This is a genomic window from Bacillus sp. SD088 (genome assembly GCF_017355205.1).
Lineage (GTDB): Bacteria > Bacillota > Bacilli > Bacillales > Bacillaceae_C > Lederbergia.
The window spans coordinates 57,672-115,342 of record NZ_JADIJK010000003.1 but is presented as its reverse complement, the minus strand read 5'-3'; the positions used below and the strand labels follow the sequence as shown (position 1 = coordinate 115,342).

Below are 57,671 nucleotides of genomic sequence, written 5' to 3'. Positions count from 1 at the left end.
ATGAAGGTGTCGTGATTAAAAGACAGTTTCCGGTCATGAAAAGACAATTAAAAGACTTGTCTTTTAGAAGAGAGTTCAGTAAATTATAATCATCAACTAGAGATAACCAAAAACATTTAAACGTTAAAAAATATCTGAGTCTTTAGGCTATTTGGTTAAAGGATTAGAAGGGTGATAGAAAAATATTACTATGAAGGAAAGGTAATGGGTTTATAGAAATCGATTACTATATGGTGAGGAACTGATGAAAAAGCAGGCAACGATTTATGATATCGCAAAAAAGGCACAAACTTCCACAGCTACGGTCTCACGTGTATTAAGCGATAGTGGCTACCCAGTTAGTAACAAATTAAAAGCGAGAATACAACAAGTAGCAAAAGAACTAAACTATATACCAAATATGATTGGTAGACAATTGAAAACCAATAATAGCATGACAGTGGGTGTGATCATACCATCCATTACCAATCCATTTTATTCTTCTATTGTTTTAGGGATTGAAGATATTGCTAGAAGTAGGGGTTATCATGTACTTTTATGTAACTCCCACCGAAGTCCTGAACTTGAAGAGGAATATTTAAAAACATTACTGGAAAAGCAAGTAAGGGGGTTAATTGTTTCTTCGATTTCGTCTAATAAAGAGTTAGTTGAAGCTTTAGTGCAGAAGGGTTTAAATGTTGTAGCATTTGACCAAACCATTGAAGGATTGGATTGCAGCCAAATCCAGTTTGACTTTAGAAAAGGAGGTTTTTTGGCAACTGAGTATTTAATAGAAAAAGCCCATCGAAAAATTGGGTTTATTAGTTCTCCTTTAACTCGGCCAAGTCGCTTAAGTATTTACGAAGGATATCAGCATGCGTTGGAGAAATACGGAATGAAGACAGAAAAGGAATGGATTCAGATTGCTTCAAACGAGGAAGAACTATCAGAAAGAAATTACGAATTCAACAATGGGATTGATTTAACCCGAAAATTGTTACAGTGTTCCAATTTGCCGACGGCAATATTTGTTTGTAATGATATGACTGCATTTGGTGTTATGAATGAACTAGCGAATCACGGTGTGAAAGTTCCTGAACAAATGTCTGTTATCGGATTTGATAATATTGAATTTTCCCAGATGATTACACCATCCTTAACAACCATACAGCAACCAGACTATGAAATGGGAAGAATGGCATGTAATATCCTGCTTGATCAATTAGATGGAAAAGGAATAGAAAAAGTGGATATTGTCCTACAGCCTAAGATAATTGAACGACATTCTACACAAGCTTTAGAAACCGCTTTTTAAATCATACTCCAAAATCCTGCCTTTACAAAGTAATCGATTACTATAGCCAAATGATGGACTATTGTTAATCATCGACTTGTCTTTGAAAGCGGTTTCAAAAAACAATGCTAGATTTTTTATCATTATAAAGGGGAGGTAGAAAGTCATGAAAGAGTTAAGTGCTGTCGAAACAAACAAGATGATTGTGAAGGCAAATGTCAAAGTGAAAAAACAGAAAGCTTTTATGAAAAAGCTGAATGATAGTAAATATTTATTAATCCTCTTTGCTCCTTGTTTACTTTATTACTTAATTTTCCATTATGCACCAATGTTTGGGATTATTATTGCGTTTAAAGATTATAACTTATTTGCCGGCGTGTTGGACAGTGAATGGGTTGGGGTGAAATATTTTAAGACGTTTTTTGAAAGCCCGGATTTTTATCTATTATTACGTAACACATTTTTGTTAGGTCTATACAAATTCATATTTGGATTCCCTATCCCAATTATTTTTGCCCTTTTATTGAATGAAGTGAAGAGTATGTTTTTTAAGCGCTTTGTGCAAACCGTTAGTTACTTACCCCATTTTATTTCCAATGTGGTTGTAGCAAGTATGATTGTTGTTTTCCTCTCCTCAGATGGAGTAGTGAATCGAATGATCTCTCATTTAGGGGTTGAATCAATCAATTGGATGATTACCCCGGAATTATTTCGTAGCATTTTTGTTTCATCCGAAATTTGGCAGCATATGGGCTGGGAAACGATTATCTTTTTAGCTGCGCTAACAGGGATTAACCCGCAATTATATGAGGCAGCAGAAATAGATGGTGCAGGGAGATTTGCAAAATTAAGATATATTACGATACCTGGCATATTACCGGCGATTTTTATAGTTGGTATTTTAAATATCGGTCAAGTGCTGGAAATAGGATTCGAAAAGGTGTTTTTGCTATACAATCCAGTTACCTATGAGACGGCAGATATTATTTCTACTTATGTTTATCGGGTTGGATTAGTTCACGGGAATTACAGTTATGCTACGGCAATTGGATTATTTCTTGGTGTCATAAGTTTTATTTTTTTATTTGCTGCCAATTATCTTTCAAAGAAATCTGGACAAGAAAGTCTGTGGTAAGGAGGGGCTATGAATGAGAAACAGAAGAAAACTCACTTCGTTTACAATCGTAAATGCCATTATTCTGTTAGGAGTTGCCTTGGTTACGACGTACCCTTTCCTTCATATGATGGCTGTCTCATTAAGTGGAGATGTTCACGTTTTGCGAGGGGACGTAAATTTAATCCCGAAGGGTTTAACGTTAAAAAATTATCTACATGTGCTAAGTGATCCAAGGATTGGCACTGGATATCTAAATACCCTTATATATGTAACGTTAGGCACAGTTATATCGCTAATCATTACCGCAATGGGAGCTTATGCGCTATCAAAGAAAAGGATGATTTTTCGTAAAGGTTTTATGCTCATGATTGTTTTCACCATTTTATTTAGCGGTGGAATGATTCCTACATTTCTTGTCGTTAAAAATTTAGGTTTAATGGATACGGTTTGGGCTATGGTACTGCCAGCAGCAATCTCTACATGGAATCTAATTATTATGAGAACCTTTTTTTCTTCGACAATACCGAATGAATTAGAGGAATCTGCAAAAATTGATGGGTTAAATGATATTGGTATATTTATTCGCATTGTTTTGCCTTTATCAAAACCAGTATTAGCCACAATTGGTTTGTTTTACGCAGTAGGAATTTGGAATAACTTTATGCTGCCGCTTTTATATCTAAGGGATAATGCTCTTTACCCCTTACAAATTATTCTTAGAAATATGGTTCTTGTTGAAGAAATGGCTTCAGTGTCGGGGACAGATGCAGTGGTTATCCAGGAATCTATTCAATATGCAACGATACTTGTTTCGACACTGCCCATTCTTTTACTATATCCTTTCCTTCAAAAGTATTTTGTGAAAGGGGTGATGATTGGTTCTTTAAAAGATTAGGCAAATGACGTAAGAAGAATTTGTTAAGAGAAAGCCTTTGGAATGGAATATTTAGCTTTTTAAAGCAGAAAATGAAAGGGGATTCATGGTGAAAAAGTTGCTTTCTTATTTCATAATGGTGTTGTTTGTGTTCACTTTGCTGGTAGCCTGTTCAAGCAATTCATCAAGTGGTTCTAATTCCAATTTGTCCTCTGATTCGGGATCTGATGGGGATAGACCAACATTAAAATTATATACGAATGAACACCCCAGCTGGCCAGCAAATGAAGATTGGATCGTATGGGATATTATAGAGGATGAGACTAATATGGATCTTGAATTGGAAATTGCGGCGGAACCTTATGGAGAGTCTTTAAATCTGATTGTGGCTTCTGGAGACTTACCTGATATCATGCGGATGACAAATTTTGGAACCCCTAATGAATATGGTGCTGATGGAGCATTGGTGAACCTATTGGATCATATTGAGGATATGCCGAACTTACAAGCATGGATGGAACAATTTCCGGATGAAGCAAGAAGGGCACTTTCCCATGATGGAAAAATGTATGTATCCCCTAACACTGGTATCGGAGAAACCAACCGTATGCTCTGGATGTATCGACAAGATGTTTTGGAAGAGCATGATTTAGAAACACCTACTACTTGGGATGAGCTTTATACAGTTTTGCAAGAGTTAAAATCAATCTATCCAGAGAGCTATCCATTTGGTTTTCGGAATGGTACAGACAAATTGATCAACTTTGCACCTAATTTTGCTACAAATTGGGATTATTACTATGATGAGGAAAAGGATGAGTGGCGGTATGGACCAATTGAAGAAAACTACCGTGTTATGATTGAGTATTTCAATAAATTTTATCAAGAAAAGTTAATACCTCAAGATTTTTTATCAACGGATACAGCTGGATGGCAAGAATTGATCTCGACAGATACTTCTTTTATAACACAAGATTATATTGGCAGAATTGATGAGTTTAATCTTACAAATCGCGAAGAGAACTCTGATTTTACGATAAAGCATATGGCGCCACCGGTTGGTTTAGTTGATGGAAAGCCATTAAACTACTCTGCACACACAAATGATGGTGGATTCTCGGTAGCGATAAACTCCGATCATATCGACAAAGCAATCCAATTCATTGACTGGACCTTTTCTGAAGAGGGAAAAGACAAGTTAAGTTGGGGAATTGAAGGGGAAACTTATACAGAAGAAAATGACGAGAAGAGCTGGATTGAAGATTATGCAAGCCCTGCTGAGCTACGAATTGATACGGGGCTATCCACAAATTCAACCTATTCTTGGTTTGACTACGATGCACATATGATTTTATTTAGTGATGATGTTAAGCAGGCATATGAAGAGTCTCCACAATACGATGCGTCAATCGTTCCTGTACCATCCTTTACACCGGAAGAGCAAGAAGTTATAGCGATTAAAGGGGAAGCGATTAAAAAACATCGAGACCAAGAGATTGCTAAGTTTATGATTAGCAAGCGGGACTTGAGTGAATGGGATGCTTATGTGGAGGAAATTGAAAATTTAGGTGTACAAGAATTAATAGACATATATGAAGAGGCTTACATGAGAATGCAAGAAGTGGATTTAAATTAATTTACAATTTAAAGGAGTTCAACCAATGAAAAAGGTGATTTCTTTTATAATTATGATGCTGTTTGTTTCTGGATTAATGATGGCTTGTTCAGATGATTCATCTACGAATGAAATCGGTTCAAATAAAGATAGGCCAACGATTAAATTTTATACGAATGAACATCCAAGTTGGCCGACTAAAAAAGATTGGCTGATATGGGACTTAATGGAAGATGGCGGTAATATGAATATGGATATTGACATCGCGGCAGATCCTTATAATGAGTCTTTAAATCTTGTAATTGCTTCGGGAGACTTGCCAGACTTAATCGGCATGCCAGATTACGCGACAGGGAATAAATATGGTTCACAAGGTGCTTTAGTAAATTTATTGGATCATATTGAGAATATGCCTAATTTACAAGCATGGATGGATCAATTTCCAGATGCAGCGAGAGCAGCTCTATCTCATGATGGAAAAATGTATGTTTCACCTAACATTGGGATTGGGGAAACGAATCGAATGATTTGGTTGTATCGAAAGGATATTTTTGAAAAGCACGATTTAGAGATACCGAATAATTGGGATGAGCTTCATACAGTTTTACAAGAATTAAAGAAGGTCTATCCAGAAAGTTATCCACTCGGTTTTCGTAATGGTACAGAAAAGATCCGAAACTTTGCAACAAACTTTGGAACAGATTGGAATTACTATTATGATAATAAAAAAGATGAGTGGCGCTACGGACCTGTCGAGGACAATTATCTTGTCATGGTAGAGTATCTTAATAAGTTTTACGAGGAAGACCTAATTCCTCCAGACTTCTTATCGCTAGATGTAGCCGGATGGCAAGAATTAATGTCTACCAGCACATCATTTATTACACAAGACTATATTTCAAGAATTGACATGTTTAATGTTGAAAACCGTAAAGAAAATGAAGATTATACGTTAGTTAATATGCCACCTCCTGCCGGTTTTTCTGGAGGCCCGCAACTAGATTACTCTGCACATACACAGCAAAGAGGATACTCCATCGCGGTAAATTCTGATCACATAGATACAGTTATTCAATTTATTGATTGGACCTTTTCTGAGGAAGGGAGAGATGCTCTAAGCTGGGGAATTGAAGGGGAAACATACGAGGAAGAAGACGGGAAGAAAAGCTGGATTGAAGACTATCCAAGCCCATCAGAATTACGTACAGAGACAGGTATATCCTTATATTCAACTTATTCATGGTTTGATTATGATTCTCATATGGTCCTGTTTAGTGATGAGGTAAAGCAAGCGTATAAAGAAAGTCCACAATACGATGCACCGATCGTTCCAGTTCCTGCGTTTTCAGAGGAAGAACAAAAGGTCATCGCAATTCAAGGAGAAGCAGTTACGAAACATCGTGATGAAGAAATTGCTAAATTTATTATTGGGAAACGAGATTTAAGTGAATGGGATACCTATGTGAAAGAAATTGAAAATTTAGGTGTACAAGAATTAATAGACATATATGAAGAGGCTTACAATAGGATGCAAGAAGCAGAGTTAAATTAGTTATAAGTGAAAATCCCTCTGCTATATAGAGGGATTTAACGATTCTATATAAAAAAGGGTGATGAAAATGAAGAAGAAAACAAATTTTGCGATTGTAGGTGCAGGAGTTATCTCAGCCTCCCATGCAAGAGCGATTTCAGCGCATAATGACGCAAAACTAGTTGCTATTTGTGATGTCGATAAAGAAAAAGCAGAGAAATTGGCGGGCGAGTATGGTATCAATTATACGTATACAGACTATGAAAAAATGTTTACAGATGTAGACATTGACATTGTATCAGTCTGTGTGCCCAGTGGGATACATGCAGATGTGACTATTGCGGCTGCACAGGCTAGAATTCATGTGTTATGCGAGAAACCGTTGGATATTACCCGGGAAAAAATGACGAACATGATAGAGGCTTGTAAAAATTATCATGTAAAATTAGGGGCTGTTTATCAGAGAAGAACGTTAGAGGCAGCGATTAAAACGCGAAAAGCCATTCAAGAGGGAAAACTTGGCAAACTAGTTCTAGCAGATGCCTATCTAAAATATTATCGTAGCCCTGAATATTATAAGAGTGCTGGCTGGAGAGGCACCTGGGAATTGGATGGCGGTGGAGCATTAATGAATCAAGGTGTACATGGCGTCGATCTAATCCAATGGATGGCAGGTGAGGTGGAATCTGTATTTGCTTATTCTGCTCCGTTAATTCGAAAGATTGAAGTAGAGGATACCGCGGTTGTGGCGGTGAAATATAAAAACGGATCTTTCGGTGTGATCCAAGGAACAACATCCGTTTATCCAGGTCAAGAAACTAGATTCGAAGTTCATGGCGAAAAAGGTTCTATTATCTTTGCAGATAGCGGCTTTAAACTGTGGAATTTTATTGATCATGATGAACCAATGCCCCAAGTGAGTAATACAGAAGGAGGAAGCAATGATCCAAAAGCAATTTCGAGTCAAGGGCATTACATCTATGTGGATGACATGATCCAAGCAGTAAATGAAAACCGTGCTCCACTTGTACCCGGTGAGGAAGCCCGTAAAGCTGTGGATTTAATTTTAGCTATATATGAATCTGCAAGAACTGGAAAAGAAGTGAAAGTAAGGGCATGAGAAAAATTTATTTGAGGAGGGGATCGATGCATGAGTACTATTAAAATTGGTATGATTGGTTTAGATACGTCACATGTTATAGCGTTTACTAAATTACTAAATGATCCGAACAATGATTTTCATGTACCTGGAGGAGAAGTGGTTGTAGCATATCCCGGAGGATCGTCGGACATGGAGTTAAGCTATAGTCGTGTAGAAGGTTTTACAAACGAGTTACGAGATGGCTATGGGATAGAAATGGTCCATACCCCAGAGGAAGTTGCAGAAAAATGTGATGCGGTATTATTAGAATCTGTTGATGGGAGAGTTCATTTGGAGCAATTTAGAAAAATTGTCTCCTTTAAAAAGCCAACATTTATTGATAAACCATTTGCCACGACAACAGAAGAAGCGAAGGAGATGCAGAGACTAGCTAAACAATATCAAACTCCAATCATGAGCTGTTCGGCTCTTCGGTATGCAGCTGGGTTATCAGCTGTGCTTGAGAAAGCAGAGAGGAAAAATCGAATAGGGATGGATTGTTATGGACCGTTAGCTATCGAACCTCATCATGGTCTATTCTGGTATGGGGTTCATACTGTAGAAATGCTCTATCGAGTGTTTGGCAGTGGATGTCAAAAGGTAACGGTTGCAACGAGCGCGGATCATGATTTGATTATTGGTGAATGGGCAGATGGACGAATCGGGTGTATCAGGGGAAATCGCAAAAGCAATCATTCATTTGGCGCATTGATTCATACAGAAGAAGGGACAGATTTTGTTGATGTATCTGCTTATAAAAAACCCTATTATGCTACTCTCTTAGAGCAAATCATTCCATTTTTTAATACTGGAAAATCGCCCATTCAGTATGAGGAGACATTGGAGATTACGAGATTTTTGGAAGCGGCAAATGAAAGCCGTTCAACTGGAAAAACGGTCAACTTATAAGAAACAGGGAAAGGGGTTATTTACAAGTTGAATCTACTTATACATCCTATTAAAAAGGAAAAGGTCGGAAACTTAACTGTTAGAGTATATGAAAGTAGAAAAGCGATGGGGAAGGCTGCAGCAGTAGATGTTATAGCAAAAATGAAAGAACTTTTACAGGAAAAAGCCAACATTCGAATGATCTTTGCCTCAGCTCCATCTCAAAATGAATTTCTTGAAACATTAAGGCAGGCTCCAGATATCGATTGGAGTCGTATTACAGTTTTTCATATGGATGAATATATAGGGTTATCAGCTGAATCGCCACAACGATTTAGTACATTTTTAACAGATCAGCTTTTTGATCATGTTAAACCAGGTACCATCCATTTAATTGATAGTTCAAATGATGCAACAAAAGAATGTAAACGGTATAGCCAGCTTTTAAAAGAAGCTCCAGTGGATATCGTTTGTTTAGGAATTGGTGAGAATGGTCATATCGCTTTTAATGATCCGCCGGTAGCAGACTTTGAAGATCCACAATTTATTAAAGCGGTGGAGTTAGATGAGATCTCCCGTCAACAACAAGTAAATGACGGATGCTTTCCGACGATTGACGATGTGCCAACACATGCACTTACTTTAACGATACCTGCATTAATGTCGGGAAACTATCTATATTGTATTGTTCCAGGGAAGACAAAGAAGGTTGCGGTGAAGGAAACATTAAACAACCCGATTTCAAGCAAAAATCCAGCAACTGTTTTGCGACGTCATCCAAATTGTATCCTTTATTTAGATGAGGACTCTTATGGTAGTGAGTGAGCATAAAATGAAAACGGTGATCGAAGGGATTCATTATGCTACGGGTGAACAGATTTTTGTATCAATAGAAGAGGGGACAATTAGTCAAATACAAGCTGTTGCCAAACAAAGGGAGAGGGGACTTCCATATATTGCTCCAGGGCTGGTTGATTTACAAATAAATGGTTATGGAAGGAATGATTTTAATACACTGCCAATCTCTCAAGAACTTGTTGAACAGATAACAAGAGCCCTATGGAGAGAAGGAGTCACTTCTTATTGTCCAACCATCATAACGAATCATGATGAAGCCATCGAAAAGGCAGTGGAAGTCATTGCGAAAGCAAGTGATCAACAAGTTCAACAATGTATAACCGGAATCCATCTTGAAGGACCGTTTATCTCTCCAGAAGATGGTCCTAGAGGTGCACATGGGAAGGAATACATCAAAGCTCCTGACTGGGATCTTTTTCAGACCTGGCAAAATGCTGCGAGAGGGATGATTAAAATCATCACACTCTCTCCCGAATGGACCGGTTCATTTGATTTTATATCAAAATGTGTAGAAAACGACGTGGTGGTTGCGATTGGGCACACAGCCGCGACTCCTGAACAAATACAAAAAGCCGTTGCAGCTGGAGCTAAAATGTCAACACATTTAGGGAATGGTGCACATGTTAATCTTCCACGTCACCCAAATTATATTTGGGAGCAATTAGCACAAGATGATCTTTGGACATGTCTCATTGCCGACGGATTCCACTTACCAGAATCATTCCTAAAAGTGGCGATGAAAACAAAGGGCTTTCAATCAATGTTAGTTAGTGATGCAGTCTACTTAAGTGGGCTTGAAGCTGGTGAGTATGAAACACATATTGGTGGTAAGGTAGTGCTGACACCCGAAGGCAAGCTATATTTACAGGCAAATCCCAATCTATTGGCAGGTTCAGTAAAAATGCTCAAAGACGGGGTCACTTATCTTTTAAAAACAGGCTTATGTAATTTATGGGAAGCGTGGGAAATGGCCGCCATTCGCCCTTCTACTTTTATGAAGCTTCCAACGCAAAAAGGTCTGATCGAAGGAGCGCCTGCCGATTTGGTCGTTTTTAACTTGGAAGATAAACATGTGAATATACTGCAAACTTATAAAGCTGGAACACTCGTATATCCCAGTGCAACCGTCCGTAAGCCTCCGCTTCAAGACAATGAGACTAACGGACGATAAGTCTCGCTAACCATCTGTTGGATGAAGCCCCATTGATGGCCGTCACGCTTTATTCCTCTTTATAATTTGCTTCATTGCGAGAGAGAAAATATCTACCTTGCAAAAAATTTATAGGAGGTGCGCGCTGCCAATCTAACGAACAAATATAATATGTGAGGAGATCAAGATGGATAAAAGAGCTTTTTCTATAATCGGATGTCAGCACGAACATATTGGCATTTTTATTGAGGAAATGTTAGAGCTTGGATATGAATGTGTGGGTATGTATGAAACAGAAAATAAACTATTGCTTACATCCATGGCAAGCAAATACAAGCTTCCAATTGTAGAAGATAAGGAAGTCTTACTCGGAAGTCACGTCGATATTGTTGGAAGTTCTGCGATTAATAATCAAAAAATAGATCTGATTGAACTTTGTGAAGAGCGAGGAAAACATATCATGGTTGATAAGCCTGCTGTTTCGAATCGGGAAGGCTATAGGCGATTGAAGTCTACCATAGAACGAGGCAAAATCGAAGTGGGGATGCTTTTGACAGAACGTTATCGGCCAGCATTTCAAACATTAAAAAGGTATATAGATGAGGGAGATTTAGGGAAGATCGTTAATATCGGCATCCGCAAACCCCATAAATTAAAACCTGCTAACCGTCCAAAATGGCATTTTTCTAAGGAACAATGTGGGGGATTGGTAATAGATCTGTCTGTTCACGATTTTGATTTGCTGCGTTGGTTGACTAGTGCAGAAATCATTGAGGTAGAGGGAATGGTAAGCAAAAATATTTTACCGGAATATCCCACTTTTTATGATACTGCCTCCCTTCAAGTTTTGCTAAAAGGTAATATACTCGCACAGCTTTATGTGGATTGGCACACACCGGAAGCAAGCAAAACATATGGAGATGGACGTGTCTTCGTCGTGGGTACAAAAGGATATGCTGAGCTGCGTCTATCGGGAGACCCTTTAATTACTAATGAGAATTTAATGTTCCTAGTGACTCATGAACAGCAACCTAGGCGTGTCGAACTAGAAAATGTGGAGGGAAATATTACAGAGGATTTCTTACGACGCATCAATGGAGAACAAATAGGGATCACCCATAGAGATATTTTAGAAGCTACAAAAGCAGCAATCGAGGCCGATGAGCGAGCGAAAAAGTATTCTGAAATTGAAACGGTAATATAAGAAAGGGAATTGTAAAAGTTATCCAGTTTAAACTTTCGCTTGATAGCACAAATATCTTTGAAAATACGATGAAACTGGGAATATAGCTGTTTTTACATTTAGAGTGGCGCAACTCTATGTAATGTGCTATTCACTTAACCTATATTGATTAGGTTATTAATGGACATGTAATAGAATAAGTTTCCAAGGGGGGTCAACACCTTTTCTTTGCCCCTTGTCTCGGTAAATCTGAGAGGGAGGTGAAGGATTAATGCTTGCCATTACTTTCGCAAGCTTAATCCTAGTTATTTAACCATAAAAATAATCCGCCCTTGACCTAGAAAGCAATTGGCGGATTATCTGTCTAATGCTGATTGCTTTTAAAGCGATTCTATTACAGGCCGTCCGGTCCTTTTTAATATATTCATTTTTTATGTTTACTAAAACATAAAAAATGAAAACTTAAACCATAGGCTTCCATTAGAAACATTGCCCACACAGTGGATTGGTTGAATTTTGCTTGATATTTGCGGTCCATTTGTAGAGCTTTATTCACTTTTATAAACTATGAAATTACAAGCCGTTCGGCGATACAGCGCCGTCGGTTTTTTGCTGGTTTGAGGGGAGAAAAGCTAAGTATTTTTAAAAAAAGCAATAATGTGAAACAAAACGAATGAATTTATTGACAAAAGTGAAACATCCGGCATAATAATAAGAAGAAGAGGGCAGATGTTAGTTTGAAAGGATGAATAGGATGTTAGCAGAGGAACGAAGGCAGAAGATCTTAGAACTATTAAAGCAAGAAGGCCGAGTTATTGCAAAGGATCTATCTGAGTTGTTCGAAATGTCTGTTGACTCTATACGCAGGGATTTAACGATTATGGAGGAACAGGGTTTACTACAAAAGACGTATGGGGGAGCGATATCAAGGTCTTCCAATCCAAAGGTTCGGACCTTGCCACAACCGGAATCACAGCGATACGGAGAAGGTGCTCCTCACCAAAATGCGATTTCCAAGCTAGCAGCTTCTTATATTAAGCAAGATGATACGGTCTATATAGGTGGTGCTGGCATTCAATATGGAATGTTGAAATATCTTCCCACAGATATTCCTTTTACTGTAATCACCAATTCAATGAAAATTGCTGCACTCATTCGAATGCAGGACAATATTACATCCTACTTAATCGGTGGAAAATTGCGAGCGGAATCGGCTGGCAGTATGATTGATATATTAGCGATTGAAATGATGAGCAAGTTTACATTAGATATTGGCTTTTTAACAGGTGGTGGAGTTTCTGGGGATGGAATTAGTACTGCAACACCAGAGAGTGGGGCTTTTGCTCGCACTGTTGCCCAAGTTTCCCGTAAAAACATTTGTCTTGTACCACATGAGAAGTTAGGACAACAAATGTTTATTACTTCTACTCCGATTGAAACGATCGATCTCGTGATAACAGATCAAGCAGCACCGGAAAGAGCAATTCAAGAAATTAGAAAAAGAAATGTTGATATCATATTTGCAGATGAAGAAGAGAATGGAAGTGAAATAGATGAAATGGATTAGTGTACAATCCTCTCCAGAATTACAAGGTGAAATTCATATCCCAGGTTCTAAAAATAGCTCATTAGCTTTGCTAGCGGCATCCTGTTTAGCTGATGATGAGGTAACCTTACTCGGTGTTCCAAATATCTCTGATTTTCGGGTCATATGTAAAATAGCAAACGAAATTGGCTGTACAATGTATCGTGATTCTTCGGGGGCAGTGCAGATTGATCCTAGGAAGATTCATCACACATGTCTCGATCCAAAAAAATCTTCCGCTTTTAGAACAGCTTATTATTTTGTGGGTGCTTTACTAGCGAAGTTTGGCAAAATATCGCTAGGTTATCCTGGTGGAGATGATTTTGTTAGTCGTCCGATGGATCAGCATATCAAAGCATTGCAAATGATGGGGGCGAAATTTACCTTTCACAAGGATTATTATGAAGTGGAAGCGACTGAACTAAAAGGGGAAACAATTTATTTTGACCGGATTACTTCAGGTGGCACGATTAACATCATGTTAGCGGCTGTGCGAGCCAAAGGAAGTACGATCTTATTAAATGCGGCTCGTGATCCGGAAGTGATTGATACAGCAATTTTATTAAATAAAATAGGCGCCAAGATCAGTGGAGCTGGAACAGACACGATCCGTATTACTGGAGTTCCACATTTAAAGGGTGGCGTTCATCGTGTTATCCCCGATCGTTTAATTGCAGGTGCTTTTTTAATATCAGCTGGAATGAAAGGCGGGACTGTCACGGTACAGGATGTTATTCCTGATCATTTAACTGCATGCATTTTAAAGCTCAGGGAAATCGGGTTAACGATCCAGGTGGATGATCAATCGATCACCGCACACTCCGATGGTATTATAAAAGCCTCGAGAGTAAGAACATCTATGTATCCTGGGTTTCCGACAGATATACAACAACCTTTAACGGCATTACTTACACAAGCGCCGGGTAAAAGTATTATTAGTGATAAAGTGTATCCCCAGCGTTTTCATCATGTCCAGCAGTTAAGAAGAATGGGAGCGGATATGAAAGTCCGTTCAGGAGTTTCTTTCATCAAGGGAGGAACGCCTTTGAATGGCGCGCTCGTCCACGCTTCTGACATAAGGGCGGGTATTTGTTTAATCCTTGCGGGGCTTGTGGCAGAAGGGGAAACAAAGATTACTGGTATTCAGCACATCGAACGTGGATACGAAAATGTGGTTGAAACATTCCAATCACTTGGGGCTATAATTGCCTTAAAAGATTCCCAGTTAGATGAAGATGCTATAATTCATGAAGTTCACTCAAAATAACAGACTTCTTCAGCCAATATTAATAAAAAGAGAATAGAGAGCATTGTTTTTAATGATTTTTCCTTTTTTGGTTACACTAACAAGCGAAATAATCAAAAAGGGAGTGCTCGGATTTGATAAAGTTAAAAACATTTGTAATTGCACTTTGTATTTCTTTCATTGCAATAAGTACCCTGACTGGAAATGCAGCAGCTCATGAAACGACTCATTTTCACATGGATCAAGAGGAATTTCAGTCATTGATTGACAAAGGTTATTCAAAAAAAGATATTTTTCATGCAAAGGGGATTGCTCACCTTGCGAGAAAAGATATTGAGGATGTATTGAATCACCATCAAAAAAGCAAATCTTGGGAAAAAACGGCTAGTCATTTTGGCATCGATGTGAAGGAAATAAAGGCAAAGCATAAGAAAATGAAAGCCAAGCATAAGAAGATGAAAAAGTTTTATAAAGATCATCAAGAAGAAATTCTCGGATATATCGCTGGATATTCTGCTATCTCTCCAGAAGAATTGAAAAAAATCCAAGCAGAAAATTCCTTGGAGACTCATCATATAATGAACGCTGCGATTATTGCAAAGTTAAGCAATAGTGCCTTGGTGGATATTGTGAATGAACATAAGGCAGGGAAAAAGTTTTATGACATTGCACAAAATCGCAATGTAAAGAAAGCGGAGTTTAGAAAGGAATTTAAAAGGGTTTATCATGAATTAAAGAGAAACAATTAAGGAAAAAGAAGGAGACTTGAGACCCATTTATCCCGTGCAACCGTCCGTAAGCTCCCACTTCAAGACGATAAGACGTCAAAAAAGGCTGAGTGGGGGAACGGACGCTAACACCCTGACAAGTCTCGCTTTATTTTTGCTTAATTTTATAATCAATTTTTAGAAAAGGAAGGCCGAAGATCCACATCTTATGTTTGGCACGCAATTCTCCTGTTTGCACCTCTTCGATATGGAAGCATTCTTCCAGAGGTAGTTTGAATACATACTTTTTCCAGGTGAGATAAATGCCAGCATCAGATTGTTGCTGGTCTTTTTTGCTTGTTAGTTGTAAGCCGGATCCTAAAGGTTTTACATCTAAGATTCCAGTCATTGCAGACCACGGAAGCGGTAGCGCAATATTCATATAGTTTCTTTCGTTTGTTCTGTGTTCAGAATAAAGGGCGACAAACACGATTTCATCTTCAATTTTTCGTAGCCAGGCGCGAGGCGCTGTTCGTCCGTCTAAATCCTTGCGAATCCCCCAGATGCCCCCTGTCATCTCGATTTCACGGTGATGAATGGGTAAATTGATTTGTTGCATACATTTACTCCATATTCGATAGAGAGCGGCCAAGGGTTTAAACCAACTAGACCAGTTAATTTTTGCGGAAAGTCGATAATCAATTGTCCGTTCGTAAAAATCAATAATCGTAGGAGAGAGTGCTTGTTTATTCACCCCATAAACACGCATATCATCGACTAATCCTCGATAAGAAGGGCCATTACGGTCATTTTTTATTATTTCCATAAGTTTTTCCCCAATCACCAATCCTCCGCGGATCTGGCTAATCGGAAAAGCAGAGCTGCTTGTTTTTTGGGAAGGGACATGGAGCGACCATCCCACTACGCCAAAGAGAGCGAACACAACACAATTCAGTAAACCATGAAAACGAAGCATGAAATCAATATTAACAATAAATAAATGTGATATGTTGCCATAGGCATATAAAAGTGAAAAACTAATCGTGACAGCTAATGAGAGAAATGAAAGGCGCACGAGCAGTTTTTGCCAAAGGTTTTGAAGAGCGCATCGAAAGGCTAAGAAAATTAATCCGCCAATGCCAATGATATAGAGGAGGACCGAAAGCAACTCAATCCAACGGGCAAAAGTGATGCCAATCGCGACAATAAGCGGAGATACTAAAAGCAAAGGGCTGATCCAGCGATAGGCTGTCGACTTTGCCTGTCTTCCTAAGAAGCCAATAAAAATTGGTAATAGAAAGGCGGAATAATGAAAATGGATCGCGGTTAGCCAGGTAAGGATCGCTGAAAAACCGGTGTTCCATCCGGCTTCATATGCCCAAAACCAAGCTCCTCCCATCGCCAAATAAATAAGTCCTAGATCGATGGAAAATTCCTCTAAATGTACGAAACCTCTTTGTAAAAATCGACTTACTCCATAGATCGCTACCATGATCGTAAATAGGAAATAAATCGCAGCGACCCAGCCATCCCAAGAAGTTTGGTCTGTCCATTGTAAAAAAGCGACAGCTCCGTAAGCAGGAATGGAGAAATAGTAATACAATCTGTTCAACCAATCTTGTTGTTTGGATACGAGTTGCAATACGATGGGAATATAAACAATTTGTGCAATCGTCAGCATAATGGAAGGCCAGGGTTGGATACTAAAACTGGCGATTAATAAAAATAAAAGGCTATGAACAAGGATGAATGGGCGTAACTTCATGCGTGCTAAACTCTCCTTCGTAAGCAAATACGGTTCCAATTAGCGGGTTGATCACGCTCACTGAAATATGAAAACACTCTTGATCTTCCAAATACTTCTCTTTAACAGTCGCCAAGCCTTGCAGCATTTTTGGAAGGGGGACTTCAAATCTACCTAAAACAAGTTTTTGATCCTTTGAATCAATTTGCAAACTTCCATCACTCAACACGGACATCGTTAAATCAGAGTAAAATAAGCTTGGTTCGCCAAGATAGTCTTTAATGATCATTCGATTAGGATCTAGGCTCATTTTTGCATTGAAAAATCTCTTCTTCGAGCCAAAATGAAAAACGCGTTCCCAATAAATTTGTTCTTCATCTTCTGGTCCCTTTAAAGGGATATTTTTGATGGAAAAAGGAATATTCTCTCCTCGCTCTGGAAAAAGAAGCTTCCAATTAGTAGCTATGTAAAATAGTGGAAATAACCATTTAGGTCCACCTTGAATATGACTCATGATTCCTTTCGCTTCGAAAGGAAATTGATATCTCTTTTGGAGCATGGGGTGTAATTGGAAAAATTCCTCTCCAATAACTTCCTTATAAATCGACATGTGGGCACCTCATTTTTTTCGTTTGCAGCTCCTTGCCGTAGGAAGATCCTTGTGTAATAGAAAACCAAGTATGGATAGAACGATCAATGCCAGATTAAAAGTGAGTGGACTAAAAGGATGTGCTAAATAATCTGGATTGGCTATAATGGCAGAGCAGCCCAAAATTGGGAAAGCGAACATTTGCAAGATATACCATTTTCTTTTTTTACGAGCAATGACTAAACATAGTCCGTACAGGATTTCTACTATTCCAATTAGCGCTGTCAACGTTTGCGCAGCTTGAAGCTGGATAGGCAATAAATTGGTCATCATACTTATTTCCTCGGGATGGGGATGGAAGATTTTTGGCACCAATCCATGATACAGCCAAATAAAAAAGAAAAGAAACGTGATCATCCAACCGGAAAAAAAGCGTAAGAATTGGGAGGCAGGGGTTTCTTCTTTTTCCAACCACCTTTTTAAAACATCAAAGCTTATAGCGGTTCCCCAGCCAATCAGAGGACGGAAAATGAGCACATCAAATAATTTCCCGAATCTCCCTCCGTTCACTTGATAATCATACTGGGTAATAAAATCGATAGCATCCCCATTTGGTTTATACTTCCAATACCCGCGTCCTTCTCGGATAATGCTGATAGATTGCTCTGTACCAAAGTGTAAAGCCGAAGTACGGGAGCCATCCTGGCTTTGACTTCGCACCTCACTAGTGCTTTTTCCCCAGCCCGCAATTTTTATCCCAAATCCAATCTTTGTTTCATATGTAAAAAGCTGCGCTTCATCTGCTTTTTTTGGCATATAAGTAATGGAGCTAAAGCGCAAATCCCATTGCTCATGTTTTTGAGGATCTTGAGAAGCTGCCCATAGACGCTCAATTTCCGTTTTGATAGGGACTTCTACATAAATTGGTTTTGCTTTCATGGTTCACCCCTTAAGCTCTGTTTTTTTGCTGTATAGCAAATGACAAAAACCTAAATTGTTGATAAGTTCTAACAGGGAAGATTGGTGTCTAGCTCCAGCGCCCAGCCCCCCTAGGTCAAATAACCTTGAACCTATGAAGGGAAAAAGCCCCTTCCTAGGTTCAGGAACATTTGCTTGTCGGAGGCCAACAGGATGTAGGTCAGAACAGCGTTGCGCCAGGATGGCGCGTTTTTAGCTGTTCATCCTTACTATAAAAGTTTGTACGTCGCTAAACGGGCGCCTTGCGCTTTTGTTAGAAACTATAAAATTGTCGCTTGTGGATAACTGTTTACCTTACGATTGGTGTCTAGCTTCAGGCGCCATCGGCTCGAGGCTCGCAGGAGCGAGTCCATCGGCGTTGCGCCAGGACGGCGCGAATTTAGCCGATGTTCTGCATAATAACCTGAGCCAATGAAAGGCAAAGAACACCTTTCTTTGTCCCAGAACATTTGCTTGTCGCCGATAGGCGGGCGCCTTGCGCTTTTCTTGTTAATCCACCACGATATGGTCCACAGGTACAGTGTGTTTGCTTTTGCGAAATTGTCCGGGAGACATTCCCATTCGCTTATGAAACACTTTACTGAAATAGTTACCATTGGAATAGCCAACTTTTCGAGCAATCTCTTGAATAGACTGATCAGATGTAAGAAGCCATTCCATCGCCTTATCGAGGCGGATTTTGGTTAAATAGTTTAACGGGGTCATCGATGTTGTTTTATGAAAAAGTCGTGTGAAATGATATTTGGATAAACCAGATGCTTCGACTAAATCATCGAGCCCAATGGGTTTATCATAATGTTTTTGAGCAAATAAGGCAGCCTTATTAATAGGTTCGGGCCATTGCTGGATAGGTGAACCCAAATGACGAGCAAATCGATAAAGCTCCATCATAAAAGAATAACCTAATGCAGAAGCCTGATAGGCATCCGTGATGTTTTTCTCCACTGCTTTTTGATAAATCGTTAATAATAATTGGATCAATTCTGATTCAGGTGGAAAGGTGATCACTTGTCCCTTTTCCTCATGGATCAGTTGAAAGACTCTTTGAATTTCTTTCCCATATAAAGTAATATGAATAAACTCCCAATGCTCACTCTCTTTAGGAAAAAAATAGCGGTGTGGACTGGGCAACTCTACCAAAAAGGCTTTTCCAGATGTTAAGGGATACCTTTTTCCATCTATTTCGATCATGCCTTGACCTGATAAGGTATATTGAAATACATATTTGCCAACTTCGCTTCGCGCCATGCCATCCCAGTTATAATTGGGAGAATTCACATTTTCCCAGCCGATAGCATAAATTCCCACAATCTCATCCTGGTGGCTCCCGTTAAATCTGAAACCGAAAGATTCATATTTTTTATTGGAGTGTTCAGATAGCAATATTCTACCCTGCTTTCTATTTTTTTACCATTGTAATGATGGGTGAATGATTCTTATCATGAATATAGCAATAAGATGAAAGGAATACAATGTGAATATGTGATTTTTGTTTCTCTCGTTAATTTAGGTGAACATGTGTATAATGATTTTTGAAGAAAGCAATTATTTAAAATGGAGGTAGATGATTGATGACAATTCGCAATGAATATCCACGTCCGCAGTTGGAAAGGAAGGATTGGCTCAACCTCAATGGTGAATGGCAGTTTGCTTTTGACCATGGAAAAAGCGGGATTGAGCGTGAATTTTTCAAAGATGGTCCTTTTACGGATACCATCCAAGTTCCTTTTTGCCCAGAAAGTGAACTATCAGGCATTGGCTATACTGATTTTATGGCAGCTGTCTGGTATAAGAAAGCGGTACAAATTCCCAAGAGTTGGTTGAAGCAACGGACTATTCTCCATTTTGGAGCTGTTGATTATCATGCCCATGTATGGGTGAATGGACAAAAGGCTGGAGAGCACAAAGGAGGTTATACGCCCTTTTCATTTGATGTAAGCGATTTTCTCGATGGAGAAGAGGCCGTTATTGTTGTTTGTGCGGAGGATGATAATCGTTCTGGCTTACAGCCGCGTGGAAAACAAAGTGGCGGGTATTATTCAGCTGGTTGTGACTATACTCGCACCACGGGTATCTGGCAGACCGTTTGGATGGAGACTGTTCCACATACTTATATCAGAAACACAGCCTATAAAACTAATCCTAAGACAGGAATAGTATCAGTTGATGTCCATTTAAACCAATATGAAAAAGAATTAGAGGTAGAATTAGAGGCTACATACAAAGGGAAAAGCGTTGCAAAAGCAGCGACTTATGTATCGGGTGCTTCTATTCATAGCAATCTTTCATTATCAGAGGTTCATCTATGGGAACCTGGGAAACCAGAACTTTATAATCTAACCTTATCGCTTAAAAAAGGTGAACAAGTGGTTGATCAAGTGGAAAGTTATTTTGGCGTCCGTTCTGTTTCGATTGAAGACAAAGCGATTTTGATTAATGAGAATCCTGTTTTCCAGCGTTTGGTGCTTGATCAAGGCTTTTATCCCAAAGGGATTTATACAGCGCCCACTGATGAAGATTTAAAAAAGGATATAGAAATCTCGATGGAAATGGGATTTAATGGGGCACGCCTTCATGAAAAGATCTTTGAACCTCGTTTTCTCTATTGGGCAGATCAACTCGGCTATCTTGTCTGGGGAGAGCACGGAAACTGGGGATTAGATATTACAGGTTCCAAAGGATTGGAACATTTTTTACCGGAATGGATGGAAGCAGTTGAAAGGGATTTCAATAGTCCTGCACTGATTGGTTGGTGCCCATTTAACGAAACATGGGATCAAAATGGGACACGGCAAAATGATGAAGTGCTCCGTATTACGTATGAAGTGACAAAACGGTTAGATCCCACACGTCCTGTGATTGATACTAGCGGGAACTTCCATGTCGTAACAGATATATTTGATATCCATGATTATGAACAGGATGTGGAAAAATTCGCCGGAAAATTTGCAGAAATGGGCCGTGGCGGAAAAACGTATGTGACATTCCCAGATCGTCAACAATATGAAAATCAGCCTTATTTTGTCAGTGAATATGGAGGGATTTGGTGGAACCCTGGAGATCAAGAAGGATGGGGTTATGGAAATAAGCCAGAATCTGAAGAAGACTTTTTGCAGAGATATAAGGGATTGACAGAGACCTTATTAAAAAATCCGGCTGTTTGTGCTTTTTGTTATACCCAGCTTTATGATATTGAACAGGAAGTAAATGGTCTCTATACCTACGAGCGCAAGGCAAAATTTGATCCCTCTGTGATTCGGAAGATAAATAGTCAAAAGGCTGCAATTGAAGACTCAGACGAATAGAAAGAAGATAGAAGAGATTAATATGTGGGAGAAATTGAAGCAGAGAGCGTTTCTAAATTAAGAAGAATGCCCAACCTGTGATAAAATAAAAAAAGCAATATTATACCCTTTTTTCACTTCATTTTACCATTGAAAGCTTATTCATTAGCGATTATTATAGAGGTAATCAGCAATCTTCATATATTTTGAAGTAGCAATAAGTTGCTATGGTATTTAAAGGAGGAAGGAAAATTATGTCGAAAATCACTTTTTTAGGTGCAGGAAGTACAGTATTTGCGAAAAACGTTCTAGGAGATTGTATGTTAGTCCCGAGTATTCAGGACTTTGAATTTGCTCTCTTTGATATTGATCAAGGAAGATTAAAAGATTCAGAGGCTATGTTGAATAATTTAAAATCTACTACAGGCTCTACTGTTCGAATTAAAGCTTATACAGATCGAAAGGAAGCGCTTCGAGGAGCTAAATACGTTATTAATGCGATTCAAGTTGGTGGGTATGATCCTTGTACGATTACTGATTTTGAAGTGCCGAAAAAATACGGTCTTCGCCAGACGATCGCGGATACTGTTGGGATTGGCGGGATCTTTAGAAATCTTAGAACGATTCCTGTCATGCTTGATTTTGCCAAAGATATGCGTGAGGTATGTCCAGACGCCTGGTTCCTAAACTACACGAATCCAATGGCTGTACTGACAGGTACCATGTTGCGTCATGGAGGGATTAAGACAGTAGGACTTTGTCATAGTGTTCAAGCTTGTGCACCAGGACTTTTGAAATCATTGGACATGCCAACAGACAATATTCAATGGAAAATTGCTGGGATTAATCATATGGCCTGGTTACTCGAAATTACTCGTAATGGAGAAGACCTATACCCAGAAATTAAAAAACGAGCAGAGGAAAAGCAAGAAACAAAGCATCATGATATGGTTCGCTTTGAGTTGATGAAACGATTTGGTTATTACATTACAGAATCATCTGAGCATAATGCTGAATACCATCCATATTTTATTAAGGATCGCTATCCAGAATTAATAGAAAAGTTTAATATCCCACTTGATGAATATCCACGTCGCTGTGTGAATCAAATCGAGGGTTGGAAAAAGATGCGCGATGATCTTGTACATGATCAACAATTACAGCATAAGAGAACACATGAATATGGATCATATATCATCGAAGCAATGGAAACAGATGTCCCTTATAAAATTGGCGGGAATGTCTTAAACACCGGCCGCTTAATTAGCAATCTACCTGAAAAAGCGGTAGTAGAGGTACCATGTCTTGTAGATAGAAGTGGTGTGACACCAACATATGTTGGCGATTTACCAGAGCAACTAGCCGCTTTAAACAGAACGAATATCAACACACAATTATTGACAATTGAAGCTGCCATTACGCAAAAGAAAGAACATATTTATCAAGCTGCTATGCTTGACCCACATACCTCAGCAGAGCTATCCATTGATGATATTGTCGCACTTTGTGACGATTTGATTGAGGCTCATGGAGACTGGTTACCGAAATATCAATAAAGGCTAGTGTAAGGAAAAAAAGAAATTAAAGCATTAAAAAGCCAATTTCTCAGTAAAATGGAGGAATTGGTTTTTTCTTGTTGTATTGATATTAAATTGCGTTTTTTGTGCAATACAATTATGCCTTTAGAGGTTTTTTATAGAATAAAGGACTAATAGTATAAAAGGTGGAAACATCATTTTTGATAAGTCAGAATACATGAAAAGAAAGACGTTTTGGATGGTCAGTTATGATTGTAAAAAAGCAACATTATCCAATAATTCTGAACTACGTGAGCGTATGGAATCCTTACGTCAACGACAAATAATAGATCCTACAAATAAATTGGAACATAAATGAAGGTAATAAAGCTGCTCTCTTATTCAATCATTGAAAAGAAAGGTAAAGAAATTAGAGAAAGAGAATCAGCAACTAAAAGAACAAGTGAAATTGGCTTATGGAAAGGTAGAGAAATTTTAGGAATTGAGAATGGTGTTCATCTGAGTACTTATTCTTTCAACAAACGACTTATAATGGAATAAGAATAGGAACTTTAAGTATGGATAGAACAGATAATAATCTAAAAAGGATGATTTAGTATGAATACGGAAGTAACGACGAAATTTAAAATTATGCAAAGCGATCTTCATTAAACGGGCACGATTGTCTAGATATGATGTTCAATCATCGGCATAATTTGAAATACCAATTGAAAGTGATAGTGGTCATTTTGTTAGGTGGAACGAGGAATGTTAGAGAACGTTTGTACGTTTTGTGCAGGGGAGGAGCAAAGCTGAAGATAACCTCTAAAGCTTGTTGTATTTCAAAGGCAGAATATAATCAAAGTTTATCCCGAATTAACTGGCAGTAAGACCCCACTTCAAGAATTCGAGGTGAATATGAGAATTGTAAGTGGGGGACGAGTGCCGTATTATTTAAAGAACGGATATTAACCTGGATAGGTATTACATTTAGTATTCTTGGTCTTATCATCTTTTTGTTGAGCCTGATCGTATTTGGTAAAAGTTTTCGTGTTGGCTTAGATGAGGATCATCCGAATGAACTCGTTACATCAGATGTATTTTCCATTAGTAGAAATCCAATCTATACAGCATTTTTGTTTATGTTGATCGGGATATTTTTAATTATCCCAAATTGGATATTGTAACTATATTTCGTTGTCGGGTTTTGGTTTATTAATCGCCAAATTTGCCGCGAAGAAGATTCTTTGGAAAAATTTATGGCAGTAAATACAAGGAATATTGTAAAAAAGTTCGTAGATATCTTTGATGAGAGAGTAAAAACCGTTAGATATACCAGCTAGCTGAATGGTGCACTGTCTGAATATTAGACTCTGTGGATGAAGTGATTTCACTGTTTCTCAAGTAGATTTTTTATAATATATATGACGAATTAACGATCGTCGATTTTTTTATAAAAAAAGATGAAAATTGTTGACTTGAGTAAAAATATCATGTTAAAATTATTAATTTGTGTATTTGTTTGAATGGTGGTATAATATAAATAGAACAAATACAGGAGTGGATCATTTGTTTAATATAGGTGACAAAGTATTTTATCCAATGCATGGAGCAGGGGTTATTCAAACGATTGAAATGAAAGAAATACAGGGTCACACAAAGGAATATTGCGTCATTTCTATTCCGATTACTCAATTGAACATTATGTTACCACGAGCGAATTTAGCCAAAGTGGGAATCCGCGCTGTTGTCGATCTTCAGACAGCAAGAGGAATTGTAGAGAATTTCCATCATGAACAGCCGAAAGGTGACCTACCATGGAAAGAACGATATAAGCAAAACATGGAATTGCTTAAATCAGGAGAAATGCAAAATTCCGCTCAAGTCGTGCAAGAACTACTATATCGACAAAGAGAAAAACCGCTTAATTCAACAGAAAAGCAATTACTAAGTGATGCACATAAAGCCTTAATAAGTGAAATTAGCATTATTGAAGATATTACCGAAGAGCAAGCAGATGACTTATTAAAAGTTGCTCAATAACATCAAAATCGTAAGTCGCTGGGCGCTGGAGCTAGACAATGAAAAGCGTAAGTCGCCCTATATAGCGGCGCACAACCCTTCTGATTTTTTGAAATGGAAGGGTTTTTTTGATTTGCATAAAATTTGATTAACGATAGCAATATTTTATCCTTCATTCATATAAAATTTACCATTGTAAGTATATTTATTTAATTCTATGATGTATATAGCAAGATTTCAGTATATTAAAAATAGACAATTTTGTTATCAGCTCGGCAATAATATCAATTTACCGATCGTTCTAAGCCTGAGAGATAGCGGCAGTACAGTTAAATATGCACAAAAATGATAGCGGTTTCAAAATTTTTATAATAATAAAGGAGATGAGTAGGTTTATGTGCAAGCTATTATTAAAGTCAATTATTTTTTCTGTATTGATCGTATTGTTATTGGTTGGTTGCAATAAAGAGGAGAAAGTTGTGTCTGATTCTGAAGAGAGCGCTGAAAAAGAGGACATTACTTTGACGATTATGATGTGGGATGATTGGGGACAAGACTTTCAGAAAAATATTAAAGAGGCAGTGGAAGAACAATTTCCTCATATTACGGTGAATAACATCGGAGGGGATACCGGGAATAAAGAATGGATTGAGGAGGCACTTTCCGCTGGCAATATTCCAGACATGATCTTTGCTCATCGCCAGTACCATGTTGCGCTTTTAGAAGAATATGAGCTGAATTACGATATGACACCATTACTAGACAAGCATGACTTCGATTTATCGCAGTATGATCCAGCGCACTTGGATGAATGGAAATCATGGGCGAATGGCGAATTTTGGCTATTGCCTTTTATGGCTGATCGTTATGCCTTACATTATAATAAAGATATTTTTGATCTATTTGGTGTTGAATATCCGACAGATGGGATGACCTGGAAGGAAGTAATTACACTTGCATCCAAAGTAACAGGTGAAAGGAATGGTATACAATATCAGGGATTGGATATCACCGGTAATGGACATTTACCTTTGACCCAGATTATCGGAAAGACGCAATTAATTGATCCTGAAACAGAAGAAGTATTATGGACAGACAACCCTTATGTTAAGCAATGGCTGGAAATGGTAGAGAGTGTTTATAATATGCCGGGGAATGAAAAGCCGGAAGGGGACGCGTGGACAGAATCTAGGACATTGGCGATGAGACCATTATGGCTGGATATGGCCACACCTGAAGATTTAAACTTTGATATTGTCACATACCCACAATGGGAAGAGGCTTCCAATATCGGTCCATTGGCAGGCGGTTGGGGGTTTGGCATTACAGAGCCAAGCCAACATAAGGACGAAGCGATGGAAGTAATGAAATTTTTATATTCTGATGAGCATATTGGCTCTTTAGGAGAATCCCCAATCCATGCACCTTTCAACCATCTATTTGAAGGAAAGGATATTGATGATATGCTAGTGGGGGAAAGAATGGAAAAGTTTAAAGGGAAAAATTTACAAGCGCTATATAAGCTAGAAGCTGCTGGCGGTCCTGAATCACGTTCAAAATTTGATGTTGGCGCATTTCAACAAATTGAGCATTTAGGTGAGGATTTCATTGAATCGGGACTTGATGTCAATACCTTTATCCGAGAACTGACCGAGAAGGAAGAGATTAGAATTAAGGATGAAAAAGGGGCAAGCTAAAAATGATAGAATGGTCTCTCATCGTTTGAACTGGGAGACCTTTTTTGGTAGAAGAAATCGATTAAAATAGAAGAAATATTCCTACATAAAATCATTGACCAATGAAAGAATAAACCATACCATTAGAAGAGGAAATGAAAAGGGAAGTGATGGTAGCGTGTTGAGGCATTTGAAATCCTATAAATGGCAGATTAGTGCGGTTATTATTTTAACGCTCGCTGGTATTCTATTAGAGTTGCTTCTGCCGACCCTAATGGCGAATGTGGTTGATATTGGGATTGTCAAGGGAGATATTTCTTACATAATAAAGGTCGGAATTTGGATGATACTTGCTGCTTTAATAGCTGTTGTGATTACAGTGGGTGTTTCCTATTTCGCATCGAAAACCGCCCAAGGGTTTGGACGAGATGTGAGAAGGAGTTTGTTTGTCAAAGTGGAGGATTTTTCCTTACAGGCCTTTGACAAAGTTGGGCCTGCTTCCTTAATCACAAGATCCACGAATGATGTGAAAATCGTCCAAGATGTGTTAAATATGGTGTTGCGTATGATGACACGTGCGCCTTTAATGCTTGTCGGAGGGATTATTTTAGCAGTGACTAGAGATCCAGGCTTATCACTTGTTTTTCTAGGCGCACTCCCTATTTTAGTGCTTGTCATTTTTATTATTTCAAGAAAGGCCATGCCTTTATTTGCCTCTTTGCAGAAAAAGACGGACCGGCTTAACTTAATTGTTCGCGAAAATTTAACCGGGATTCGAGTGGTTCGCGCTTTCAATAAAGTGGCTTTTGAAAAAAGTAGATTTAACCAAGCAAATGAAGACTTTCGTGATACAGGCATCAAAGTAAATCAAATGATGGCAGTACTGTTTCCGGTGATGATGATTATCATGAATTTTACCAACATCGCGATTGTGTGGTTTGGCGCGATTCGAATTGATGAAGGAGTTATGCAAGTAGGTAACCTTATGGCGTTCCTGCAATATGCGATGATGATCCTGATGTCACTTGTGATGCTTTCCATGGGGTTTATTATGATACCAAGAGCTCAAGCCTCTGTAAAGAGAATTAATGAAGTTCTTGCGCTCGAAAAGGATATTGAGGATCCGCAATCAGCGAAAACATCTCAAGCCCACGGATATATCGAATTTCGGGATGTGAGCTTTCGTTATGAAGGAGCAGAAAAACCTGTTTTACGCCAATTATCCTTTCAAGCAAAGCCCGGAGAAACAACTGCGATTATCGGTAGTACAGGTGCAGGAAAGTCCACCTTGCTTAAATTAATCCCTCGTTTTTATGATGCGGAAGGGGGAGCGATCTTCATTGATGGTGTGAATGTGAGAGATATGGCGCAAACAGAATTACGTCAAAAAATAGGTTATGTTCCTCAGCAAGCCACCTTATTTAGTGGGTCGATTGCAGAGAACCTCCAGTTTGGGAAGGAACAAGCAACAGAAGAAGAAATGAAGGAAGCCCTAGAAATCGCGCAAGCTTCAGATTTTGTTTTTAAACAAGAGGAAGGCCTTTATGCGAAAGTGGCTCAGGGAGGGGCTAATTTCTCTGGCGGGCAAAAACAGCGATTATCTATCGCTCGTGCTTTAATTCGCAAGCCGGAAATTTATTTGTTTGATGATAGCTTTTCGGCATTAGATTATAAAACAGATGCAAAATTAAGAGCTAGGCTCAGCCAAATGGAAGAGCATAGTACCATCATTATGGTGGCACAGAGAGTTAGCACCGTTATGCAAGCAGACCAAATCATTGTTTTGAACGAAGGGAAAATTGCTGGAATTGGCACACATGATCAATTAATAGCGGAAAATCAAATTTATCGAGAGATTGCTGCATCACAGGGAATTGGGGTGGAAGGAGCATGAGCCAGCAGAAAATGCCTAAACGAGGCCCGGCACGTGGACAAGCAATGCATGGTGAAAAACCAAAGGAATTTAAAAGAACACTGTTTCGCTTAAGTGCTTATTTGAAGCCGAGAAAAGTGCAGATTATTCTTGTCGCGATTGCTGCTATTTTTGCAACATTATTTAATGTCATTAGCCCTAAATTTCTTGGGGATGCGACATCCTCTATTTTTGCCAGTATCAAAAACGGAGTAAGTGTTGATTTTCCATTCTTAGCAAAACTGCTGTTTATTTTATTAGGGCTATATATATTATCGGCGATTTTTTCTTATTTCCAACAGTATATGATGGCAGGAATCTCGCAAAGAACAACAGCAGAATTGCGGAAAGAAGTGAATGAAAAATTAACACGTCTTCCACTTAGATATTATGACCAGCATCCACATGGAGATGTTTTAAGTCGGGTGATTAATGATATCGATAATATTAATAATTCGATTCAACAAGCCTTATCTCAATTAATCACATCCGCGATTATGATTATCGGCACGATTATTATGATGTTAGTTATTAGTCCGTTGCTTACGTTAGTTGTACTGATTACGTTTCCTCTAAGTATTCTTGTTGTGCAGATGATTGCATCCCGCTCGCAAAAGCATTTTGTCCAACAGCAAACAGAGCTGGGGAATGTCAATGGCCATATTGAGGAGATGTTTTCCGGTCATCAAGTTGTAAAAGGATTTAGCTATGAAAAAAAGGCGATCGCTGATTTTGATCAAATGAATGATCGACTGTATGATTCAGGATGGAAAGCGCAATTTATTAGTGGAATTATGATGCCACTTATGACCTTTGTCGGAAATCTTGGGTATGTGTTTGTCAGCATTGTCGGTGGAATTCGCGTGCTAAGCGGGAATATCCAAGTAGGGGATGTACAAGCGTTTATCCAGTATTCTCAACAGTTATCACAACCAATGGCGCAAGCAGCTGGGATTGCCAATATGATTCAGACAGCTTTGGCGTCTGCAGAACGAGTGTTCAATCTTTTAGATGAAGAAGAGGAAATAAAAGAAGAGCCTGCGCAGATAGATCTTGCAGGATTGCAAGGGAGAATTGGCTTTGAGCATGTGCAATTCGGTTATGAGAAAGAAAAAACGATTATCCAAGATTTAACTCTAGAAGTGGAATCAGGTCAAACAATTGCGATTGTGGGGCCAACAGGCGCAGGTAAAACGACAATTATTAATTTATTAATGCGATTTTATGAGATTGATCAAGGGAAAATTTTAATAGATGGAAGAAATCTTGCTGAATTATCAAGGGAGCAGGCAAGAGCATTGTTTGCGATGGTTCTCCAGGATACGTGGTTATTTAAAGGAACGATTCGTGAAAACATTGCCTATGGCCGAGAAGGTGCGAATGAGAAAGAGGTTGTACAAGCGGCATTGAGTGCTTATGCAGATGAGTTTATTCGCACATTGCCTGATGGATATGACACGATTTTGGGCGAGGATGCGTCTAATATTTCGCAAGGGCAAAGACAGCTGATCACGATTGCCCGCGCGATTTTAGCAGATCCAAAAATATTGATATTGGATGAGGCAACTAGTAGTGTCGATACTCGTACCGAAATGAATATCCAAAAAGCAATGAATAAACTGATGGAAGGAAGAACAAGTTTCGTCATTGCTCACCGACTTTCAACGATTCGCGATGCCGATTTGATATTAGTTATGAATGAAGGGGATATTATTGAAAAAGGCAACCATGAAGAATTGATTGCTCAAAATGGATTTTACGCAGACTTGTACCGCAGCCAATTTGTTGGCGCAACAGGTTAAGAAAAGCGCAAGTGCCCGTTTAGCGACGTACAAACTTTTTTAGTAAGGATGAACAGCTAAAAACGCGCCGTCCTGGCGCTTTGTCTGCACTAGTACATCCTGTACGTCGCAACGCTGTTCTGACCTACATCCTGTAGCCCTGAGATAAAGGAAACACCATGAGCTTGAAAAGCGAATGGATGTTGACTTATCGTAGGAAGGCACCGAAAGTTTGCTAGTCGCTGGGCGCTGGAGCTGGATCCAGCACAAAATTTAAACCTTAAAAAGTGACCGTGAGGATCTCACGGTCATCTTTTTATCTTCTGGATTTTGGATTTAAGGCATCCTTTAGCCCTTCTCCGATAAAGTTAATCGATAAAATAACTAAGGTAATCATCGTTGCAGGTGGGACCCACATCCAGAGTTTATTCTTAAGTACATCAGAATTTCGTGCTTCAAATAACATATTCCCCCAGCTCGGTGTATCTGGTGGAACCCCTAAGCCTAAGAAGCTTAAAGCTGATTCGATGACAATCGTAGAAGCCATTAACAAGGTAGCTTGGACAATGATAGTGGAAGCGACATTCGGCAGCAAATGTTTGATAATCACTTTCGATGGCTTCCCGCCGATCGACTCAGCTGCTAATACATATTCATTTTCCTTTTCAGCTAAAACTCGGCTCCGGACAAGCCGGGCCACTCCTCCCCAGCTCAAAGCGGAGATAACGAGGATTAGTGTCCAAATCCCTGAGATCTTCCCTACAAGGATAGCATTTAATACAATTACAAAGATTAAAAAAGGAAAGGTTAGGACAAAGTCAGTAAAACGCATTAAGATAGTCTCTAGTGCGCCACCGAAATACCCTGCAATCGCCCCAACAATGGTTCCTGTTAATATAATCAGAAACATGCTAGCAAAGCCGATGGTTAAAGAAGATCGCCCAGCGTAAAGTATACGTGCAAATACATCACGTCCATTGGTATCAGTTCCTAACCAATGCTCACTAGATGGCGGCTGACTGATTTTCATAAAATCAACACGAGCGATATCTTCATTTGTTAATAAAGGTGCAAATATAGAAAGCAGGATAACGAGAACAACAAAAATGAAACTCGTCATCGCTAATTTATTTTTAACGAACTTTCTTCTCGCAATCATCCATGGAGAGGGGCTTTTTTGCGGTTTTGTAATTTTGTTATCAGTAATCATTTCCATACGTTTCCCCTCCTCAATCTAGCCTAATCCGCGGATCAACGATACCGTAAAGTAGGTCAGCGATTAAATTTCCAAGAAGTGTTAAGAAAGAAAGTAACATTGTGATCGACATAACGACGGCGTAATCTCTTCTTTCAACAGATTCTAAAAAGAGTTGCCCAATTCCTGGATAAGTAAAAATAGTTTCCGTTATAACGGCGCCACCAATTAATGTGGCAATATCAAATCCTAAAAATGTAACAAGTGGAATAATTGAATTACGCAAAATATGCTGATTGTAAATTTTTGATTCTTTTGTTCCTTTGGCTCTTGCTGTTCTGACATAATCTTTTCGACTATTTTCAATAATGTCGTTTCGTAAAAATTGTGTATAGGAGGCTGTTCCCATTAAACCTAAAACAGCTGCAGGTAATAAAACGTGCTGCAGTCTACTCAAATAGTAACTCAAAGTTCCCTTGTCTAAGCCAATCGAGACTGAACCACTGGATGGAAACCATCCTAATTTAAAGGAGAAAAAGTAAATTGAGACAATCCCAGCGACAAAAGAAGGCACGGCTAACCCTAAATAATTATATGTGCTAATCGCATTATCTCCTAGTGTATATGGCTTTCTTCCGGCGAATAATCCCATTGCAAAAGCAAAAATATACGTAATGACTAATGAAGTAACTGTCAAAAATAATGTATTTGGTATTCGCTGCGCAATCAGATCTGCTACAGGTTTTTTATAGACAGTGGATTTCCCGAAATCTCCTTGGACAAAATTAGAGATCCATCTTCCGTATTGTACGTAAATTGGATCATTATACCCTAATTTTTCTCTCATTTCTTCAATATATTGTGGATTTGTATTTGAAGGATCAATTTCGCCAGCAAATGGATCTCCAGGCATCATTAATGCCAAGGCGAACACTACAAACGAAATAAGGAGCAATAATGGGATCATGCCAAGTATTCTGCGTAATGAGTATTGAAGCATGTGACTTCTCCTTATCAATAATAAAATTTACCTACTTATCTAGGGCCACCTATATAAAGGGTCCCAGATAAGTAGGAAGAATTGTTTTTTCAACGACTTTTAGTTGGATAGAAAAAGCGATGAATCATCTACATGAATGTTTAGTCTGTAACATACCACTTATGAATATCTGTTTGGAAACCGACAGCATTTATATGGACACCTTGTAGGCGCTCGTTAACGCCATATAGGTCTAAATTTTCCCATAGTGGAAGAGCTGGTAGTTCTTCATTGAAATGTTTTTGCCAATCAACATACACTTGCTTACGGTAATCTTGATCGCCAGCGGCTTTTTCACCTAAAGCCTCATTCAATAGGTTTTGGTTCTCTTCATCAACCCAACGACCATAATTCCATTCAGCGTCATTTCCCCATAATCCGGCTGGATCAGGGTCAGACCCCATACTCCAAGAACCAAAGAATGCTTCTAGGGCATCATCATCGCTGTCTTTCATATCGTTATATAAGTTAAACTCAATTAGAGAACCTGTTGCAAGTTCCGTTTTTACACCGATATCATTCCATGCTTGTACAATTGCTTGTGAACGGCCTTCAAATGCTGCGGATCCTGCATAATGACCAAATGAAATCTTAAATTCCTCGCCATCTGGATCTTCTACAAACCCATCACCATCTACATCTTTATAGCCAGCATCATCTAAAAGTTGTTTTGCTTTATCTTGATCAAATTCATATTGATTTAATTCTGCTTCATCTGCTGCTGTCCAGAATACAGTTGGGATAACAGTATTGGCGACTTCAGCCTTATCTTCAAGAAATGCTTTAATCATCGCTGGACGGTCAATTGCATGTAATAAAGCTTGACGTAATTCTTTTGAATTGAATTTATCGAAGTCAGCAATATTCTTATGTGTTTCTTGATCACGATGACCGAAACGAAGACCAATATAAGAATAGCCAACACCTTTTGTTTCTTCGACACGAACATTATCTAGATTAGAAAGTTCAGCTACGTCTTGAGGAGTAATATCCATAATATCGATTTCGCCGTTTTCAAATGACCCACTTGCTAATGATGGATCAATGATCTTGACGATAACACCATCAAGTAGCGGCTTGCCTTGCCAATAATCATCATAACGCTCTAATTCGGAATACTCGCCATCAACAACCTTTTTAACTTTAAATGGTCCTAAGCCAACAGGCTCTTCACGAACTTCTTTGGACTCTTCCAAGTCAGCAACAGCAATGCCTTCATAATGTTTCTTTGGCATTGGATTGGACCAAAGATTCTCTAGATTATTTGCTTTTGCTTCCTCAAAAGTAATTTTCACCGTATAATCGTCTACTTGTTCAATTCCTTCGATTGAATCAGCTTTTCCTTCTTTTTTCGCACTAGCCCCTTTTATATCAGAAACATAATTGTAACGTGGTCCTGTGTAATCTGGATCTGCTAAAGTCTCCAATGCAAAAATCCAGTCATCAGCCTTTAATTCTTCACCATTATGCCATTTTACGCCTTTTTCAAAGGTGAATGTATAAGTTTTTGCATCATCGCTAATTTCCCATTTCGCTAGATTTGGTTCATATACTAGATCATCATTGACAGTGTAAATGCTCTCTGTCATAAAACCTTGAACATGGCTATCAACAATACTTCCAGAGAAAGCTGGATCATACACACCTTCTGGCGCTTGAGATGTACCAAACGTCACGATGCCGCCTTCTTTAGGTTCAGAACTATCTCCTGCTTGTTCATTATTATTGCTATCCTTATTTGTTTCTTCTTTTTCGCCATCTGAATTGCCGCCACATGCCGCTAAAAACAGTGACATGGTCAGCAGAACGACTAAAGACCATAATACTGATTTTCTCATGAGATTCCCCTCCGTTATTCTCTTTTATCAATAATAAGCATATTAATTATATAAATGGCAGGCTACTTTATGCCCTGGCTTCACCTCCTTTAATTGAGGTTTAGTTAAGGCGCATTCCGCAAATGCTTTTGGACATCTTGGGTGAAATGGGCAGCCTTTAGGAGGGTTGGCCGGACTAGGCACATCTCCTTGCAAAACAATCCGTTCTTTTTTCTCCCTTGGATCAGGGGAAGGAATGGCTGAAATTAAAGCTTGTGTATAAGGATGTAGTGGTTCAGCATAGATACTATCCTTTTCACCAATCTCTGCCATGGTTCCTAGGTACATGACACCGATTCGATCACTCATATGTTTTACAACGCTTAGGTCATGAGCAATAAATAAAAACGTTAAATCAAATTCATCCTGCAGCTCTTTCAAAAGGTTCAACACTTGGGATTGCACGGATACATCAAGTGCTGATACTGGCTCGTCAGCAATAATTAATTTTGGTCTGAGAGCTAGGGCCCTGGCGATACCAATCCGTTGTCTTTGTCCACCGGAAAATTCATGGGCATATTTATAATAAGCATCTTCTGGAAGTCCCACTTTGTTCAATAATTCTAACACTTCATTTTTTAAAGCTTTTTGCGATTTATTCGTAAAGTTCATAATCGGTTCTGAGACAACATTTCCAACCATTTGCATAGGGTTCAATGTTGCATAAGGGTCCTGAAACACCATTTGAATATCTTTGCGTATTTCTCTTAGTGATTTACCTTTTAAAGATGTGATGTCTTGACCATTAAATAGAATGCTTCCATCAGTTGGACTTAAAAGTCTTAGGATGGTACGACCTGTAGTGGATTTTCCACAGCCAGATTCACCAACTAATCCTAATGTTTCACCATTTCGGATTGTAAAAGAAACATTATCTACTGCTTTGACATTTCCAATTGTTTTTCTTAAAAAACCACCCTTAATGGGATAGTAGGTTTTCAAATTTTGCACTTCTAATAAATTCTTCTGATCTTGCTTGTTTGATGTATGGCTCATAGGATTACCTCACACTCTCTTTTGGATAGCTACTTTCATATAATAAGCAAGAAACTTCATGTCCTGGCTCCACCTCTCCAAGTTGAGGGGAGATCGTCTTACAATCTGGTTTAGCAAATGGACATCTGTCAACAAACCGACAGCCCACTTGCGGCATATTTTTTAAAGAAGGAACAATGCCTTTAATGGTTGCAAGCTCCTCGACTTCATCTTCAATTCTCGGGATAGCTGCCATCAATAACTTTGTATATGGATGCTGAGGGTTATAGAATAAACGATCGACATTTGTTCGTTCGACGATTTTTCCGGCGTACATGACAATCACTTCATCACACATTTCAGATACAACACCTAAATCATGGGTGATTAAAATGATCGACATATTTGTCTCTTCTTGGATGCTGCTAAGCAAGTCAAGAATTTGCGCTTGTACGGTTACATCAAGAGCGGTTGTTGGCTCATCGGCGATCAATAGCTTCGGTTGACAGGCAATGGCGATCGCAATCATCACTCTTTGACGCATTCCGCCTGAAAGTTGATGGGGGTATTCATCAACAACTGTTTCAGCTCGTGGAATACCAACTTTTTTTAATAATTCGACAGATTTCATTTTTGCTTCATTTTTAGATATATCTTGATGATTTAATAATATTTCTTTTATTTGATATCCAATCGTAAAGACTGGATTTAAGGATGTCATGGGCTCTTGGAAAATCATACTAATGTCTTTTCCTCTAATCTTATTCATTTGATTATCGGATAAGCCAGCAATATTTTTTCCATCAAAGAGAATCTCTCCATTTGTAATTTTTCCGATTCCTTTTGGTAGTAAATTCATAACGGAAAGGGACATGACACTTTTCCCACAACCTGATTCACCAACAACACCAACGACTTGTCGAGGTTTTACAGAGAATGAGACATCATCTACAGCGTTGTAGATCTTTCCATCTATATCAAACCCGGTCTTCAGGTTTTTTACTTCGAGCATATTCATCTCATACACACCTTCAAATATATTATTATTTACTTTTTGTAAATCTATAAATTCAGACAATTCACAATGAATGTCTGAATACCGAGAAATATATCAAAAAGTCCTTTTTATAACTTTATTACTATGTATTTTATAATAGAATAGATTGTATTACAATAACTTTTTTTATTTCACAAAAGTTACAATTGGAAGAAGACGCTTTATTTAATATCAGCGATGAAAAGCATTATAACTTTAAAGTGGTAAAGGAATGACGGGGGCGAATAATTAAAAAACGTGTCGAAAAATCTTGTGTAATAATGTAATATTTTGTATTTTCATCCATTTTAATATTATATAAATATACTGATTTTTAGAAAGGAGATAGAGGAGGAAGGACGTTTATGAAAGGAAAATGAAAGGGAAGGCCCCGATTAAAATCCGGGGCCTTCCCAATAGCTAACGTGTTCGCCCTCTAAAAAGGTTGACAATAAATACAATGACGGCTAGCACGAGTAAAATGTGAATAAGAGCACCGCCAATCTTTGTGACTAATCCTAAAACCCAGAGGATAATCAGAAGACCTATAATTGTCCAAAGCATAAGGAAGCTCCTTTCTTTTTGTCTTTCTACATAATGTACCCATTTTTTTCTAGATCAAACGAAAAAAGGCTTCGGAAGGATATCCGGAGCCTGATAATTATAATGTGGAGATTTCATTCGAACTATTTAAACTGTATGGAGATAACTTTTATTTATTTTCTTCTAAAAATGCTATAACGTCTTCAGGGGTTTTGGCATTAGCACTGTGAAGATGGGCTTGTTTCTCACCATTTTGGAAAATAAGTAGACTAGGTATGCCCATGACTTGATATTGATCGGCAAGCTCAGGGAATTGATCACGGTCAATTTGGTACCAGGTGAATTGTTGATTTTCTTCTATAATATCGCCAATAAACATATCTAGTCGTTTACAATCTGGACACCAGTCTGCTTCAAATTTAATGATGGTTGGTTTTTCACTTGAAATCACTTGCTCAAACTTTTCTTGACTTTGTATATTTTCCATTCGGAACCCTCCATTTGGTTAGTTTTGTATCAATTGTGATTCAACTAAATTGGGGAATCGCTATTTCTTATACTGCGTGTTCAAAAAGGAGGATAAAAAGGACCAAGAAGTTCGAGGCGGCGTAGTCTTGAGCAGCGGAATGTATGCACGTAGATACATGAGCAGCGGAAAGGCAAGCCAACGAAGAAATTCGTAGTGTCATTTTTACCGGACTTTTTGAACATCTTCTTATATTGTACGGATGTTGGACACTATATTTCAATTATCTAGGCTTAGAAATAAAAAGTCCATAATTTGTTCCTTTTTTAATCGCTACATTTTCAGTATAATGGTAAGATGGAGTTCTGAACTTGAAAAAAGAGGAAGAGATTATGACATCATCTAAAAAAGCAATTCCTAAAATAGATTACGGTATAATTTTAACATTAATGCTAATGGCTTTAGTAAGTTTAATTACGATTTATAGTGCTCAAAAAACTGGACAGTATGTAGCGAATTTTGTACCAAAACAAATTCAGTGGTATGTACTAGGCTCTGTTGCTGCCTATATTATGATGCGATTGGATTCAGACCAAATGAAGAAAATTTCTTGGTATGCTTATGGGCTCTGTGCGCTTTCCTTATTTGGTCTTTTGGCGATTGATGCCTTGAATTTTCCGAAGGAGTTCTTTTTAGCCCCAGAAAGAAATGGAGCTCGCAGCTGGTATCAAATTCCGGGTGCAGGTTTAATCCAGCCAGCTGAATTTATGAAAATCTTTTTAATTATGGTGTTGGCGAAAGTGACATCAAGCCATCAGGTAAAATTTGTTCATAAAACGGGCAAGTCGGATTTTTGGCTCTTAATAAAACTAAGTGCTGTTGCAGGAGTTCCCGCATTATTAATCCTGAAACAACCAGATCTTGGTACAGCACTTGTTTTTGTGGCGATTTTATTGGCGGTTATTTTAGTGTCAGGGATTACGTGGAAGATTTTAGTTCCCTTGTTCACCGTTTGTGGGGTTGTTGGCAGTGCTCTTCTCTATATTGCGGTGTATTATCATGAGCTTTTACAGGGGATTTTGGAGCCGCATCAATATAAGCGAATTTATTCCTGGTTAGATCCATATAATTTTCGAACAGATGAAGGTTATCAGCTTGTGAACGCCTTACAATCAATTGGTTCAGGAATGACATCAGGCAAAGGGTTTTTTAAAGGAGAAGTATACATGCCTGAAAGCCACTCTGATTTTATTTTTACTACGATTGGAGAAGAATTCGGTTTTATTGGCGCGAGTATTGTGATTAGTCTTTTCTTCCTGTTAATATACCAAATTACGAAAACGGGTTTAGATACGAAAAACCCATTTTATTCGTATATTTGTGCAGGGGTTGTAGCGATGATTGCTTTCCATGTTTTCCAAAATATTGGTATGACGATTGGATTAATGCCAATAACAGGGATTCCTCTTCCATTTATTAGCTATGGGGGAAGTGGGTTACTAGCCAATATGATGGTGATCGGTATTGTGTTATCAGTACGATATCATTATAAACGATATATGTTTGCTTCTGAAGATGAGGAGTAAGAAAGGCTGTCTACTTTTTAGTAGACAGCCTTTGTGTTTGTTAAGGGAACTATAAAATTGTCGCTTGTGGATAACTTGCTTACCTTGCAGTTGGTGTCTAGCTCCAGCGCCCAGCGACTAGCAAACTTTCAGCTTCTGCTTGCGTAAGTCAACATCGGCTCATGCTTCGTCGTGTATCCTTTATCTCAGGGCTACAGGATGTAGGTCAGAACAGCGTTGCGCCAGGACGGCGCGTTTTTAGCTGTTCATCCTTACTATGAAAGTTTGTACGTCGCTAAACGGGCGCTTGCGCTTTTCTTGTTCTATTTTTTGTGTATAACCAAGTAATAAGGAATCCAATTAAGATGAAAAGTGTGGCAAATAGGCCGCCTTCAAGGCCAAAGGCTCCTCCTGTTAAAAGGGTATTTCCATTCGTATCATCGATTTGGTACAGGCCGTGTGGGGAAATGCCGCTAACTGCAAAGCCAAAAACACTTCCTTGAAAATAATTCCACGTAATATGATACCCAATCGGAAGCCACAAATTATTGGTCCGTTCAAACATATAAGCAAATAATAGACCTACAAAGACAATATTGAGCAAGCCAATAATACTTACATTTGGATTAGCTCCATGGGCAACACTAAAGACCACAGCCGAAACGAGATATATCAGCCATTTTTTATTTTGCCGTGAGGCCATCGTTTGCATGACATATCCACGGAAAAACATTTCTTCAAAAAATCCGACCAGAATAAACATAATGAGAAAACTAAGTGTAAAAGCATTAAAATCCGGTTGTGAAAAAGAGTTCAGCAGCTCGATCTCTCCGATGGCGAGTAAGAAAAGAAAAATCAATGTAATCGAAATCGCACCGAGGAAAAGGCCAAAACCGAAGTCTTTCCATGATCGCTTAAACCCAAGTTCTTTTAGCGTTTTCTTGTTTAGGAATTTCCACAAAAGGATTGTTGCTAGCATTCCTCCAATTGTGCCTCCACCTTGAATAAGCAACAGCATCCATGGTCGATTCTCGAGGGTGGACATGATGTCAATGGTAAAGCTCGCGGATTGATTCGTGAATTCCGTAACCGTCACAAACAGTATTCCGGGGATGGAAAAAATACTCTGGGCAATATACATCGCGACTAAGCCGATTAGAATGAGCCAACCGGAGCGGATTTGGTTGTTTTGATTCGTAAACAACTTTATGACCTCCTTTAATGTTGAGAAAGTTATCTAATGCTAGATTTTTCGAATATGGAAGAAATAGGTAACGATCTGAATCATTGGGATTAGTAGTATGATGATAATCGGAAAATAGCGAAATTGTTCTTCAAATAATGGATAAAAGACGAGAGTAGCAGCTGCTATTGGAGCTGAAACCCAAGTAGCAATATAGGCTTTTCTGCAGGCTTCTCCTGAGATTGCTCGCTCACGCTCATCTTTTTCTGAAAACTGCATAGGGAATAGCCAAAATGATAAATTCTCGTTTTGTTTCTTTTTATGCCGGTAGAAGAATAATAGAATGACAGCATAAATAATAAGAAAAAAGAATGGCCAAGCAGATATCGTAACTTCCCATGGTAAAGCCTGATCTTCTTTTATAATGACTGCAAATTGAGCATAGGCGTCATACAAAGCGGTCAGCACCCATCCTGTTAGAAACAGAGTGAGTAAACTAAGTATCATAAATAAAATAGACTGTTTCATTTGGATCCCTCCTCTTCTAACCAGAAAACTTCTTCCATTGGCAAGTTGAAAATTTTGCAGATTGATAATCCTAATAATAAAGAAGGAGTATAATCGCCTTTTTCAATCGCAGCAATGGTTTGACGAGTCACTCCGACTCGCTCGGCTAAATCTGTTTGCGAATATTGAAATCTGGCACGCAGCTCCTTTACACGATTTTGCATGAACACATACTGCTCCTCCTTATGTTAAATTGGCTTAACATCGTCATTGTAAAGTATAGTTAACCATATGTAAAGCCTAATTAACATTCTCGATAAAAAAGAACAGACCCTTACGAAGTCTGTTCCATTATTTATTTTGTTATTGGATAGTGCCTTGGTAAGGGAATTGAGTTGTGTACCCTTGATGCTGCTGGTAGGATTGTTGAATTTTTTGTGTTTGTTCCGCTTCCAGCTTATACCAGCCTTTTTCAAACATTAGATTAAACAAGTCATGCTGCATGTTTTGTGTTTCATTAAAAATTGCCAATAAATCGTCATAAAGATGTTGATGACTGGCTTCATTTAAGGCAACAGAATAGGCGTTGGTCATATATTTCTCTTGACTTAAAATATCGTTAACAAAATCCCGCTCATTCATTTGCGGTGTTTTCGGAACTTCAGTACTTGGATTCTTAATTTGTTGCATGTTTTGGTTTTGATTTGGATTTTGCATAAAGAGAACTCCTTTCAATATTTTATTGGGTAATGGAATTATTTTGTTGTTTTTCTTCTAAGTGACCTAAAATTTTCATATAATGTTGTTGGTGCATCTGTCCACAGGCTTCCAGTTTGTTTTTAATTTTCTGATCTTGACAATGAGATGCAGCGTGATGAGCTTTTTTCATCGCAAGTAAATTCCATGCAAGCATATCATTAATATAAGAAAAATCCTTTGTTGTAATGACATGGGGGGGGCTGTGGCATAACGGATTGCTGATTTTGTTGGTTCATAGGTTGATTTTGCATCATGATCATTTACCTCCTTTATTTTGACATATATAGTTTGGCTTGCCTTTGGATTATTTATGTATAGGGGTTGAAGATACGTAATAAGAAAATGAAGTCGCACAATTAGGGTTCAAGATGCACAATATGAGGTTGAAGTAGTGCAATCAAGGTTTTAATTTCAGCATTACTCAAGAATGTTCAATAATAAAGTGTAAAGCAGATGGGGTATTTTGTGTAAACCGTCAGTAATTTATTCCTATTGCAAGCGGATACACTTTTCGATATATTGATAATACCAACGAGGATCTTCGTATTACTTTTTTACGAAAAAATGAATGATTGTTCATTCAAAAAAGGAGGAATGTTTTTTGATTGACCGAATTAAAAAGGTGGCTGTGATTGGCTCAGGTGTAATGGGAGCAGGAATTGCTGCTCATTTGGCGAATGTAGGTATCCCGACTTTATTATTAGACGTTGTGCCGGATGAGGCAGGTGACCGTAATCTGTTGGCCAATACGGCTTTAAAAAGATTATTGAAAGATAAACCAGCTCCTCTTACACATAAGAAACGCTTGTCTTTGATTACGCCAGGAAATATGGAAGATGATATCGAAAAGTTAACGGATGTTGATTGGATTATTGAAGTAGTAGTTGAAAAACTGGAAGTGAAAAGGCAAGTATTAAAATTAATTGATCAACACCGACGAGCAGGGAGTGTTGTGAGTTCGAATACGTCTGGCATTTCGGTTGAAGCAATGGCAGAAGGGCAGTCTAAGGATTTCCAAGCGCATTTTCTAGGCACTCATTTCTTTAATCCGCCACGCTATTTGAAATTGCTTGAAGTGATTCCGACTAAACACACTAATCAAGAGGTACTGAATTTTATGAAACGGTTCGGGGAAGATGTACTGGGAAAAGGAGTTGTCGAGGCAAAGGATACGCCTAACTTTATTGCCAACCGAATCGGCACCTATGGATTGCTTGTAACCGTACGCGAGATGTTGGCTGCTGGTTTAAGCATCGGAGAGGTGGATTCCATTACAGGAACCTTGCTTGGGCGGCCAAAGAGTGCCACTTTTCGTACTCTTGATGTTGTTGGGCTGGATACGTTTATCCATGTCGCACAGAACGTTTTTGACAAGGTTAATGGGGCGGAAAAGCAGGTTTTTGCGATCCCGGAATTTATGAAGGAAATGGAAAAACAACATTTACTTGGAAGTAAAGCTGGTAAAGGATTTTATTGGAAAAAAGGAAAGGATATTTTGGAACTAAACCCAGAAACCTTTGAATATCAGCCACGAAAGAAATTAAAAACAACTGGCTTGGAAATGGCCAAACAGGCAAAGGGACTTGAGAGACGTTTACAAACCTTGTTGTATTCTGATGACCCAGCAGGTCAATTTCTTTGGAAAATTATTGCACCTGTCCTGACGATTTCTGCCGAGTTAGTCGGGGAGATTGCCGATGATCTTGTCGCGATTGATCAGGCGATGAAATGGGGGTTTGGTTGGAGAATCGGTCCGTTTGAATTATGGGATGCGATCGATGTTGAAAAAGCAGTAGAAAAGATGGGGGCAGAGGGTATTGGCGTCCCAGACTGGGTTAAAACCATGGTGGAAAACGGACACACCTCCTTCTATCATGATGAGCATTTTTATGGAAGGAATGGAGAATATCAACCTGTTAAAAAGAACCCGAAGGAGATTGATTTACGTTTATTAGAAAAGCAAGGAAGGATCGTAAAGAAAAATAGTGGAGCCAACTTAATAGATATTGGTGATGAAGTCCTGTTATTAGAATTCCAATCCCCTAATAATGCGATTGGCTTTGACATTATTCAGATGATCAACTATGCAATTGACGAAGTGGAGAAAAACTATAAAGGGCTTGTGATTGGCAACCAGGGGAAAAACTTTTGTGTGGGAGCCAATATTGCGATGATATTGATGGCTGCTCAGGATGATGATGTATTTGAAGTTGACCTTATTGTACGGAAGTTTCAAGAGGCGATGTTGCGGATTAAATATAGTGAAAGACCAGTCGTTATTGCTCCATTTGGTATGACGCTTGGTGGAGGCGCAGAGGTGAGTTTACCTGCAACACATATTCAAGCTTCGATGGAAACCTATATTGGCCTTGTGGAAACAGGTGTTGGGTTAATTCCTGGAGGTGGGGGCAATAAGGAATTATATCTCAACATTTTAAGAAACATCCCTGAGGGAGTTGAAGTAGATTTACAAGCGGTTGCGAATCGTGTTTTTGAAACGATCGCACTGGCAAAAGTGTCCACCTCAGCGGAGGAAGCGATTGAAAACAACTTTTTAACACATACGGATGGTATTAGTGTAAATGCTGACCACCAGCTTTGGGACGCTAAACAATGGGTGATCACATTATATGAGCAAGGCTATCAACCACCTGCACCTGAGAAAATTCCGGTGACAGGAGAAACCGGGTATGCTGCTTTATTAGTAGGAGCAGAGGCGATGAGGTTATCTGGATATATTTCAGAGCATGATATGAAAATTGCCAAAAAACTGGCATATGTGATTGCTGGAGGAAATCTGCCGTACGGAACAGTAGTCGATGAACAATATTTATTAAACCTTGAACGGGAGGCATTTATCCAACTTGTCTCTGAACCAAAATCACAAGAACGGATGCAATATATGCTGATGAAAGGAAAGCCGTTAAGAAATTAATAGATTCTTATAATCGTAGAGGTATTCTATTTTACAGAGCGTGTTCAAAAGGGAGGATAAAAAGGACCAAGTCGGTTAAAGACGCTGACGTCCTGTCAGCAACACCGACACTAGTACATCCTGTACGTCGAAAGTTCAAGGCGGCGTAGCTTTGAGCAGCGGAACGTATGCAGTTAATACGTGAGTAGCGGAAAAGCTAGCCAACGAAGAAATTCGCAGTGTCATTTTTACCGGACTTTTTGAACATCCTTTTACAGAGATGGTGAGGAGGAATAACATGCAAGAGGTCGTGATTGTTGCAGGGGCTAGGACTCCGGTTGGAAGGGCCAAGAAGGGGACGCTGGTTTCAACACGTCCAGATGATCTTGGAGCGTTAGTCGTAAAGGAAACGTTGAGGCGGGCAGGAGATTATGATGGAGAGCTTGATGATTTGATTATTGGCTGTGCAATGCCAGAAGCGGAACAAGGAATGAATATGGCGCGGTATATTGGTGCCTTGGCAGGGCTACCTGAGACAGTTCCAGCAATTACGATTAATCGCTATTGTTCATCAGGTTTACAGTCTATTGCTTATGCGGCTGAAAGAATTATGTTAGGTCAGGCTGAGACAATTGTCGCTGGTGGAGCAGAATCGATGAGTTTGGTGCCAATGATGGGGCATGTTGTGCGTCCGAATCGGAAAATTGCGGAAAATGTACCTGAATATTATATGAGCATGGGCCATACAGCTGAGGAAGTAGCGAAAAAATACGGAATTAGCCGCGAGGAACAGGATGCCTTTGCGGTTAGCAGTCATCAAAAGGCCGCCAAAGCGATAGAAGCAGGAAAATTTGCAGATGAAATCATCCCTGTTGAAGTGACCTCACGAAAGGTTGATTCAGATTATAAACTCCAGGAAAAGACAATTTTATTTTCTGAGGATGAAGGCGTCCGAGCTGATACGACAGCAGAGGTGCTAGCGACGCTTCGGCCAGCCTTTTCTGTTAAAGGCACTGTGACAGCTGGAAACTCTTCACAAATGAGTGATGGTGCTGCTGCTGTATTGGTTATGGACCATGAAAAAGCTAAATCACTTGAACTACAACCCATCGCTAAATTCCGTTCTTTTGCTGTGGCAGGGGTTCCACCAGAGGTAATGGGAATCGGTCCGATTGAAGCTGTGCCAAAAGCATTGAAATTAGCAGGACTTGAATTGGCAGATATCGGGTTATTTGAGTTGAATGAAGCTTTTGCTTCACAAGCGATTCAGGTCATCCGTGCTTTAGGAATCAATGAGGATATCGTAAATGTGAATGGAGGAGCGATTGCACTTGGGCATCCACTTGGATGTACAGGAACAAAATTAACACTATCCCTTATTCAAGAAATGAAACGGCGACAAGTGCAATTTGGAGTTGTGACGATGTGTATTGGCGGAGGAATGGGAGCTGCGGGTGTGTTTGAATTGGTCTCGCATTAACTGGTAGTAAGCTCCCCCTACTGCAAGAAGTAGAACAAGATTTAAACTCTTGAGATTATTGCCAGTAAAAGCCCGATTCGTTCTGCTGACAGGATGTTGCGTTTGCCTCAGGATCGATGAATGTAGCTTGAGTCCATCTTGAATTACTTGGAGATGGAACTTCCCACTAATTGAAGTTTCACTTTATCTAAGGAGGAATTGGCATGGGAAATAAGGTTGGGAAAATTATGAAAGGTGGCGCCTTTCTAATTGAAGAACTGAAGCCTGAGCAATTGTTTACTCCAGAAGACTATACAGATGAACATAAAATGATTTACAAAACGAGTGATGATTTTGTTAAGAAGGAGGTTTTGCCGCAAGTTGAATACCTAGAGAATCATGAGTTTGATCGTTCAGTCGAATTGCTGAAAAAAGCGGGAGAACTCGGACTGTTAGGAGCGGATGTTCCAGAAGATTATGGTGGATTAGGGTTAGATAAAATCAGTTCCTCCTTAATCGCAGAGGCGATGTCACAAGCAGGTGGTTTTTCGATCTCGCATGGCGCCCATGTCGGAATTGGTTCACTCCCAATTGTTTTGTTCGGTAATGAAGAGCAAAAGCAAGCCTATCTACCAGCCCTTGCCACAGGTGAGAAATTAGCTGCTTATGCCTTAACAGAACCGGGATCAGGCTCAGATGCATTAGGAGCGAAAACAACAGCTACATTAAATGAAGCCGGCACCCATTATCTTTTAAATGGAGAAAAACAGTGGATCACCAATTCCGCTTTTGCAGATCTTTTTATTGTTTATGCGAAAATTGATGGAAAACATTTTTCGGCTTTTATTGTGGAACGTGATTTTCCGGGGGTCTCTACCGGCCCGGAAGAAAAGAAAATGGGGATTAAAAGCTCATCTACACGGACGTTAATCTTAGAAGATGCAGAAATACCTGTCCGAAATCTTTTGGGTGAAGCTGGGAAAGGCCATCGGATTGCCTTTAATATCTTGAATATTGGGCGTTATAAGCTTGGCGTTGGAGCTGTTGGTGGATCTAAACGTGCGCTTGAAATTACATTAAAGTATGCCAATCAACGAAAACAATTTCAAACGCCGATCGCTCAATTTCATTTAACAAAAGAGAAATTCGGGGCATTGGGTGCGGAGCTATATGCAGCAGAAAGCTCTGTTTATCGAACCGTTGGCTTGTTTGAAGAGAAAATGAGCCAGTTAACAGAGGAGGAAGTAAAAGACGGTAGCAAAGTGGCTGAATCAATTCGCGAATATGCAATTGAATGCTCTTTGAATAAATTTTTTGCTTCAGAAGTATTGGACCATGTAGTCGATGAAGGTGTGCAAATTCATGGCGGATACGGTTATATGCAAGAGTACGAGATTGAAAGAGCGTATCGCGATTCACGGATTAATCGGATCTTTGAAGGCACTAATGAAATAAATCGTTTGCTCGTTCCAGGCACCTTTTTAAAAATGGCCTTTAAAGGGGAGCTCCCATTGCTAGAAAAAGCCCAAACCTTGCAAGAAGAATTAATGATGCTCATGCCAGAAGAGCCGGGAGATGAACCATTAGAGCAAGAAAAATACTTAGTTACTGGGGCAAAAAAGGTGGCTTTAATGATCGCCGGTTTAGGTGCCCAGAAATTTGGCGCGAAATTGGAACAAGAGCAGGAGATCTTAAGTAAGATGGCTGATGTTGTTTCCTTGGCATATGCGATGGAATCAGTTGTGGTTCGGACTGAAAAGGCAATAGCCAAAACAGGTGTTGAAAAAAGTAAGCAAAAACTGCTTTACACAGAAATCTTTTGCCAACAGGCAATCATAAAAGTGGAGCAATTTGCGAGGGAGAGTCTGGCCGCAATTGAAGAAGGGGATACCTTCCGGATGATGAATTCTGCTTTGCGTAAATTAATTCGTCATACACCGATTAATAGTATTGCCAAGAAAAGAGCGGCAGCTGATTGCTTAATTGCGGCTGAACGCTATATTGTCTAATCGCATCACACTGAGATGGGTGCGCTGTCCGACAGGAGAGCACCTTAACTCAGTGTTTTTTATGGTGCGGTTAAAACCTCCCAGCTAATGGCCGAGCCTTTAGATTAAATGGCCAAAGATCTCGACTAAATGATCGCAATCATAGAATGATTGATCGGAATTCTCATTAAACTGGTTGCAACTTGCATGGGTATTTATTAAAAAGACTTTCGTCTATGTGTATGATTATTTTTTATGTTATAATCAGTGCAATCTATTTGGATTGGAGAGATACTAGTGGCTTTACGTTTTTATTGGTATCCTAAATGTGGAACATGTCGAAAAGCTAAAAAATGGCTGGATGAGCATGGAGTAGAATATGAAGAAATACATATTGTCGAGCAGCCTCCATCCCGTAATGAAGTAGAGAAATTATATCAAGCAAGTGGGCTGCCATTAAAAAAGTTTTTTAATACAAGTGGCAGGAAATATCGGGAGCTTGGATTGAAGGACAAGATTGGTACAGCTTCAGAAGATGAATTACTTGAAATCCTATCTAGTGATGGCATGCTAATCAAAAGGCCGATCGTTACAGATGGTCAAACAGTGACCGTTGGGTTTAAAGAAGAGGAATTCAACAATACTTGGACGAGCTAGGCTAACAGAAGTGCCTAAAACCGATAATGCAACAATGTACATAGAACGGTTGAAAAAGGTCGTTTTTGGATAGGATTATTATTACTATGGAGGGATCAAGATGAATACACCAAAAGAATTACTCTATTCAGAAGAGCATGAATGGGTGAAAGAAGAAGGAGAAAAAGTAAGAATTGGAATTACAGAATTTGCACAAGATGAACTAGGGGATATCGTATTTGTCGAGCTTCCTGAAGTAGGGGATAGCGTCACAGCGAATGAACCATTTGGTAGTGTAGAATCTGTTAAAACCGTTTCAGAGCTTTATTCACCACTTAGTGGGAAAGTCGTTGAAGTCAATGCAGACCTCGATGATAGCCCTGAATTTGTGAATGAATCTCCATATGAAAAAGCTTGGATGATTGTTATCGAACCATCGAATAAAAGCGAACTGGACAACCTGATGACCGCGGAAAAATATGCGGAGATGACAAGTGCGGAATAATAGAAGTATTAAATAAAAACACCGTTTTAACCCGCGATCTGCGGGTTAAACTTTTTAATTATGTTAAACGATCATGTATTTTTCTAAAAGGATGATTTCATGAAAGAATGTACAAAAGATGAAATAATAGAAGCCGTAGAAAACAAGCAATCATTGATTCTCTATTTTTACACGCCATTATGCGGGACATGTCAAGTGGCTGGAAAAATGTTGGGAATTGTCGAACAAATGATGGCGGAGCCTCCTTTTAAAAAAGCGGATCTTAATTATTTACCAGAAATCGCTGAACAATTTTCAATTGAAAGTGTTCCGTGTCTGATTCAATTAAATAAAGGGAAAATTGAAAACAAAATCTATGCCTTTCACTCTGTTCCATATTTATATGAGCAATTACATCTGCCTTAATAATTTCAAAAAAGCTCTGTTTTATAGGTTTTTAGTCCTAGTTTTATAGGTCTTTAGATAGAGTTTTTTAAATAGATACTTTTGCACAAAAAAGCGTTTTAACCCCTATATTGTACGTGTTAAGGCTTGTATTGTACGAAATTTTCTATTTTCTTATTTGTTTTTTATCGTTTATAATAGGGAACGTAAAAAGGGCAATGAAAAAATGACCTTTAGAAGATATTTAAAAAGGTCAAAAAATGAAAGGATTGGTCCCTAATTAATCCCTTAAAGATTGAGTACACAGATGGTATGGAAAAAGCGATGCATGCGGCGCATGGAGTTGGCTACGAGGTTTACAAAAGACAACATGACATTCGAATGACGATTGAGAAAAAACGAGAAAAAGACTACTTGCGTTCTCAAAGAGTGGCATCGGATTTAGAACGGAAAATACATGTTTAAGAAATCAATTAAACTGACCTTAATAAACGTAGAAACCTAGAATTACAAGGTTGGCATTTTATATGCCAGCCTTTTTTAACGCGTTTTTTAAAAAAGAGTTACATAGTGGAAAAACCCTCCCTAGTTGATAATAATTTTAAAATGGTTTAAGATGGGAGAGGAGTAAAAGAAAAGAAATACTCATTCAAATAAAAAATCACAATCTCGATACGGAGGTATGATCATGGCTTCAACATTAGTTATTAAAGATCTTCACGTGGAGATCGAAGGTAAAGAGATTTTAAAAGGTGTAAACCTAGAAATAAAGGGCGGGGAAATTCACGCAGTAATGGGGCCAAACGGGACCGGTAAATCAACGTTGGCTTCTGCGATTATGGGCCATCCCAAATATGAAGTGACAAGCGGTTCTATTCATTTGGACGGTAAAGATGTATTAGAAATGGAAGTGGATGAGCGCGCTTTAGCTGGCCTTTTCCTTGCGATGCAATATCCAAGTGAAATCAGCGGTGTAACCAATGCCGATTTCCTTCGATCTTCCATCAATGCTCGTCGCGGGGAAGGTAATGAAATTTCTTTAATGAAATTTATTAAAGAAATGGATAGCAAAATGGATTTATTAGAGATGGATCCTGATATGGCGCAACGCTATTTAAATGAAGGATTCTCTGGTGGGGAAAAGAAACGGAATGAAATTTTACAGCTAATGATGATCCAACCAGCGATTGCGATTCTTGATGAGATCGATTCAGGTCTTGATATTGACGCATTGAAAATTGTTTCAAAAGGAATTAATGAAATGCGTTCCAGCGAATTCGGTTGCATGATCATTACTCACTACCAACGTCTTCTAAATTATATCACCCCTGACAAGGTGCATGTGATGATGCAAGGCCGTGTTGTAAAATCTGGTGGTCCAGAGCTTGCACAAAAACTAGAAGCACAAGGGTATGATTGGATTAAAGAAGAGCTAGGAATTGAAGACGAAACAGTTGGTCAAGAAGCATAAGTGTTAGGAGGATCATAATGACAATTGATACGAAAATGGCAATCGATCAAGACTATATCCGCTCCTTCTCAACTGAAAAAGGCGAGCCTGCTTGGTTAACAGATCTTAGAGTAAAAGCATTGGCCCTTGCGGATGAAACACCGATGCCACAACCTGATAAAACAAGAATCACAAAGTGGAATCTCACTGATTTTCAAAAGCACCAGGCAGAAGGAACAGTATTCCAATCTTTAAATGATTTGCCTGAGGTCGCAAAGAATGTTGTTCATGTTGAGAATGCAAATAAGAATTTGTATATTCAACATAATCAAACAGCAGCCTATTTAACTCTTTCAGATGAATTGAAGGAGCAAGGGGTTATATTTACAGATATTCAAACAGCAGCCACAGAACATGGCGAGCTTTTACAAAAATACTTTATGAAGAATGCCGTAAAGGTCGATGAACATAAACTAACAGCTCTTCATGCTGCGCTAATGAATGGCGGGGCATTCCTATATATTCCTAAAAACGTAGAAGTAAAAGAACCGATTCAATCTGTCTTTATTTTCGATGATCAGGAAGCAGCGATGTTTAATCATGTGCTTGTTGTAGCAGATGATAATAGTTCTGTTACCTATGTTGAAAACTATCTTTCCGTATCAGATGAAACCAATGGTATTTTTAATATTATCTCTGAGGTTGTAACAGAGAATAATGCCAAAGTCGTTTATGGTGCTGTTGATACTCTTGCAAAAGGCTCTACAACCTATGTGAACCGCCGTGGTGTTACAGGGCGCGATGCTACTATTGATTGGGCTTTAGGGATGATGAATGATGGAGACACGATCTTTGAAAATGTGACAGATCTAATTGGCGATGGTTCCAATAGTAATGCGAAAACCGTTGTAGTTGGAACAGGAAAGCAAACACAAAACTTTACAACAAGCATTGTCCACCACGGAAAAGAGACAGAAGGCTTTATTCTGAAGCACGGTGTGATGAAGGATGCTGCTTCTTCTATTTTTAATGGTATTGGAAAAATCGAAAAAGGTGCGTCAGGTGCAAATGCTGAACAGGAGTCACGTGTTTTAATGTTAAGTGAAAAAGCTCGTGGTGACGCAAACCCGATTCTACTTATTGATGAAGATGATGTAATGGCCGGACATGCTGCTTCTGTTGGGCGTGTAGATGAATTGCAGCTTTACTACCTAATGAGTCGAGGAATCTCCAAAGTAGATGCAGAGAGATTAATTATTCATGGCTTCCTAGCACCTGTTGTAGAGAGATTACCTATTGAGTCTGTTAAAAACCAGTTAACAGAAATCATTGAGAGGAAAGTTAAGTAATGACATTTTCAGAGGTTCGCCAATACTTCCCGATTCTCGATCAAGAAGTCAATGGACACCCGCTTGTGTATTTGGATAGTGCTGCGACCTCGCAAAAGCCTGTGCAAGTCATAGAAGCATTAGATCAGTATTACCGAGAATATAATTCGAATGTGCACCGCGGTGTTCATACATTGGGCACTCGGGCGACTGATCGCTACGAGGAAGCACGAGAAAAGGTTCGCCAATTTATCAATGCCTCCTTGACGGAGGAAGTCATTTTTACAAGAGGCACAACAACCTCTCTGAACACTGTTGCAGCAAGCTTCGCTAGAGCGAACCTTGAAGAAGGCGATGAGATTGTGATCTCCTATATGGAGCATCACAGTAACATTATTCCGTGGCAACAAATCGCGAAGGAAAAAAAAGCTACTTTAAAATATATTCCCTTACAAGCAAATGGAACGATCGATCTTGAGGATGCGCGTCAGACGATTACAGCGAAGACGAAAATTGTTTCAATCATGCATGTTTCGAATGTATTAGGGACGATTAATCCCATTAAAGAATTGGCTGCAATTGCTCATCAGAATGGCGCAGTTATGGTTGTGGATGGTGCCCAAAGCGCTCCTCATATGAGGATTGATGTACAAGATTTAGACTGTGACTTCTTTGCTTTTTCTGCTCATAAAATGTGTGGTCCTACAGGCATTGGTGTTCTGTATGGAAAGAAGGAACTGTTAGAGAATATGGAGCCAGTCGAATTTGGTGGCGAAATGATTGATTTTGTTGGGCTGCAAGAATCTACGTGGAAGGAGCTTCCATGGAAGTTCGAAGCAGGGACGCCTATTATTGCTGGTGTGATCGGCCTAGGTGCAGCGATCGACTTTTTAAATGAGATTGGCCCTGACGAGATTCTCGCCTATGAACATCAATTAGCAGCATATGGACTGGAGAAATTGTCTGTTGTAGAGGGATTAAAGCTCTATGGACCAGAACAAGCTGAACAGCGTGCAGGTGTGATCACCTTCAATTTAGAGGATGTACACCCACATGATCTGGCTACTGTTCTGGATGCAGAAGGGATCGCCGTCCGTGCAGGTCATCATTGTGCACAGCCTTTGATGAAATGGTTAAATGTTTCTGCAACAGCAAGAGCGAGCTTTTATTTATATAACACGGAACAAGACATTGACAAGCTAGTAGCTGGCTTAGTCAAAACAAAGGAGTATTTCACGAATGGCTTTTAGTAACCTTGATCAACTCTACCGACAAGTCATAATGGATCATTACAAAAATCCACGTAATAAAGGCAGCTTAGAGGATGGTAATCTTACTGTTGACATGAATAATCCGACATGTGGAGACCGAATTCATCTTACCATGAAGGTGGAGAATGGCAAGGTGACAGATGCCAAGTTCGAAGGAGAAGGCTGTTCCATTTCAATGGCATCTGCCTCGATGATGACACAAACCATTATTGGAAAAGATGTAGAAGCAGCCTATAAGCTTTCTCATATTTTTTCCGAAATGGTCCAGGGCAAGGAGTATGATGAAGAAGATTTTGATCTTGGTGATATGGAAGCTTTACAAGGAGTCTCCAAGTTTCCAGCCCGAATTAAATGTGCCACACTTGCGTGGAAGGCAATGGAAAAAGGATTGCATGAATAAACGAAACTCATTCAGTGTAGATTTTACTCGCTGAAGAAGCAAAGGTGAGATTCGGAATAGGCAAGGGAAAACCGAAAAGCCTTTGTGACCTGCTTCTTGCAGGGAAAATTTTTAGAATGGAGGAATGAAGAATGGCGAAAGAAGCACCGTTAGTTGGCGATTATAAATATGGTTTCCATGACAAGGACGTTTCCATTTTTCGTTCAGAACGGGGATTAACGAGAGAGATCGTAGAAGAAATCTCCAGAATGAAGGAAGAGCCAGAGTGGATGTTAGAATTTCGCTTGAAATCTCTTGAGCAATTTTACAAAAGTCCAATGCCTCAATGGGGTGGAGATTTAAGTGGATTGAACTTTGATGAGATTACCTATTATGTAAAACCATCTGAACATACAGAGCGTTCTTGGGATGAGGTTCCTGAAGAAATCAAGCAAACGTTTGATAAATTAGGAATTCCAGAAGCTGAGCAAAAGTATTTGGCTGGAGTTTCCGCTCAATATGAATCAGAGGTTGTCTACCATAATATGAAAGAAGATCTTGAAGAGATGGGGATCGTCTTTAAGGATACAGATTCTGCTCTTCAGGAAAATGAAGATATTTTCCGTGAACATTGGGCAACAGTAATCCCACCATCAGACAATAAATTTTCTGCGTTGAATTCTGCTGTCTGGTCTGGAGGATCTTTCATTTATGTTCCTCCAGGTGTAAAGGTCGATACACCGCTTCAAGCATATTTCCGGATTAATTCGGAAAACATGGGACAATTCGAGCGTACATTGATCATTGTCGATGAAGACGCGTCTGTCCACTATGTAGAAGGATGTACAGCACCTGTTTATACAACAAACTCTCTTCATAGTGCCGTTGTGGAGATCATCGTCAAAAAAGGTGGCTATTGTCGCTATACAACCATTCAAAACTGGGCAAATAACGTGTATAACCTAGTAACGAAACGGGCCATTTGTAGAGAAAATGCGACAATGGAATGGATCGATGGAAATATCGGTTCTAAATTAACGATGAAATATCCTTCCGTCTTTTTGATGGGAGAAGGGGCGCGTGGAATGACCCTCTCGATTGCCATGGCAGGAAAAGGGCAACACCAAGATGCTGGTGCGAAAATGATGCATTTAGCACCAAATACATCTTCTTCCATCGTGTCAAAATCAATCTCTCAACATGGTGGAAAGGTCTCCTATCGTGGAATGGTCCACTTCGGCCGCAAAGCGAGTGGTGCCAAGTCTACGATTGAGTGTGATACGATTATTATGGATGATAAATCCACTTCCGATACGATTCCATACAATGAAATCTTAAACGACAATATTTCATTGGAGCATGAGGCAAAAGTGTCGAAAGTATCTGAAGAACAACTCTTCTACCTTATGAGTCGTGGAATCAGTGAGCAAGAAGCAACGGAAATGATCGTTATGGGCTTCATCGAACCATTTACAAAAGAACTACCAATGGAATACGCTGTTGAAATGAACCGTCTAATCAAATTTGAGATGGAAGGTTCGATTGGATAATACCCCTACAACCTTTGGTACGACAAGGGTTAGGGTGAAATACAAAAGGGAAATGTGGCTGCGTGCCAACTTTATGCCAAGTCAGATTTTCTTTTAGTGAAGAAGGCGAACTTTTGAAGTTCGTCTTCTTCTATTTTTTTCCGTAATATGCTAAGTATGTGTTGACAAACCAGATTGGAATGCAGGAAAGCGACTAGTGAAGCTACTCTATGATCTAAAATGTAAAGCTGAAAAGTGGCACGTACATGACAGCTAATCTTAGTGGTATGGAGAAAGTGTAAAAAAACAAGCCTCACTTGGGTGAGGGCTTTGCTCTGTCTATACTTAGTCTTTTAACAAAATTAGTTAGCCAGTAGGATAAAAATACAACGACTAGATCTATGATAAAAATAAAAAATGCATTCATACCTCGATTAAAATCAATAAAACCCATTAACATTTCGATTGATGCGAATCCAAATGAAAATATTCCACTTACTAGAACTGTATATAGATAAAAGTTTTTGTTATTGTTTATACAGTATTGATACATCATCATAAATCCAATAGGTAGTACTGATGAATTTATACTCAGGGCAAATGGTAAGATGGGAATGATAAAATATAGATGGACAAATAGTGTGGTGGCTCCTAATACAATATCTATGTAAGTCCATAATAGATGTATAGAAAATCCAAAAAATAATATTTCAAATATCTTAGTTCGATCAACGTTGAAGTATAATATAATTAAGGGGATAATTAATAAGCCCACTACAGCCCAAAATTGCCATGTATCTAGGTAAGAAAATTTGTACCAATAGGATAAAAGCGAGGAGTTTAGCTCTTCACTTTTTTTGTACATATCAATCAAAACGGAGCTTTGATCCATCTCATTTCCTCCTATTCATTATTACTTAAAACAGATATTTATATCTTGTAACTAAACCAAATAAACTATACTTCTTTATATTAATATAAAAAATAGCCCTCACTTTGGTACTGCACCAAATGTTAGTAAAAACCTAACACTTGAGGTGCCGTACCCTTTTGTGGGGCTTTGCTTAAATAACTTTTGGTTATTTTCTAGTCAAGAAATTGCATCTTTTTGGTTTCCTTAAGAGTTACAAAGGCATTACCCAACACTTCATTGTGATGATCAATGATCTGTTGAGCACTTAATATATTTGAATCCCATGTCCGGTGGGCATCTTTGACAAGTGTAATACGATAGCCAAGACTAAATGCACGGCGAATCGTTGTGTCTATACAATACTCAGTCTGATTTCCAGAGACAATAAGATTTTGAATTTGCCCTGATTTAAGTTTTTCCTGAAGCTCAGTTTCATGAAAAGAATCAGGGGTATGTTTTTGGATTACAATTTCTCCTTCTTTTGGAATAATTGAAGAATGAATTTCCCATTCATGTGTTCCGCTTATGAATTCTTCATCATTATGTTGAACAAAAAAGACGGGGACATTAGTAGTACGCGCTTTATTAATTAGCTCCTGAAGATTTTTAAGTAGGCTTTCTCCTTCGTATATCGGGTTAGATTCGTTAAACATGGCATTTTGAACGTCTATTACCAATAACTGTCTTTGGCATTTTTTCCCACTCCTATTTATGCTACATCTCATCTTTTATATTAGTGTTGGAAGGAACGATGATCTCTTCCGTTTGTTATTAATGCAATTATACAGCATATATACATGATTTGGATTATTTTACCACTGTATAGTGAACACTGGAACCAGGCCTTTTAAGCATATTTTACCACTTGAACAAAGAATGCACGTTCGTATATAATGTATAAAAACAAACGTTCGGAGTGGTTGGTGTGGTTAATTTTTTGAAAAGAGCTTGTGACAACAGAACTCCTATACAGATCATTTACATTGACCGGGACAATAAAATATCTCAACGGACTATTAAGGTATTAGCTATATCACAAACAACGATAAAAGCATACTGCTACACTAAACGCCAGTTTAGAACATTTAAAATAAGTAAC

Annotated in this window: 51 protein-coding genes and 1 pseudogene; 34 read left to right on the top strand and 18 right to left on the bottom strand. The window is 38.9% G+C overall.

Features of this window, described 5'->3' with window-relative positions:
* Positions 1–244 precede the first annotated feature (244 nt).
* The 13 genes from IPU53_RS03550 (at position 245) to IPU53_RS03490 (ending at position 15,210) form a co-directional block, all read left to right on the top strand.
* Positions 245–1,294: a LacI family DNA-binding transcriptional regulator gene (locus IPU53_RS03550; protein WP_207447759.1), complete on the top strand. Its 1,050-nt coding sequence runs from the start codon at positions 245–247 to the stop codon at positions 1,292–1,294.
* A gap of 145 nt (positions 1,295–1,439) precedes the next feature.
* Positions 1,440–2,408 (top strand): ABC transporter permease, encoded by a 969-nt coding sequence (locus tag IPU53_RS03545; protein WP_207447757.1) that lies wholly within the window; start codon positions 1,440–1,442, stop codon positions 2,406–2,408.
* Positions 2,409–2,421: 13 nt separating this feature from the next.
* On the top strand, positions 2,422–3,285 hold the full coding sequence (locus tag IPU53_RS03540) for a carbohydrate ABC transporter permease (protein WP_207447756.1): 864 nt from the start codon (positions 2,422–2,424) through the stop codon (positions 3,283–3,285).
* 85 nt (positions 3,286–3,370) lie between these two features.
* Entirely contained in the window at positions 3,371–4,900 is a 1,530-nt protein-coding gene (locus tag IPU53_RS03535) for an extracellular solute-binding protein (RefSeq protein ID WP_207447754.1), read from the top strand.
* Between the two features lie 25 nt (positions 4,901–4,925).
* Positions 4,926–6,431 (top strand): extracellular solute-binding protein, encoded by a 1,506-nt coding sequence (locus IPU53_RS03530; RefSeq protein WP_207447752.1) that lies wholly within the window; start codon positions 4,926–4,928, stop codon positions 6,429–6,431.
* Between the two features lie 67 nt (positions 6,432–6,498).
* The gene (locus tag IPU53_RS03525) at positions 6,499–7,530 is read left to right on the top strand and encodes a Gfo/Idh/MocA family protein (RefSeq protein ID WP_207447743.1); all 1,032 of its coding nucleotides are present in this window, start codon (positions 6,499–6,501) and stop codon (positions 7,528–7,530) included.
* A 30-nt stretch (positions 7,531–7,560) separates the two neighbouring features.
* The gene (locus tag IPU53_RS03520) at positions 7,561–8,460 is read left to right on the top strand and encodes a Gfo/Idh/MocA family protein (RefSeq protein ID WP_207447742.1); all 900 of its coding nucleotides are present in this window, start codon (positions 7,561–7,563) and stop codon (positions 8,458–8,460) included.
* A 27-nt stretch (positions 8,461–8,487) separates the two neighbouring features.
* Positions 8,488–9,264 carry a glucosamine-6-phosphate deaminase gene (locus IPU53_RS03515; RefSeq protein ID WP_396019894.1) on the top strand — a complete coding sequence of 259 codons (777 nt, stop codon included), beginning with the start codon at positions 8,488–8,490 and terminating at the stop codon, positions 9,262–9,264.
* The gene (locus tag IPU53_RS03510; protein WP_242698048.1) at positions 9,251–10,468 is read left to right on the top strand and encodes an N-acetylglucosamine-6-phosphate deacetylase; all 1,218 of its coding nucleotides are present in this window, start codon (positions 9,251–9,253) and stop codon (positions 10,466–10,468) included. Before IPU53_RS03515 ends, IPU53_RS03510 begins: the two co-directional genes overlap by 14 nt.
* Before the next feature lie 166 nt (positions 10,469–10,634).
* Complete coding sequence (locus IPU53_RS03505) at positions 10,635–11,651, top strand: Gfo/Idh/MocA family protein (RefSeq protein ID WP_242698047.1); 1,017 nt, start codon at positions 10,635–10,637, stop codon at positions 11,649–11,651.
* 733 nt (positions 11,652–12,384) lie between these two features.
* Complete coding sequence (locus IPU53_RS03500; RefSeq protein ID WP_207447740.1) at positions 12,385–13,197, top strand: DeoR/GlpR family DNA-binding transcription regulator; 813 nt, start codon at positions 12,385–12,387, stop codon at positions 13,195–13,197.
* Positions 13,184–14,482 carry a UDP-N-acetylglucosamine 1-carboxyvinyltransferase gene (murA, locus tag IPU53_RS03495; protein ID WP_207447738.1) on the top strand — a complete coding sequence of 433 codons (1,299 nt, stop codon included), beginning with the start codon at positions 13,184–13,186 and terminating at the stop codon, positions 14,480–14,482. Before IPU53_RS03500 ends, murA begins: the two co-directional genes overlap by 14 nt.
* Before the next feature lie 113 nt (positions 14,483–14,595).
* On the top strand, positions 14,596–15,210 hold the full coding sequence (locus IPU53_RS03490) for a hypothetical protein (RefSeq protein WP_207447730.1): 615 nt from the start codon (positions 14,596–14,598) through the stop codon (positions 15,208–15,210).
* Between the two features lie 127 nt (positions 15,211–15,337).
* On the opposite strand, the gene IPU53_RS03485 is transcribed toward IPU53_RS03490, so the two are convergent.
* The 4 genes from IPU53_RS03485 to IPU53_RS03470 all read right to left on the bottom strand — a co-directional run bounded on the left by IPU53_RS03485 (position 15,338) and on the right by IPU53_RS03470 (position 19,787).
* Positions 15,338–16,933, bottom strand: coding sequence for a YndJ family protein (locus tag IPU53_RS03485; protein WP_207447728.1), 1,596 nt, complete (start codon positions 16,931–16,933; stop codon positions 15,338–15,340).
* A complete protein-coding gene (locus IPU53_RS03480; RefSeq protein WP_207447726.1) occupies positions 16,902–17,522 on the bottom strand; it encodes a DUF4166 domain-containing protein in 621 nt (206 codons plus the stop codon). Before IPU53_RS03480 ends, IPU53_RS03485 begins: the two co-directional genes overlap by 32 nt.
* 9 nt (positions 17,523–17,531) lie before the next feature.
* Positions 17,532–18,440, bottom strand: coding sequence for a DoxX-like family protein (locus IPU53_RS03475; protein ID WP_207447724.1), 909 nt, complete (start codon positions 18,438–18,440; stop codon positions 17,532–17,534).
* A 528-nt stretch (positions 18,441–18,968) separates the two neighbouring features.
* Complete coding sequence (locus tag IPU53_RS03470) at positions 18,969–19,787, bottom strand: helix-turn-helix domain-containing protein (RefSeq protein WP_244852360.1); 819 nt, start codon at positions 19,785–19,787, stop codon at positions 18,969–18,971.
* A 263-nt stretch (positions 19,788–20,050) separates the two neighbouring features.
* Here IPU53_RS03470 and IPU53_RS03465 point away from each other — a divergent pair, with 263 nt between their 5' ends.
* The 8 genes from IPU53_RS03465 to IPU53_RS03430 all read left to right on the top strand — a co-directional run bounded on the left by IPU53_RS03465 (position 20,051) and on the right by IPU53_RS03430 (position 30,692).
* On the top strand, positions 20,051–21,784 hold the full coding sequence (locus IPU53_RS03465; RefSeq protein ID WP_207448081.1) for a glycoside hydrolase family 2 protein: 1,734 nt from the start codon (positions 20,051–20,053) through the stop codon (positions 21,782–21,784).
* Positions 21,785–22,017: 233 nt separating this feature from the next.
* Positions 22,018–23,319, top strand: a complete 1,302-nt coding sequence (locus tag IPU53_RS03460) for an alpha-glucosidase/alpha-galactosidase (protein WP_207447722.1) — start codon at positions 22,018–22,020, stop codon at positions 23,317–23,319.
* Positions 23,320–23,655: 336 nt separating this feature from the next.
* Positions 23,656–23,841: a hypothetical protein gene (locus IPU53_RS03455; RefSeq protein WP_207447720.1), complete on the top strand. Its 186-nt coding sequence runs from the start codon at positions 23,656–23,658 to the stop codon at positions 23,839–23,841.
* Positions 23,842–24,296: 455 nt separating this feature from the next.
* On the top strand, positions 24,297–24,467 hold the full coding sequence (locus tag IPU53_RS25560) for a methyltransferase family protein (protein ID WP_396019893.1): 171 nt from the start codon (positions 24,297–24,299) through the stop codon (positions 24,465–24,467).
* 382 nt (positions 24,468–24,849) lie between these two features.
* Positions 24,850–25,323, top strand: coding sequence for a CarD family transcriptional regulator (locus tag IPU53_RS03445; protein WP_207447718.1), 474 nt, complete (start codon positions 24,850–24,852; stop codon positions 25,321–25,323).
* Between the two features lie 374 nt (positions 25,324–25,697).
* Positions 25,698–26,999 (top strand): ABC transporter substrate-binding protein, encoded by a 1,302-nt coding sequence (locus IPU53_RS03440; protein ID WP_207447716.1) that lies wholly within the window; start codon positions 25,698–25,700, stop codon positions 26,997–26,999.
* A 157-nt stretch (positions 27,000–27,156) separates the two neighbouring features.
* Positions 27,157–28,872, top strand: a complete 1,716-nt coding sequence (locus IPU53_RS03435; protein ID WP_244852362.1) for an ABC transporter ATP-binding protein — start codon at positions 27,157–27,159, stop codon at positions 28,870–28,872.
* Positions 28,869–30,692: an ABC transporter ATP-binding protein gene (locus IPU53_RS03430; RefSeq protein ID WP_207447706.1), complete on the top strand. Its 1,824-nt coding sequence runs from the start codon at positions 28,869–28,871 to the stop codon at positions 30,690–30,692. The genes IPU53_RS03435 and IPU53_RS03430 overlap by 4 nt, the downstream gene beginning before the upstream one ends.
* Positions 30,693–30,987: 295 nt before the next feature.
* Here IPU53_RS03430 and opp4C read toward each other — a convergent pair whose 3' ends face one another.
* The 7 genes from opp4C to IPU53_RS03395 all read right to left on the bottom strand — a co-directional run bounded on the left by opp4C (position 30,988) and on the right by IPU53_RS03395 (position 37,823).
* Entirely contained in the window at positions 30,988–31,887 is a 900-nt protein-coding gene (opp4C, locus tag IPU53_RS03425) for an oligopeptide ABC transporter permease (RefSeq protein WP_207447704.1), read from the bottom strand.
* 13 nt (positions 31,888–31,900) lie between these two features.
* On the bottom strand, positions 31,901–32,866 hold the full coding sequence (gene opp4B / locus IPU53_RS03420) for an oligopeptide ABC transporter permease (RefSeq protein ID WP_207447702.1): 966 nt from the start codon (positions 32,864–32,866) through the stop codon (positions 31,901–31,903).
* 140 nt (positions 32,867–33,006) lie between these two features.
* Entirely contained in the window at positions 33,007–34,743 is a 1,737-nt protein-coding gene (gene opp4A / locus IPU53_RS03415; protein WP_207447699.1) for an oligopeptide ABC transporter substrate-binding protein, read from the bottom strand.
* Between the two features lie 42 nt (positions 34,744–34,785).
* On the bottom strand, positions 34,786–35,778 hold the full coding sequence (locus IPU53_RS03410) for an ABC transporter ATP-binding protein (RefSeq protein ID WP_207447697.1): 993 nt from the start codon (positions 35,776–35,778) through the stop codon (positions 34,786–34,788).
* A 4-nt stretch (positions 35,779–35,782) separates the two neighbouring features.
* On the bottom strand, positions 35,783–36,775 hold the full coding sequence (locus IPU53_RS03405) for an ABC transporter ATP-binding protein (RefSeq protein ID WP_207447695.1): 993 nt from the start codon (positions 36,773–36,775) through the stop codon (positions 35,783–35,785).
* A 438-nt stretch (positions 36,776–37,213) separates the two neighbouring features.
* Positions 37,214–37,357, bottom strand: a complete 144-nt coding sequence (locus tag IPU53_RS03400) for a lmo0937 family membrane protein (RefSeq protein WP_207447693.1) — start codon at positions 37,355–37,357, stop codon at positions 37,214–37,216.
* Between the two features lie 148 nt (positions 37,358–37,505).
* Entirely contained in the window at positions 37,506–37,823 is a 318-nt protein-coding gene (locus IPU53_RS03395) for a thioredoxin family protein (RefSeq protein ID WP_207447684.1), read from the bottom strand.
* 350 nt (positions 37,824–38,173) lie between these two features.
* Here IPU53_RS03395 and IPU53_RS03390 point away from each other — a divergent pair, with 350 nt between their 5' ends.
* Entirely contained in the window at positions 38,174–39,388 is a 1,215-nt protein-coding gene (locus tag IPU53_RS03390; protein ID WP_313886436.1) for an FtsW/RodA/SpoVE family cell cycle protein, read from the top strand.
* 274 nt (positions 39,389–39,662) lie between these two features.
* On the opposite strand, the gene IPU53_RS03385 is transcribed toward IPU53_RS03390, so the two are convergent.
* The 5 genes and pseudogenes from IPU53_RS03385 to IPU53_RS03365 form a co-directional block, all read right to left on the bottom strand.
* Entirely contained in the window at positions 39,663–40,571 is a 909-nt protein-coding gene (locus IPU53_RS03385; protein ID WP_207447669.1) for a CPBP family intramembrane glutamic endopeptidase, read from the bottom strand.
* A 39-nt stretch (positions 40,572–40,610) separates the two neighbouring features.
* Positions 40,611–41,078, bottom strand: a complete 468-nt coding sequence (locus IPU53_RS03380) for a hypothetical protein (protein ID WP_207447667.1) — start codon at positions 41,076–41,078, stop codon at positions 40,611–40,613.
* Positions 41,075–41,281: a helix-turn-helix transcriptional regulator gene (locus tag IPU53_RS03375; RefSeq protein WP_207448073.1), complete on the bottom strand. Its 207-nt coding sequence runs from the start codon at positions 41,279–41,281 to the stop codon at positions 41,075–41,077. Before IPU53_RS03375 ends, IPU53_RS03380 begins: the two co-directional genes overlap by 4 nt.
* A gap of 139 nt (positions 41,282–41,420) precedes the next feature.
* Entirely contained in the window at positions 41,421–41,774 is a 354-nt protein-coding gene (locus IPU53_RS03370) for a spore coat protein (protein WP_207447665.1), read from the bottom strand.
* Between the two features lie 22 nt (positions 41,775–41,796).
* Positions 41,797–42,067 (bottom strand): annotated as a pseudogene (locus tag IPU53_RS03365) (hypothetical protein).
* A 350-nt stretch (positions 42,068–42,417) separates the two neighbouring features.
* On the opposite strand from IPU53_RS03365, the gene IPU53_RS03360 reads away from it, so the two are divergent.
* The 12 genes from IPU53_RS03360 to sufB all read left to right on the top strand — a co-directional run bounded on the left by IPU53_RS03360 (position 42,418) and on the right by sufB (position 55,680).
* Positions 42,418–44,751 carry a 3-hydroxyacyl-CoA dehydrogenase/enoyl-CoA hydratase family protein gene (locus IPU53_RS03360; protein WP_207447663.1) on the top strand — a complete coding sequence of 778 codons (2,334 nt, stop codon included), beginning with the start codon at positions 42,418–42,420 and terminating at the stop codon, positions 44,749–44,751.
* A 277-nt stretch (positions 44,752–45,028) separates the two neighbouring features.
* A complete protein-coding gene (locus IPU53_RS03355; RefSeq protein WP_207447661.1) occupies positions 45,029–46,210 on the top strand; it encodes an acetyl-CoA C-acetyltransferase in 1,182 nt (393 codons plus the stop codon).
* Positions 46,211–46,413: 203 nt separating this feature from the next.
* Entirely contained in the window at positions 46,414–48,198 is a 1,785-nt protein-coding gene (locus IPU53_RS03350; protein ID WP_207447659.1) for an acyl-CoA dehydrogenase family protein, read from the top strand.
* Between the two features lie 276 nt (positions 48,199–48,474).
* Positions 48,475–48,834: an arsenate reductase family protein gene (locus IPU53_RS03345; RefSeq protein ID WP_207447657.1), complete on the top strand. Its 360-nt coding sequence runs from the start codon at positions 48,475–48,477 to the stop codon at positions 48,832–48,834.
* Positions 48,835–48,934: 100 nt separating this feature from the next.
* Complete coding sequence (gene gcvH / locus IPU53_RS03340) at positions 48,935–49,318, top strand: glycine cleavage system protein GcvH (RefSeq protein WP_207447655.1); 384 nt, start codon at positions 48,935–48,937, stop codon at positions 49,316–49,318.
* Between the two features lie 99 nt (positions 49,319–49,417).
* Positions 49,418–49,723 carry a thioredoxin family protein gene (locus tag IPU53_RS03335; protein ID WP_207447653.1) on the top strand — a complete coding sequence of 102 codons (306 nt, stop codon included), beginning with the start codon at positions 49,418–49,420 and terminating at the stop codon, positions 49,721–49,723.
* Between the two features lie 291 nt (positions 49,724–50,014).
* Positions 50,015–50,167, top strand: a complete 153-nt coding sequence (locus IPU53_RS03330; RefSeq protein ID WP_207447651.1) for a hypothetical protein — start codon at positions 50,015–50,017, stop codon at positions 50,165–50,167.
* A gap of 220 nt (positions 50,168–50,387) precedes the next feature.
* Positions 50,388–51,173 (top strand): Fe-S cluster assembly ATPase SufC, encoded by a 786-nt coding sequence (gene sufC, locus IPU53_RS03325; RefSeq protein WP_207448071.1) that lies wholly within the window; start codon positions 50,388–50,390, stop codon positions 51,171–51,173.
* Between the two features lie 17 nt (positions 51,174–51,190).
* Positions 51,191–52,501 carry a Fe-S cluster assembly protein SufD gene (gene sufD / locus IPU53_RS03320; RefSeq protein ID WP_207447649.1) on the top strand — a complete coding sequence of 437 codons (1,311 nt, stop codon included), beginning with the start codon at positions 51,191–51,193 and terminating at the stop codon, positions 52,499–52,501.
* Positions 52,501–53,730: a cysteine desulfurase gene (locus IPU53_RS03315; RefSeq protein ID WP_207447647.1), complete on the top strand. Its 1,230-nt coding sequence runs from the start codon at positions 52,501–52,503 to the stop codon at positions 53,728–53,730. Before sufD ends, IPU53_RS03315 begins: the two co-directional genes overlap by 1 nt.
* Positions 53,720–54,151, top strand: coding sequence for a Fe-S cluster assembly sulfur transfer protein SufU (gene sufU, locus IPU53_RS03310; RefSeq protein ID WP_207447645.1), 432 nt, complete (start codon positions 53,720–53,722; stop codon positions 54,149–54,151). The genes IPU53_RS03315 and sufU overlap by 11 nt, the downstream gene beginning before the upstream one ends.
* Before the next feature lie 131 nt (positions 54,152–54,282).
* A complete protein-coding gene (gene sufB / locus IPU53_RS03305; RefSeq protein WP_207447643.1) occupies positions 54,283–55,680 on the top strand; it encodes a Fe-S cluster assembly protein SufB in 1,398 nt (465 codons plus the stop codon).
* Positions 55,681–55,972: 292 nt separating this feature from the next.
* Here the strand turns inward: sufB and IPU53_RS03300 are convergent, their stop codons facing one another.
* Together IPU53_RS03300 and IPU53_RS03295 are read right to left on the bottom strand one after the other, a co-directional pair.
* Entirely contained in the window at positions 55,973–56,551 is a 579-nt protein-coding gene (locus tag IPU53_RS03300) for a hypothetical protein (protein WP_207447641.1), read from the bottom strand.
* 194 nt (positions 56,552–56,745) lie between these two features.
* On the bottom strand, positions 56,746–57,297 hold the full coding sequence (locus tag IPU53_RS03295; RefSeq protein WP_207447639.1) for a cysteine hydrolase family protein: 552 nt from the start codon (positions 57,295–57,297) through the stop codon (positions 56,746–56,748).
* Positions 57,298–57,671: the final 374 nt, after the last annotated feature.

What these genes read in the sequence shown, in the direction of transcription:
- IPU53_RS03550 (WP_207447759.1), top strand. Translation starts at nt 245, where the DNA reads ATGAAAAAGCAGGCAACGATTTATGATATCGCAAAAAAGGCACAAACT.
- IPU53_RS03545 (WP_207447757.1), top strand. Translation starts at nt 1,440, where the DNA reads ATGAAAGAGTTAAGTGCTGTCGAAACAAACAAGATGATTGTGAAGGCA.
- IPU53_RS03540 (WP_207447756.1), top strand. Translation starts at nt 2,422, where the DNA reads ATGAGAAACAGAAGAAAACTCACTTCGTTTACAATCGTAAATGCCATT.
- IPU53_RS03535 (WP_207447754.1), top strand. Translation starts at nt 3,371, where the DNA reads ATGGTGAAAAAGTTGCTTTCTTATTTCATAATGGTGTTGTTTGTGTTC.
- IPU53_RS03530 (WP_207447752.1), top strand. Translation starts at nt 4,926, where the DNA reads ATGAAAAAGGTGATTTCTTTTATAATTATGATGCTGTTTGTTTCTGGA.
- IPU53_RS03525 (WP_207447743.1), top strand. Translation starts at nt 6,499, where the DNA reads ATGAAGAAGAAAACAAATTTTGCGATTGTAGGTGCAGGAGTTATCTCA.
- IPU53_RS03520 (WP_207447742.1), top strand. Translation starts at nt 7,561, where the DNA reads ATGAGTACTATTAAAATTGGTATGATTGGTTTAGATACGTCACATGTT.
- IPU53_RS03510 (WP_242698048.1), top strand. Translation starts at nt 9,251, where the DNA reads ATGGTAGTGAGTGAGCATAAAATGAAAACGGTGATCGAAGGGATTCAT.
- IPU53_RS03505 (WP_242698047.1), top strand. Translation starts at nt 10,635, where the DNA reads ATGGATAAAAGAGCTTTTTCTATAATCGGATGTCAGCACGAACATATT.
- IPU53_RS03500 (WP_207447740.1), top strand. Translation starts at nt 12,385, where the DNA reads ATGTTAGCAGAGGAACGAAGGCAGAAGATCTTAGAACTATTAAAGCAA.
- murA (WP_207447738.1), top strand. Translation starts at nt 13,184, where the DNA reads ATGAAATGGATTAGTGTACAATCCTCTCCAGAATTACAAGGTGAAATT.
- IPU53_RS03485 (WP_207447728.1), bottom strand. Translation starts at nt 16,933, where the DNA reads ATGAAGTTACGCCCATTCATCCTTGTTCATAGCCTTTTATTTTTATTA.
- IPU53_RS03480 (WP_207447726.1), bottom strand. Translation starts at nt 17,522, where the DNA reads ATGTCGATTTATAAGGAAGTTATTGGAGAGGAATTTTTCCAATTACAC.
- IPU53_RS03475 (WP_207447724.1), bottom strand. Translation starts at nt 18,440, where the DNA reads ATGAAAGCAAAACCAATTTATGTAGAAGTCCCTATCAAAACGGAAATT.
- IPU53_RS03465 (WP_207448081.1), top strand. Translation starts at nt 20,051, where the DNA reads ATGACAATTCGCAATGAATATCCACGTCCGCAGTTGGAAAGGAAGGAT.
- IPU53_RS03460 (WP_207447722.1), top strand. Translation starts at nt 22,018, where the DNA reads ATGTCGAAAATCACTTTTTTAGGTGCAGGAAGTACAGTATTTGCGAAA.
- IPU53_RS03455 (WP_207447720.1), top strand. Translation starts at nt 23,656, where the DNA reads ATGAAGGTAATAAAGCTGCTCTCTTATTCAATCATTGAAAAGAAAGGT.
- IPU53_RS03440 (WP_207447716.1), top strand. Translation starts at nt 25,698, where the DNA reads ATGTGCAAGCTATTATTAAAGTCAATTATTTTTTCTGTATTGATCGTA.
- IPU53_RS03430 (WP_207447706.1), top strand. Translation starts at nt 28,869, where the DNA reads ATGAGCCAGCAGAAAATGCCTAAACGAGGCCCGGCACGTGGACAAGCA.
- opp4C (WP_207447704.1), bottom strand. Translation starts at nt 31,887, where the DNA reads ATGGAAATGATTACTGATAACAAAATTACAAAACCGCAAAAAAGCCCC.
- opp4B (WP_207447702.1), bottom strand. Translation starts at nt 32,866, where the DNA reads ATGCTTCAATACTCATTACGCAGAATACTTGGCATGATCCCATTATTG.
- opp4A (WP_207447699.1), bottom strand. Translation starts at nt 34,743, where the DNA reads ATGAGAAAATCAGTATTATGGTCTTTAGTCGTTCTGCTGACCATGTCA.
- IPU53_RS03410 (WP_207447697.1), bottom strand. Translation starts at nt 35,778, where the DNA reads ATGAGCCATACATCAAACAAGCAAGATCAGAAGAATTTATTAGAAGTG.
- IPU53_RS03405 (WP_207447695.1), bottom strand. Translation starts at nt 36,775, where the DNA reads ATGAATATGCTCGAAGTAAAAAACCTGAAGACCGGGTTTGATATAGAT.
- IPU53_RS03400 (WP_207447693.1), bottom strand. Translation starts at nt 37,357, where the DNA reads ATGCTTTGGACAATTATAGGTCTTCTGATTATCCTCTGGGTTTTAGGA.
- IPU53_RS03395 (WP_207447684.1), bottom strand. Translation starts at nt 37,823, where the DNA reads ATGGAAAATATACAAAGTCAAGAAAAGTTTGAGCAAGTGATTTCAAGT.
- IPU53_RS03380 (WP_207447667.1), bottom strand. Translation starts at nt 41,078, where the DNA reads ATGAAACAGTCTATTTTATTTATGATACTTAGTTTACTCACTCTGTTT.
- IPU53_RS03375 (WP_207448073.1), bottom strand. Translation starts at nt 41,281, where the DNA reads ATGCAAAATCGTGTAAAGGAGCTGCGTGCCAGATTTCAATATTCGCAA.
- IPU53_RS03370 (WP_207447665.1), bottom strand. Translation starts at nt 41,774, where the DNA reads ATGCAAAATCCAAATCAAAACCAAAACATGCAACAAATTAAGAATCCA.
- IPU53_RS03355 (WP_207447661.1), top strand. Translation starts at nt 45,029, where the DNA reads ATGCAAGAGGTCGTGATTGTTGCAGGGGCTAGGACTCCGGTTGGAAGG.
- IPU53_RS03350 (WP_207447659.1), top strand. Translation starts at nt 46,414, where the DNA reads ATGGGAAATAAGGTTGGGAAAATTATGAAAGGTGGCGCCTTTCTAATT.
- gcvH (WP_207447655.1), top strand. Translation starts at nt 48,935, where the DNA reads ATGAATACACCAAAAGAATTACTCTATTCAGAAGAGCATGAATGGGTG.
- IPU53_RS03335 (WP_207447653.1), top strand. Translation starts at nt 49,418, where the DNA reads ATGAAAGAATGTACAAAAGATGAAATAATAGAAGCCGTAGAAAACAAG.
- IPU53_RS03330 (WP_207447651.1), top strand. Translation starts at nt 50,015, where the DNA reads ATGGAAAAAGCGATGCATGCGGCGCATGGAGTTGGCTACGAGGTTTAC.
- sufD (WP_207447649.1), top strand. Translation starts at nt 51,191, where the DNA reads ATGACAATTGATACGAAAATGGCAATCGATCAAGACTATATCCGCTCC.
- IPU53_RS03315 (WP_207447647.1), top strand. Translation starts at nt 52,501, where the DNA reads ATGACATTTTCAGAGGTTCGCCAATACTTCCCGATTCTCGATCAAGAA.
- sufU (WP_207447645.1), top strand. Translation starts at nt 53,720, where the DNA reads ATGGCTTTTAGTAACCTTGATCAACTCTACCGACAAGTCATAATGGAT.
- sufB (WP_207447643.1), top strand. Translation starts at nt 54,283, where the DNA reads ATGGCGAAAGAAGCACCGTTAGTTGGCGATTATAAATATGGTTTCCAT.
- IPU53_RS03300 (WP_207447641.1), bottom strand. Translation starts at nt 56,551, where the DNA reads ATGGATCAAAGCTCCGTTTTGATTGATATGTACAAAAAAAGTGAAGAG.
- IPU53_RS03295 (WP_207447639.1), bottom strand. Translation starts at nt 57,297, where the DNA reads ATGAGATGTAGCATAAATAGGAGTGGGAAAAAATGCCAAAGACAGTTA.